Source organism: Curvibacter sp. GW821-FHT09D12, from assembly GCF_059416245.1.
This window is the reverse complement of the sequence record NZ_JBWKOU010000009.1, coordinates 166,794-224,464: the sequence shown is the minus strand read 5'-3', so window position 1 is coordinate 224,464 and position 57,671 is coordinate 166,794. Positions and strand designations below refer to the sequence as shown.

Genomic DNA, 57,671 nt, shown 5'->3' with positions numbered 1-57,671 from the left:
GAGTTCGTTGCCGTAGTAGTAGCGCACCCGATGCCGCACGATGTTGCGCAAGGCCGTCACCGTGTCGGTTTCGTCGACGGCCACGCCATGCTGGCGCAGCTTGTCGGCATAACTGGCGCCGGCCTGGGTGGCCACCAGCCCGCCAGAGCGGGCCAGGTCGTCGAAGCCTGTGGGGCTGAACGCGTCGTCGCGCAAAGCCACCAGCCGTTCGCGCACGGCGTACACCGGGGTGGAGAGACGGTGGGCGATCTGGTGGCGCCTGGGGGTTTCGAGCAAGGCACAAAGCACGTCCAGCCGCCCCTCTTGAAGGGATTTCTCGATGCGCCGAAGGGGGGTGGGTTTGAGGTCGACCTCGAAGTGGATATCGGGCTCAACCCCCTCGATGGCCCGAAGGATATCGGGGCACAGGCCGCGCCCCGCCGCCGCACTGGAGCCGAGCAGGTATTTGGGGGCCGAGCCCTCCTGAGCCGCCGTGCGCAGCACCCAGCGTGTCGTCGAAGGGCTTGTTGCGGCTGCGTTTGAAGTGGCTGTCGCGACCTCATTCGCGGCCACATTTGCAGCCCTGCCTGTGCCGCCCAGCAAAAGCAGCAGTGCCAGAGAAGTCGCGATGAAGTTCATGGCGGGGTCGGGTGTGTCTGACAGGATCTGCCCGGGCCCATGCGGTGGCAATGGGCATCCGATGGTGTGTTCATTCAACGCCGCCACGGCGCATTTGACAAGCAGGGGCAAACGCCAAGGCGAGCCCGTTTGATCGACGTCATCTCTGCGGAACGGCCCCTGGCAACACCGATTGACCGCACCGGGCCTGGGGGCAACAATTTGCCGATGTGTCTTCTACAGCCCCTGGTCCCGCACTGGCACCCCACGGTGGGGGGCATCCGCGCGCGCCGGTCAGGCCCAACTGGTCATGAATGATCGGCCCCCCCTGGACCCGGCCCGGCCCCCTGCCGCCGCCCCCCACAAAAGCCTGCGCCGCCCCTTGTTCGTGGTGCTGCTGCTGGCCTTGCTGATTCCGGCCGCGCTGGCCACGCTGATCCTGCTCGACCTGAATCTGCAAAAAGCCGTGGACGTGAACGCGCGGGCCCGGGCCGAACAATTTGCCGATCTCCTCAAGGCCGGCCTGGTGCTGCCACTGTGGAACGTGGCGATCGATACCGGCCGCCCTCTGGTGAACGCCGTGGTGGCCGATGCCTCGATCGTATCGGTCGAGGTGCGTGATGCCGATGGTGGGTCGCTGCTGTCGTTTAGCCGCACCCAACCCAGTCGGGGCAGCCGGATCGAGATCAGCCGCAGCATCGACAAGGAGGGTGAACACCTGGGCGAGGTCAGCCTGTCCTATGCCACTACCTTGGCCCGGGACGAGGTCTGGAACTCGGCCTGGGTGCTGGCCGGGGTGGTGGGCTGCCAGCTGGTGGCCTCGTCGCTGCTGATCGGGCTGTGGCTGCACCGGCGGGTGCTGCGCCCCCTGTCCCGGCTGGGCAACAGCGCGGCCAGGATTTCGGCCGGTGATTTGCAGACGGCCTTGCCGGCGTTGCGGCCTGACGAGTTCGGGGTGCTGGCCCAGCAACTCGACTTCATGCGGGCCTCTCTGGGCCATTCGGTTGAAAAGCTGGAAGAGCGCGTGAACAACCGCACCGCCGAGGTGCGCCAGGCCCACGCCGAGCTGCAAGGCGCCATGGACCACCTGCGTCAGACCCAGGAGCGGCTGGTACAGACCGAGAAACTGGCCTCGCTGGGCGCCCTGGTGGCCGGGGTGGCCCATGAGCTCAATACCCCCATCGGCAACGGCGTGCTGGTGCTGAGCACCATAGCCGACCAAAGCCGCGCATTCAAGAGCGACCTGGCCAAGGGCCTGACGCGTGCCCAGCTCGATCAGTTTGTAGGCCACCTGGACGAAGGCCTGGCCATCGCCTTGGGCAGCTTGAACCGGGCGGCCGAACTGGTGCAGGATTTCAAGCAGATGGCGGTGGACCAGACCAGCCTGCGCCGGCGCAGCTTTGATCTGCGCGAGCTGGTGAGCGAGACGATGACCACGATCTCGGTGGTGCACAAGCATGGGCCGGCCCGCTACGCCATCGACATACCCGCCGGCATCCGCATGGAAAGCCACCCGGGTGCGATCAGCCAGATCGTGAGCAACCTGTATGAAAACGCCATGATCCACGCCTTTGGCGAACGCGGCGGCCTGCTGACCCTGTGGGCCCGGCAAGACGGCGCAGAGGTGCTGCTCAAGGTGAGCGATGACGGGGCCGGCGTGGCCCCTGAGAACCTGGCCCGGATCTTTGACCCGTTCTTCACCACGCGCCTGGGCCAGGGCGGCTCGGGGCTGGGCCTGAGCATTGTCTATGGCCTGGTTTCTGGCCTGCTGGGTGGGCAGGTGGAGGTGAGTTCACAACGGGGCCAGGGCACGTGTTTCAGCTTTCGACTGCCCCTGACCGCCCCGCCGCGGGCCGAGGGCGAGCCCGACGCGCCCGCCAGCCAGATCTGAGCAGATCCGCATCGCACGGGCTTGACTCAATATGTTGCTTTTGGCAACATGGTCATGCCTTAAGCATCAAAACCATGACCAGCCACCCAGACATCCTTCCAGACCGCATCGTGGCGGTGCGCCAGTTCAACCGCTTTCACACACGCCTGGTGGGCGCACTCGGGGATCGGGTGCTGCACTCGGACTACAGCCTGCCGCAGCTGCGCCTGCTGTACGAGATGGCCCACGCGCCCGCGCAGGCGCCGGCCTCGGCGGCGCAGTTGGGGCGTGATCTGGGCATGGACCCGGGTTACCTGAGCCGGCTCATCAACAGCCTGGAAGAGCGCGGCCTGGTGCAGCGAGAGGCCTCGCCCGACCATGGCAAACGCCTGGCCCTGCGCCTGACCGACGAAGGCCGTCGCGTGTTTGCCGAGCTGGAGGCGGCGTCTGCCGCCGAGGTGGCGGCCCTGCTGCAGCCGCTGAGCGAGTCCGATCAAACCCGCCTGGTGGGCGCCATGGCCCAGGTGCGGCGCCTGTTGGGTGACGCCCAGGCAGCCCCCAAGGCCTTCATCCTGCGCGACCCGCGCCCAGGCGACTTGGGCGCCGTGATCCAGAAGCAGGCCGAGTTGTACGCGCATGAATATGGCTGGGACTGGACCTTTGAGGGCCTGCTGGCCGAGATCGTGGGCCAGTATGTGAAGACCTTCGACCCCCAACGCGAGCGCTGCTGGATTGCCGAGAGCGAGGGCGAGGTGGTGGGCTCGGTGTTCGTGGTGCAACAAGACGAACACACCGCCAAGCTGCGCATGCTGTACGTGGATGCCAGTGCCCGCGGCCTGGGCCTGGGCCGCCGCCTGGTAGACGAATGCCTGCACTTTGCGCGGGCCCAAGGCTACCGCCGCATGGTGCTGTGGACCAACGACATCCTGGTGTCGGCCCGCCGCATCTACCAAGCCGCCGGCTTCGAGCTGATCGAAGAGGACAAGCACCAAAGCTTTGGCAAAGACCTGGTGGGCCAGGTGTGGGCGCGGGATCTTTGATCAGGCCGCGGCCGAGACCGAGCGCGCCACCAAGCGCACGATGGCCTCGCCCGTGGGCGCGGCCACCATGTCGGCCAGGGTGTATTGATTGAGGCTGGCAAAAAAGGCCTGCTGGGCCTGGTCGAGCATGCCCTTGAGCTGGCAACGCCCGGCCAGGGCGCAAGGCGGGTCGGCGCAATCGATCATCTGGGTGACGCCCTCCAGGCTCTGGATCACGTCGCCCAGTCGGTACTCAAGCAGCGGCCGGGCCAGGGCCAGGCCCCCGCCCTTGCCCCGGGTGGTGGCCAGCCATTGGTTCTGCCCCATGAAGTGCACCACCTTGACCAGGTGGTGGCGCGACACGGCAAACTGCTCGGCAATTTCGGAGATGGTGGCGGGCGTGTCGCGCTTCTGATGTGTGAGGTACATCAGAACGCGCAGACCCAGGTCGGTGAAGTGCGTGAGCTGCATGGTGTGGCTGAGGGCTCAGATCACCGCAGCATAACGCCTTTCACTCAAACGCCACCCGTGCCGAAGGCCTCGGCGTGGATGTGTGCATCGGGCACGCCCGCGGCCTGCAGGGCCTGGCGTTGCGCCTGCATGAAGCCGCGCGGGCCGCACAGGTAGAACTGCGAGCCGGTGCCCAGGGCGTTGACCTGTTCGGCCGACAGCTCGATGCGGCCCGCCTGATCGTAGTGCTGGCCCAATTGATCCTGGGCCCGTGGGTGTTCGTAGTGGATGCGGGCCTTGAGGGCCCGATGACGGCCTGCCAGTTCACGCACCCGGGCGCCAAAGGCGTGGGCGCCACCGTGGCGGGCCGCATGCAAGAAGTGCACGGGGCGCTGCGGGGCGCGCTGCACCAAGTGCTCCAGCATGGCCATCATGGGGGTGATGCCCACGCCGGCACTGATCAACACGGCAGGCGCCTCGGCCTGGGTGTCCAACACGAAATCGCCCATGGGCGGGGCCACGTCGATCAGGTCACCCTCTTGCACCTGGCTGTGCAGCACGTTCGAGACCATGCCGGCCGGGGCGATGGCCGCAGCGCCCTGCCCGGCTTCGCGCTTGACCGAAATGCGCAGGGCCTGCTCGCCCGGCGCGGCCGACAGGCTGTACTGGCGCGGCTGATGCAGGCCCAGCTCAGGCACGGGCACGCGCACGCTCACATACTGGCCCGGCTGGAAGCCCGGCACCGGGCCACCGTCGGCAGGCACCAGGTAGAAAGAGGTGATCTCTTCGCTCTCGGCCACCTTGCGTTGCACACGAAAGCCGCGCCAGCCCGTCCAGCCGCCGGCCTGGGTGGCCGCGGCCTGGTACAGGCCCTCTTCCATGCCGATCAGCAGATCGGCCAGTTGCCCGTAGGCGGCCGCCCAGGCAGCGATCAATTCATCGGTGGCGGCTTCGGCCCCCAGCACCTCGCGGATCGAGGCCAACAGGTGCTTGCCGACGATGGCGTAGTGCTCGCGGCGAATGCCCAGGCTGACGTGCTTGTGCGCAATCAGCTGCAGCACCGGTGCCAGCACCCCCGGGTTGTCGATGTGTTCGGCATAGGCCGCCACGGCCATGGCCAGGGCCTGTTGCTGGGCGCCCGAGCGCTGGTGGCCCTGGTTGAAGATGGCCTTCAGCTCAGGGTTGTGCTCGAACATGCGGGCATAGAAGTGACGGGTCAGGGCCACGCCGTGCTCCTTGAGCACGGGGGCGGTGGCTTTGACGAGGGCGCGGGTCTGGCTGTCGAGCATGGGGCTTCCTTTTTAAGATGCATTTATTTTATACCTTCAAATGCTCACGTTGAAGATGACCCCAAGCGATCTGAGGGCACTGCGTCTCAGGGTTTCCACCTTTTTTGAAATTACGCATTGCGGACTATAGTTACGCTATTCAAAATACCCACGGCGCCATGACCACCCCCCAAGACACCCCGGCCCCCGCCGCCCGCTGCCCCATAGACCATGCCGCGCTGACGGGCCAGCGCTCGCCCACCGGCTGCCCGGTGAGCCCCGCCGCCGCGGCCTTCGACCCGTTTTCAGACGGCTACCAGCAGGACCCGCCCGAGTACGTGCGCTGGGCCCGCGAGCAAGAGCCGGTGTTCTACAGCCCGCAACTGGGCTACTGGGTGGTGACGCGCTACGACGACATCAAGGCGGTGTTCCGCGACAACCTGACCTTCAGCCCGTCGATCGCGCTGGAAAAGATCACCCCCACGGGTGACGAAGCCAACGCGGTGCTGGCCCAGTACGGCTATGCCATGAACCGCACCCTGGTGAACGAAGACGAGCCCGCCCACATGGCACGCCGCCGTGTGCTGATGGAGCCCTTCACACCCGAGGCCTTGAAGCACCATGAGCCGCTGGTGCGCCGCGTGACGCGCGAGTACATCGACCGCTTCGTCAACGATGGGCGCGCCGATCTGGTCGATCAGATGCTGTGGGAGGTGCCGCTGACCATCGCCCTGCACTTTCTGGGCGTGCCCGAGGAGGACATGGACCAGTTGCGCCAGTACTCGATCGCCCACACCGTGAACACCTGGGGCCGCCCGCGCCCTGAAGAGCAGGTGAAGGTGGCCCATGCGGTGGGCAATTTCTGGCAACTGGCCGGCAAGATCCTGGACAAGATGCGGCAAGACCCCAGCGGGCCGGGCTGGATGAAATACGGCATCCGCAAGCAGGCTGAGTACCCCGATGTGGTGACCGACTCTTACCTGCACTCGATGATGATGGCAGGCATCGTGGCGGCCCATGAGACCACCGCCAACGCCACCGCCAACGCCCTGAAGCTGCTGCTGCAGCACCCCAGCGCCTGGCGCGAGTTGTGCGAAGACCGCAGCCTGATCCCGAGCGCGGTGGAAGAGTGCCTGCGCCACAACGGCTCGGTGGCGGCCTGGCGGCGCCTGGCCACGCGCGATGTGCAGGTGGGCGGGGTGGACATTCCGGCCGGCAGCAAACTGCTGATCGTGATGGCTTCAGCCAACCACGACGAGCGCCGCTTTGCCGATGCCGACCTGTTCGACATCCGGCGCGATGATGCGAGCGAGCACCTGACTTTCGGCTACGGCGCCCACCAATGCATGGGCAAGAACCTGGCCCGCATGGAGCTGCAGATCTTCATCGACGAGTTTGCCCGCCGCCTGCCCCACATGCGGCTGGCCGAGCAGACCTTCAGCTACGTGGCCAACACCTCGTTCCGCGGCCCCGAGCACCTGTGGGTGGAGTGGGATCCGGCCGCCAACCCCGAACACCACCGACCCGAGCTGCACGAGGCCCTGCAGCCTGTGCGCATTGGCGAGCCCTCGCGCCACGCCACGGCGCGCCCGGTGCTGGTGGACAGCCTCACGCCCCTGAGCGCCGACACCTTGCGCCTGCGCCTGCGCTCGGTGGACGGCCAGCCTCTGCCACGTTGGACGCCCGGCGCGCACATCGATGTGGCCTGCGGCAGCACGGGCCTGTCGCGCCAGTACTCGCTGTGTGGAGACCCGGCCGATGCATCGGTTTACGAGATTGCGGTGCTGCGCGACCCCGCCAGCCGGGGCGGCTCGGCCTGGCTGCACGAACACTTGCGTGTGGGCGAGCGCCTGCGGATCCGCGGCCCGCGCAACCACTTCCGGTTCGACGAAGCGGCCCAGCGCGTGATCCTGCTGGCCGGGGGCATCGGCATCACGCCGATCCGCGCCATGGCCCGGCGCGCCGCCGCCTTGGGGATCGATTACCAGGTGCACTACTGCGGGCGTTCTCGCGCCAGCATGGCCTACCTGGCCGAGATGGTGGCCGACCATGGCGCGCGCCTGCACGTGCATGCCAGCGACGAGAGACAGCGCCTGGACCTGGGCGCCCTGCTGAGCGCCCCCCAGGCCGGTACCCAGCTGTATGCCTGCGGCCCCGAGCGCTTGCTGCAGGCCCTGGCCGAGGCCGGCGCCCACTGGCCCGAGGACAGCCTGCACACCGAGCACTTTCACGCCCAGCCCACTGAGCTGGACCCGAGCCGCGAACACGCCTTCGAAGTGGTGCTGAAGGATTCGGGCCTGACGCTGCCGGTGCCGGCCGACCAAACCGTGCTGTCGGTGCTGCGCGCGGCCAACATCGATGTGCAAAGCGATTGTGGCGAGGGCCTGTGCGGCTCTTGCGAGGTGCGGGTGCTGGGCGGCCAGGTCGACCACCGTGACGTGGTGCTGACCCGCGGCGAGCGCGAGGCCCACAACCGCATGATGGTGTGCTGCTCACGCGCCTGTGGCGGGCAATTGGTGCTGGAACTCTAAGCCCCTCCACCCCCCTGCCAAGGCCCTTCGTTGAAGGGCTTTTTTTCTTTCAACGCTTTATCAACGCTTGATTCGGAGAATGCAAAGCGGCTCAGGGAGAAAAACGCACTATCGCCGGCCCCTTGGGGGCCGGCGACCTGTGTGAGCCACACTTTCCACCTTTCTTTTCCAGCACCTCGGGGAGCATCCATGCCAGGTATCACGATCGTCTACAGCGCCATAGCGACCAATGCAGCCACCAACGCCGTCCCCACCTTGGGCACGGCGGCGACTGTCGGGTTGTCGGTTCTGGCTGCGGCGGCCGGGGCCTGGGGCATGAGGGGGCGCGGAACCGGGCAGCGCATGCTGGCGGTCGGCTTGTGCAGCGGCGCCTTGGTGGCCATGCTGGCGAGCGGGCTGGGTGCCTCCGCTTGGGCTCTGGTACGCGACTCTTTCAGCAACGCCGCGGGCGGAACCTTGGTCTACGACTCTGGTGTGAACGCCGCCGACACCTGGAGCGGCCTGGGCACCACGCCGAGCGATGCCTTTCGATGTGGACAAACCTCCGGTGCTCTGACCAACACCACCAGCAGCACGCTGCAAATCACCTCGATCCAGCCCAATGGGGGCACCACCCTCGACACCCAGGCCGGAGACTACACACTGGCCTACACAGGTCTGTCGGCGCCACAGTGCCAGGCCAGCGTGACACAGTTGACACCCGGGCAAGCCTGCCAGGTGATCGCCTACACCGGCGGCTGTTGAGGCGGCACACGCCCCGGCAGGCCCTCACTGTGCTTGCGTCGCCCCCAGGCTCACGCTGATGGCGGCGGCCTCGCGCAGCACCAGCGGTGCAATCGGGCCCGCCAGGCCTGGGTCAAAGCCGCCGCTCGCGCCCAAAGCGGTCAGCACGGCCACCACCCGCCCGCTGTAGTCGGTGATGGGCGCCGCCACCGCGCTGATGCCCGGCAGCAGCGAATCGCGGGCGATGGCGCAGCCCTGCGCCCGCACCTGGTCACGCAACTGCTCCAGGCTGTGCACGCCCAGGTGGGCACGCTGCTGCGGGCTGGCCTGGGCCAGTTCGTCTTGCAGGCGGCGCCATTGGGCCGCGTCGTCCAGCGTACTCAGAAACACCTGTCCGGTGGCCGACCACAGGGCCGGCAACACCGAACCGGCGCGCACATTGATGGTGACGGGCAACAGCGGCTCTTCGAAACGCATGATGGTGGGGCCCAGATTGCCCATGATGGCCAGGAAACAGGTCACCCCCAGTTCATCGCGCAGGCGGATCAGGGCGGGCTCGCTGCGCCGCACCGGGTCGTTCTGGCGCATCGCTGCCAGGCCGATCTGGATCGCCTCGGGCCCCAGGCGGTAGTGCTGGGTGCTGCTGTCCTGCACCACCAGATCTTCCTGGATCAGGCTGGCCAGGTAGCGATGCACCTTGGCGGTGCTTTCATCGACCGCCGTTGCCACGGCCGTCAGGCTGGCCGTGCCGCCCAGGCGCGCCAGGGCTTTGAGGATGCCCATGCCCATTTCAGCCGATTGCACGCGCTGGCGTCGCTCGGGGGTGCGGGGTGGGCTGGGATCTTCGCTCATGGAGGGGTTCCTGGTCAAGGGGCGGCGTTACAAATCAACATTATGGGCAGACCCCGGCCCGGACCCGCGCCCGCCATCGCCTTGGTGAAAGCCCTAGCGGCAAGTTACGCATTGCGCAGTAATCTTACGCATTAACCATTGATAACCCACAAACCGCCTTCCGGAGCCTCCCTTTGAAAAAATTCGTCCGTGCCTGCCTGCTGGCCCTGCCTGTTTTGCTGAGCCTTCACGCCGCGCCCACCCTGGCCCAGGCCAGCTACCCGAACAAACCCGTGCGCTGGATCGTGCCCTATCCGGCCGGTGGTGGCTCCGACTTTCTGGCCCGCACCATCAGCCAGGCCTGGTCGACCAGCAGCGGCCAGACCGTGGTGATCGACAACAAGCCCGGCGGCAACACCGCCATCGGGGCGGTCGAGACCGTGCGCTCGGCGCCCGATGGCTACACCGTTCTGTCGGCCGACAACGGCACCATGGTGTTCAACCCGGCGCTGTACTCCAAGCTGTCGTACGACCCGGTCAAGGACCTGGCCCCGGTGACGCTGATGGGACGCTTTCCGATGATCTTGGTGGTGGGCCCGGGCTCGGACGCGAAGGACGCCAAAGATTTCATTGCCAAGGCCAAGGCTCGCCCCGGCAGCGTCAACTACGGCTCGGCCGGCGCCGGCAGCCCGCACCACCTGGCCATGGAAATGCTCAAGGTCGAGGCCAAACTGCACCTGGTGCACATCCCCTACCGTGGCGCGGCGCCAGCCCTGGCCGATCTGGTGGGCGGGCAGATTCCCGCCATGATGGTCGACATGGCCGCAGGCGCGGGCTTCATCAAGGCCGGCAAGGTGCGCCCGCTGGCAGTGGCCAACCCCACCCGCCTGCCGCAACTGCCTGATGTCCCCACCTTTGCCGAAATCGGCCTGAAAAACGTCGAGGCCGCCGCCCTGGTGGGCCTGGTGGCCCCGGCCGGCACCCCGACCGAGGTGGTGAACTCGCTGCAGAAACAGATCGCGGCCGCCATCGCCCAGCCAGCGGTCAAGCAGCGGCTGATCGATTTCGGTGTGGAACCGGTCGGCAACACCCCGCGCGAATACATTGAATTGCTGCGCAAGGAAACCGTGCGCTGGCACCGCATCATCAAGGACCAGGGCATCTCGCTCGATTGAGCCGGCCATGCCGCCAGCGCGCTGTGGCCGGCATCCCGGCACGGCGATTGCTTGAATGCGGCATGCCGTCCCTGGTGGCTGGTGCGCGCCAGCCGCCCCATGCAGCGGCCAGACCGTCCCCGGACGATCTGGTCGTTTTTCATTCCAATCCCAGACCCTGCACGATGTTCACCACCCGCCTGTCGATCGCCAAAAAGCTGGCCTCCCTGCTCTGCCTCATTCTTGCGCTGTTTCTATGCAGCGGGCTGTATGGCATCTTCAAGCTGCGCGCCATCACGCAGGAGATGAACACCATGTTCGATCAATCGCTGGCCATCGAGCGCATTGCCAGCGACTGGTACCGCAACTTCACCAATGCCGTGCAACGCACGACCGCCACGGTGAAAAGCAACGACCCGGCCCTGGCCACGCTGTTCAGCGCGATTGCCATCGAAGGCAGCAAGCAGTCCAGCGTGCAGCAGCAACAGATCAAGGAACGACTGGTTGACGAAGGCGACAAGCAGCTGTTTGCCGAGATCGGCGAGCACCGCAAGGTCTTTCTGGCCGTGCGCGACGAGATCAACAAGCTCAAGGCCTCGGGCGACGCCGCGGGTGCCGAGCAGATGTTCAACGACAAGTACCTGCCGGTGTCCACGGCCACTGACGGCAAGATCAAGGAGTTGCTGTCGCGCCAGCGCCAGCGGCTGGACGACGCGGGCGAGCGCATCCGTTCAGCCAGCACCCAGGCCACCACCTTGCTCACCGCGCTGTGTGCCGGTTCGATCCTGCTGGCGGCACTGCTGGCCTGGCGCATTTCGCTGAGCATCACCCGCCCGCTGCAGGACGCCCGTGAAGTGGCCCACAAGATCGCCAACATGGACCTGTCCGGCAACGTGATCCAGGTGCACAGCGGCGACGAGACCGGCGAACTGCTGCAGGCCCTGTCGAGCATGCGCACGGCACTGGAAACCACCCTGCTCGATGTGCGTCAGGTGGCCGACCACATCGCCACCGCCACAGGCGAGATCGCCTCGGGCAACGCCGACCTGAGCCACCGCACCGAAGACACGGCCACCCACTTGCAATCGACCGCCAGTGCCATGGAGCAACTGAGCGCCACAGTGCACCAGTCGGCCGATGCCGCCAGCACGGCCAACCAGTTGGCCAGTACCGCGGCCTCCGTGGCGGCGCGGGGCGGTGAGGTGGTGTCCAAGGTGGTCTCGACCATGGACGAGATCAACCAAAGCTCACGCAAGATCAACGACATCATCGGCGTGATCGACGGAATTGCCTTCCAGACCAACATCCTGGCGCTGAATGCGGCTGTGGAAGCGGCCCGTGCCGGCGAACAAGGTCGGGGCTTTGCCGTGGTGGCGGGCGAGGTGCGCAACCTGGCCCAGCGCAGTGCCCAGGCAGCGCGCGAGATCAAGGGCTTGATCGGCACCTCGGTCGAGAAGGTCAGCGACGGAACCCGCCTGGTCCAGGAGGCTGGCAGCACCATGCAGGACATCGTCAACAGCGTGCAGCGGGTGAGCGACATCATTGGCGAGATCACCGCCGCTTCGGTGGAGCAATCCAATGGCATCCGCCAGGTCAGCACCTCGGTCACGCAGCTCGATCAGATGACCCAGCAGAACGCAGCGCTGGTGGAAGAATCCGCCGCAGCGGCGCAAAGCCTGCGCGAGCAGGCGGCCCGGCTGGCCGACACGGTGGGCCGTTTCCGGCTGCGCCAGGGCGCCCCGGCGCTGGCCCAGGGCTCGCACCAGCGCCCGCTGCTGCGCTGACGCCCGGCGCCGGACTGTTCGAGTCCGGTCGGGTTCAGTCGGGCTTGGACGCCTGGGTGTCGGCCGCCCCCGGCGACCCGGATGAGGCCTGATCATGCTGCCGGTGATGCAGAGACAGGGCCTTGAAGTCGCCCAGCTTGAGCCCCTTGGGCAGCCCCTGCAGCACCGGCAGGCGCCACTTGCCCTGCCCCACCCGCTGCGAGCGGTAGATACCGGTGTGGCCGGAGAACAGATAGGCCATCACGCAGGCCAGCAGCGCATAGACGCCAATGTCGGCGCCAAAAAGCTCCATGGCCATGAAGGTGCAGGCCAACGGCGTGTTGGCCGCCCCGGCAAAGACGGCCACGAAGCCCAGCGCCGCCACAAAGCCCAGCGGCAACTGCAGCAGCGGCGCCAGCGCATTGCCCAGGGTGGCACCGATGTAGAACAGCGGCGTCACCTCCCCGCCCTTGAAGCCACTGCCCAAAGAGACGATGGTGAAGGCCATCTTGGCGGCGAAATCCCACGGGGCCAGGGGGTGCTGAAAGGCCTCGACGATCACTGGGATGCCCAGGCCCGCATAGCGCCAGGCATCCAGCCACCACAGTGCCGCGGCCACCAGCAGACCGCCCACCAGGGGGCGCAGCGGTGCATAGGCCACGTGCCTGCGGAACAGGCCCGACAGCGCATGCGTGCCATTGGCAAACAGCATGCCCACCAGCCCGAAAAGAACCCCCGCCAGCAACACCGCAGCCAGGCTCCAGCCCCCCAGGGCCGGGATCAGGCCCGCCGCGTAATGGGTGTGGTGAACGCCCCACAGCGTGGTGACCTGATCGCCCACCACGGCGGCCAGTGCGCAGGCCAGCAGGGCATCGTGGCGCAGCCGGCCGATGGCCAGCACCTCGAGTGCGAACACGGCCCCGGCCAACGGGGTCCCGAAAACCGAGGCAAAGCCCGCGCTGATGCCCGCCATCAGCACGATGCGGCGCTCGGTGGCCTGCAGCTTCAACAGGCGGGTGATCTGGTCAGCCAGCGAGCCTCCCATCTGCACGGCGGTGCCCTCACGCCCGACCGAGGCACCAAACAGGTGCGAGATGACGGTGCTCAGGAGGATCAGCGGCGCCATGCGCAAGGGCACCACCTGGCGGGGATCATGGATCTCGTCGATCAACAGGTTGTTGCCCGCCTCAACGGGCTGCCCCACACGCAAGTACACCCAGCCCACGGCAAAACCCGCCAGCGGCAGGCCCCAGACGATCCAGCGATGGGCCTCACGCCATTGGGTGGCGGCTTCCAGCAAGACCAGAAACAAGGCCGAGGCCGAGCCCGCCAGCAAGCCCACCACACAAGCCAGCAACAGCCAGCGCAGGGTGAGCGGAAAGAGTGCAAATTGCTCGTTCATCGTGGAAGGCTTCGGTGAGCGGAAGGAGGGTCGGGGCTCGCAAGCCGGCGCCGCCGGATCTTAGCAAAGGGCCCGGGCAAATCCGTAGCGCCGACAGGGCTTGCTTCGCTCTGGACGGTCAAAGCGCAGTGTAGGATGCTCGTAACTTCTCATTACAATTTGCGAAGAGGCCGAGCCCTGAAAGCCCCCACGACCTTGATCGCATCCGACAGCCCACGAATCCAGGGCCTGACCGAGCCGCCCTTGCCACCCACACGCCAGCATGGGCTTGGCAGGACATGGTTTGCCTTGCTGGTACTGCTGCTCGCCTGTGCCCTGTATTGGGTGCAGTTGTTGCACGACCAGTCCGAGCAACTGGACAGCGCACAGGCCCAGATCCGTTTGCGTGCCGTGCAGTTGTCACGCGCCATGGCCACCCAGGTAGGAACGCAGGTGGCCGGCCTGGACTACCTGGCCCGGACGTTGGCCCAATTGGAGGGCGAACCCGACCCGGGCCACACCCGGCGCATGCGGGCCGTGCAATCGGCCATGCAGAGCTTCCCTGAGGGCAGCCTGGTGCAGATCGCTGTGGCAGACGCCACCGGCCAGGTGGTGTATTCCACCCAGAGCCAGGGCATGCCCCGCCCGGCAGTCTCGATCGCAGATCGCGCACATTTCCGCGCCCACACCCGAGGCGCCCCACCCGCGCTGTTCATCAGCCATCCGGTGCTGGGCCGCATTTCGGGGCGTTGGACCTTGCAGTTCACCTACCCGGTGCTGCGCCAGGGCAAATTCAACGGCGTGGTGGTGTTGTCCGTGCCCCCCAGCTACCTGTCTGCCAAGCTGCGCGAGGCCCTGACCGGCGGCAACGATGTGGCCCTGCTGGCCCATCGGGATGGGGCCTACCTGGCCCGCTCGCGCCAGGAAGATCTGAGCATGACGCGCAGCGTGCCAGCGGACCGCGCTTTCATGACTCACCCGGAGCTGAGCCATGGCGAATACCAGATCACCTCGGGTATCGACAACGTCGAGCGCTTCTATGCCTGGCAGCGTCTGCGCGACTATCCGGTGCTGGTAAGCGTGGGGCTGGAACGTGAGAGCGCCCTGGCCGGGGTGGACCGCAACATCCGCGACAGCCGTCTGCGCAACGGCCTGGCCACGGCCTTGCTGCTGGCCAGTGCCGCTTGGATTGCCTTCTTGTTTGCCCGGGTCCACCGTGAGCAACATGCGCTGCAGCTGCAACATCAGCGCTATGAGCTGGCTCTGGAAGGGGGCGCCTTGGGGGCCTGGGCACTGGACGTGAGGACCGGTGTGCTGAGCCTGGACACCCGCCTGGCTGACACCCTGGGCCTGGAACCCGGTGAACTTGAACCCAGCCTGGAGGGCCTGTCGCGCCAGGCCGATGCACTCGAGTCGAGCCGCTTTCGGGCCGCCCTGGAGGCCCACCTCAGCGGCGGTAGCGACCGGTTCGAACACGTGATCCGGATGTGGGGCCGGCATGGCATGGCCTGCTGGATCCACTGGCAGGGCCGATGCACCCAACGCGATGCCGCCGGACGTCCATCGAAGCTGCACGGCACGCTGCAGGACATCACGGCCCAGCGCCAGACCGAAGCAGCGCGCAATGAACTCCAAAAGCGCCTCAGCAAACTGGTGGCCCAGGTGCCTGGGGTGGTGTACCAGTACCGGGTGGATGGGCAGCAACGGGCCAGCATCCCCTATGCGAGCCCAGGCATCGAACGACTGTTTGGCGTCACCGCCGAGGCGGTGCGGCATGATGCCAGGCCCGTGCTCAAACGGGTCCACCCAGCGGACCAGGAAGCCCTGATTCAGGGGATCACCCAGTCGGCACGCGATCTGACCCCCTGGCACGCCGAATACCGGCTGCTGCTGGAAAACGGCGGCATCCGCTGGATGGCCGGCAGCGCCAACCCCGAGCGAGAGGCCGACGGCGGCACCCTTTGGCACGGGTACAGCCAAGACATGACCGAACGCCATGAGGTGCTGGAGGCCTTGCGCCGGAGCGAAGCACGCCTGCGCCTGACGGTGGCTGCCGTGCGCGATGGCCTGTGGAGCTGGGACAGCGTGAAAAATCACGTCCAGCTTGACGCACGGTGCATGGAGATCCTGGACCACCCGGCCCAGGGCCACCGCATCCGGTTCGATGCCTGGGCAGACCAGCTGCACCCGGAGGATCGCGAACGCGTGATCGCCCAGCTGCAGCATCAGAGGACACTGGGCGAGGTCTTCGGCTTGGAGCTGCGCATGCGCACCGCGGGCGGAAACTGGCGCTGGGTGGAGCTGCGTGGCCGGGTCGCACAAGGTGGGCGCCAACCGTCCAACCTGGTGATCGGTACCCTGAGCGACATCAGTCAGCGCATGGCCGACGCCCAGTTGCGCCAAGCCTTGCTTGACAACGCCGGGGCCATCCTGTTCATCGTGGGCCCAGATCGCCGGATCCAGCTTTGCAACCAGCGGGCGGTCGACACCTTCTCAGACGGTGGCTTGCCCTTGGTGGGGCGCGATATCCGCTTCATCCACCCCGACGAAGCCTCATATGACACTTTCGGCCTGCAGTACCCCGCGGTACGCACCGGCCAAGAGGTGCAGGTGGACAGCCCGCTGCGCGTGGCCGGCGGCGGATTGCGCTGGTTCTCGATCCGCGGCACCTTGCTGAACCCACTGCAACCCGATGGCGCACTGATCTGGACCCTGGTGGACACCACCGAGCAGCGCCAGGCCGAACAGGCCCTGGGTGCGGCCCGCACCCACCTGCTGGAGGTGATCCGACACTTCCCCGGCGGCGTGCTGGTGCAAGACGCCGACGGTTCGGTGCTGACCGTGAACCCGGCACTGTGCGAACTGATCGGCGACGGTTGCACGCCTGAGGAACTGATCGGCCTGTCGCGGGTGGATGTTCGTCGGCGCGTCGGGCGCTGCGTGCTGCGCAGCCGGCCGCTGCGGCAGACACTGGAAGGCTCGCTCAACGGGCAGGAACTCGAGTTGCCTGATGGCCGCACGATGAGCATCGAGCAGATCCGCCTGGGCCATGAAGGCGCGGAACAAGGCTGGCTGTGGATTGTTCACGACATCACCCGGCACCGGCGCCGGGAGCGGGATCTGCGCCGGCTCGCCGCCACAGACTCCCTGACCGGGCTGAGCAACCGCGGCAGTTTCATCGAGCAGATGGAGCGGGCCGTGGCCGCGGTGACCCAAGGAGGCGATGGGGGCTGCTTCCTGATGCTCGACCTGGACCATTTCAAGCTCATCAACGACAGCCGAGGCCATGCCGCGGGCGATGCGGTGCTGGTCCACTTTGGGCGCTTGCTCCAGCACCATCTGTTGCGCGAAGGTGACCTGGCCGGCCGGCTTGGGGGCGAGGAGTTCGGCGTGCTGCTGCCCCAGACCACCGCCGAACAGGGTCTGGCCATTGCCGAGCGCCTGCGGGCCGCGGTGGCCGACAGCCCGGTCGACGTGGGCTCGGCCGTGCCGGTGCGGCTGACCGTGAGCATCGGGCTGACCCTGCTGCATCAGGATTCGGCCCACGTGCTGGCCCTGGCCGACAACGCGCTCTACCAGGCCAAGCACCAAGGACGCAACCAGGTGGCGTTCGAGGCCCCACACTGAGCCCGGGGGGCGCCCGCCCAGGCACGCCATGGGCCCCGCGGCACGGTGTCCGGCGGCACCGTGTTCGAATGCCGGTCAGGCCCTTCAGACCCGTCAGCGCGGCAGCACCAGGGTGGACGCCGTGTCGGCACGCAGGCCCGCGTCACCGCGATCAGGCTCGGACCGCAACTCAAAGCGGATCGGCACGATCTGGCCCGCCAGCGACAAGGCCTGGGCTGAGGCCATGCGCACCCGCACCGACTGGGTTTGGGCACCGGCAGGCGCCAGCAGCACCGGCTCGGCATCGAGCAGGGTCAAGCCCTGGGCCCCGCTGACGTGCAGCATCACGCGTTGGGGCTGGCCGCTGGCGTTCATCAGTTGCAGCCGGTACAGGTTCTCCACCTCGCCCTGCCCCACCTGGCGCGTCATCACGCTGCGGTCGCGCATGGCGTTCAGGCGCAGGGTCGGGCGCTGCAGCCAGCCCCACACCAGGGCCACCCCCACCAGACTCAGCAGCCCGCCATAGACCCAGACCCGCGGGCGAGCCAGGGACCGCCACCACGGGGCGCCCGGTGGGCTGACCCGGTCGCCTTCCAGGCTGCGCGGCGTGCTCAGGCGGATCAGACCACGTGGGGCCTTCAACTGGTCCATCACGCGGTTGCAGGCGTCGATGCAGGCCCCGCAGGCGATGCAGGCGGCCTGCAGGCCCTGGCGGATGTCGATGCCTACCGGGCAGACCTGCACGCACAGGGTGCAATCGACGCAGGCGCCCTGGTTCAGCACCCGGGCATCGGTCCCGCGCGGGCGCGAGCCTCGCGGTTCGCCACGGGGGCGGTCGTAGGCCACGATCAGGGTGTCGCGGTCCATCAAGGCGGCCTGAAAGCGCCCGTAGGGGCACATGTGCTGGCACACCTTCTCGCGCAGCACGCCGGCATGCAGGTAGGTGGCGGCCCCATAGAACAGCACCCAGAAGGCCTCCCAGGGGCCCAGCGTGGCCTGGACCACCGCAGGCAACAGGCTCCGGATGGGCGTGAAATACCCCACCAGGGTGATGCCCGTCCACAGGCCGATCAGCGCCCAGACACCGTGCTTGCCGCCACGCCGCAGCAGCTTGCTCGGGCCCCAGGCGGCACCATCCAGCCTCAGGCGGGCCTGGCGGTCGCCCTCGGTGTGGTGCTCAACCCATTGGAAGATCTCGGTGTACACGGTTTGCGGACAGCTGAAACCACACCACACCCGCCCGGCCAGGGTGGTGGCCAGGAACAGCAACAAGGCACTGAACACCAGCAAGCCGGTGAGGTAGATCAGATCTTGCGGAAACAGCACCGCCCCCAGCAGGTGGAAACGGCGACCGTCCAGATCGAACCAGACCGCGGGCTGTCCCTCCCAGAGCACCCAGGGCAAGCCGTAGAACAACAGTTGGGTGGCCCACACAAAGGCCCAGCGCCAGCGCGTGAAGGCCCCCTGAACCGAGCGCGCCTGGATGCGCAGGCCGTCGGCCAGACCGGGGATTTCGGGGGGCAAGCCGGGGCCGGCAGAACGGGCCAGGTGCAGGGTATGAGCAGGCAGATGAGACAGATCAGACATGCCCCTGATCGTGTAACGTCTTCATCTGATCCTTAAGATGCAGATTTATTGAAATTCAACAAGATCAGATTGGAATGCCCCATGCGCGAGTTGCACCGCTACGAACAACTGGCCGAAGCGTTGGCCGAAGGCATTCGCAGCGGTGTGCTGCGCGCGGGCGAGCGACTGCCCTCAGTGCGCGAAACCTGCCAGCGCCGCGGCGTGAGCCCGTCCACCGTGTTCCAGGCCTACGCGCTGCTGGAGTCGCGGGGCCTGGTCGAGACCCGCCCACGCTCGGGCTTTTTCGTGCGGGCCCAAGCCCGGGCGGCCCGCGCCATGCCCCTGACGGCAGCACCCCAGGCCGAAGCACAGCCGGTGGCCGTGAGCGAACTCGCGTTTGCCCTGCTGGGCAGCACGCGCGACGCCGAGGTGGTGCCCCTGGGCTCTGCCTTTCCAGCGCCCCACCTGTTTCCTTTTGACAGCCTGGCGCGCTGCGGCGCGCGGGCGATGCGCCGGGTCAAACCGGTGCAGATCACCAACGCCCTGACCGCGGGCGATGAGGGGCTGCGCCAGGCCCTGCTGCGGCGCTACACCTTGCAGGGCATTGCGCTGGCCGAAGACGAGCTGGTCATCACCAACGGTGCCATGGAGGCCTTGAACCTGTGCCTGCAGGCCGTGACGCAGCCCGGCGACGTGGTGGTGGTGGAGTCGCCCACGTTCTATGCGGCCCTGCAGGCGCTGGAGCGGCTGAACCTGCGCGCGGTCGAAGTGGCGACCGACCCGCAACACGGCGTGGACCTGACCGCACTGGAGGAACTGCTGCAGCGCCAGAAAGTGGCGGCCTGCTGGTTCATGCCCAATTTCCAGAACCCGCTGGGGGCCCTGATGCCGACGGATCGCAAGCAGGCCCTGGTGGACCTGCTGGCGCGGCACCACGTCGCCCTGATCGAAGACGATGTGTACGGTGAGCTGCACACCGGGGTGCAGCGCCCGCTGCCCGCCAAGGCCTTCGACCGCCAGGGGCTGGTACTGCACTGCTCATCGTTCTCGAAGTGCCTGGCCCCCGGTTACCGGGTGGGCTGGGCCGCTGCCGGCCGCCACGGGGCCGCCGTGCAAAGGCTGAAGATGATGAGTTCGCTGGCCACCTCGCTGCCACCTCAGCGTGCCCTGGCCGAGTACCTGGCGCAGGGCGGCTACGACCGCCACCTGCGCCACCTGCGCGCGGCGCTGGCGGCCCAGCACGCCCACGCCCTGGCCTTGATCGACCAGAGCTTTCCAGTGGGCACGCGGGTCACACGCCCGGCCGGCGGCTATTTTCTTTGGCTTGAGTTGCCGCCTCAGGTCGATGCCCTGCGTCTGCACGAGCTGGCCCGCCTGCAGGGCATCAGTTGCGCGCCCGGCGTGCTGTTCTCGGCCGACCGCCGTTTCAGCCACCACCTGCGCCTGAACATCGGCCACCCCGGAGACGCGCGCTTTGACGGCGCACTGCGCACCCTGGGGCACCTGGCCACGGGGCTGTGCCGCGCCCTCCCCGGGGCTGCAGGTGCGGCATCGCCGGCGGGCTGATCAGGGCCCCAGCCGCTCGATGCCCAGGGCCTTGAGCATGTACTTCTCGTACACCGGCTCGGAGCTGCCGGTTTTCATTTTGTACAGAAAATATTTCTCGAACGCGATCTTGGCCAGGTGCACCCACTTGCCCTTCTTGAACCAGTTGACGTTGCGCGGCGGAATCTGCGGCAGAGCGACGAATGCGGCCCCGGTATCGCCCATGTCGGCCAGGCAGATGGCGTTCCAGCTGCCTTTGGCCTGGGCAGGCTGGCCAGCCAGCTCAGCGGCGATGTTGTGCACGATGGCGGTCACCATGGTCTCGATCATGTAGCCGGTCTTGGGCGCGCCCGTGGGGACCGGCGTGACTTCGACAGGAGGAATGGCCACGCACACGCCGGCCGAGAAAATATTGCGGTAGCGTTTGCTGCGCTGGTGTTCGTCGATCAGGACGAAGCCGCGCGGATTGCACAGGCCTTCGACGGCGGCCACCGCCTCAACACCTTTGAAGGCCGGCAGCATCATGCTGAAGGCAAAAGGCAATTCGTGCTCTTTCTTGACCTGCCCCGCATCGTCAAGCTCAGTGACAAACATGCGCCCGGCGTCGACCCGGGTGACCTTGGCATTGGTGATCCATTTGATGTCGTTGTTGCGCAGCTCGCTTTCAAGCATCGATTTGGAATCGCCCACCCCGCCCAGCCCCAGGTGGCCGATGTAGGGCTCGCTGGTGACATAGGTCATGGGCACCTTGTGGCGCAGGCGACGCTTGCGCAGGTCCCGGTTCAGGATGAACGCAAACTCGTAAGCCGGTCCGAAGCAGGACGCACCCGGCATGGCACCGACCACCACCGGCCCAGGGGCTTCGAGAAAGCGCTGATAGTCCCCCCAGGTCTGCTCGGCGTGATCGACGCTGCAGATGGAGCGGGTATGGCCCTCCGGGCCGGAGCCGGGTACCTCGTCGAAGGAGAGCTTCGGCCCCGTGGTGATGACCAGGTAGTCATAGGCCAGGCCGGCGCCATCGGCCAGGGTCAGGCTGTTGCCCTCGGCATCGATGCGGGTGACCTGCTGGGCCACGAAATCGATGCCCTTTTTTTCGAGGTAGGGCCGAATCGGAAAGGTGATGGCTGCGCGCTCACGCCAGCCCACCGCCACCCAGGGGTTGGAGGGCACGAACTGGAAATAGTCCAGCGCATTGATCACCGTGATGCGGTGTTCGGATGGAAGTTTTTCGCGCAGCTCATAGGCCGCCGGCATGCCGCCGGTCCCTGCGCCAAGAATCACGATATGGGCCATGGTTTGTCTCCTGAGGTTGCTTGCACAGGCCTGTGCACGGACTGGGCTGCAGCTCTGTGGCTGCTGATCCCTGATGACGACTGATTGCTTACGTAGCCATTTGCTTGATCAATTAAATAAAAGACAGCAAAAAGGCACCCAGGGGTGCCTTCAGTTCAAGGGTCAGCCGAATGCAGGTGACGCCGGCTTGTTGACCGGCTTGCCGGCCGCGGCCCAGGCGTCAAAGCCACCGGCAATCGACTTGACATGGACATAGCCCATGTCCAGCAGCGAGGCGGCCGCCAGTGCGGCACGCCCGCTGGTCTTGCAATACAGCACGATCTGCAGGTCGCGGCGCTGCAGCGAAGGGTCGGCGGCCAGCTTGAACTCCAGCATGCCACGCGAAAAATGCACGGCACCCGGAATGTGGCCGGCGGCAAACTCGTCGGCTTCGCGCACGTCGATCAACACGTCAGCGTCACGCAGGGCCTGATCGGCCGTGTCGACGCTGATTTCGGTGATGCGGGCCTTGGCGGCCTGGACCAGATCCAGAGGGGTTTTCATGGGAAGCTCCGTTGAGAAAAGCAGGCAGGGATCACTTGAGGCGCTGGCCATCGGCGTCCAGCACCTCCACCGTGATGGGAATGGCGGCCCGCACGCTTTGCGTGACGGTGCAGAAGGATTCGAACTGGTCCAGCACCCGATCGAGGTGCTGAAGCTGTGACCGAGGGACGCCGAGCTGCAAGGTGGCCTGCATGCGCAGCACGCGCAGGCGGCCATCAGGTGAGCGGCCGATTTCGGCCTGCACACGGCTTTGGATGGGCTCAGGCGCCTGCTTGAACTTGCGCAAGGCAAACAGCAGCGAATCGCTCAGGCAATTGCCGACGGCCGCCGCCAGCAACTGCGCCGGCGTGGGGCCGGCGCCCTGCCCCAGGGGCGGAGGTTCGTCGCCCAGCAGCGGCGGTAGGGCAGGCCCGAAATGGATCTGGAACTGGTAATCGCTTTGCTGCCGCAGTTCGACGGTGGTCAAGGTGTTTTCAGACATGGGCACTCGCAAAAAATGGACGGGGGATTCAGTTGCGAACGATGGGCCTTTGTAGCCTGAGGGCCACAGCACCGGGGCTGCGCCCATTGAAGAGCCCGGTGTACCCGCAGCTTTGCAGGTACTGGCGGGCGCTTTCCGAGCGCATGCCCGATTGGCAGTAAAGCACCAGAGGCCGGCCCTTGTCGGGCAACTGTGAGCCTGCCAGCCGAGGCAGTTCATTGAGGGGCAGGTTCAGGGCCCCCTCGACATGGCCCGACTGGAATTCGCCAGGGCTGCGCACATCGACGATCAGGGCCTCTTCGGGCCAGGGTTCAGCGGCCGCACGGTCTCCGCCGCCGAGTATTTTCGAAAACCAGTTCATGGCAAGACACTCCGTCAAAGATCAGGGTTGAGGGCCAGCCGGGCGTTCAATCGGGCGAGGCTGCCCTCATCGAGGCGGCCCAGCAGGGCGTCCAGCGCCAGGCTCTGCTGCAACACTTCGATGCGCCCTTGCATCAGGCCCAACTCGGCCGCCATGTGGTCATTTTCGGCATTCAGCAGATCCAACGTGGTGCGGTCGCCCACGCTGCGCCCCAGCCGTGTGGCCGCCAGGCGGGCATTGGCGGCCTTGAGGCTGGCCTGCAAGGCGGCCACGCGCCCGGGCGCGGTGCTCAAGGTCAACCAGGCCGAGCGGCTTTGCTGGCTGATCTGCAGGCGGGCCTGATCCAGCTCCGCGCGGGCCTGCTCCACGCCGCGCAAGGCCTCTTGCTGGCGGGCATCACGCCAGCCACCGGTGTACAGGGGCACCCGCAGCTGCAGGCCGATCATCTGCTGGCGGGCATCGTTGCTGGCCTGGCCATAGTCACCCGACCCCGTCAGGTGCTGACGCGTGGCCTGGGCCACGAGGTCCAGCGAGGCCGAGGCGCTTGCGTCAAGGCTGCGCACCTCGGCCTCGGCCACGGCCACGCGGGCCTGCAGCAAAGCCAGGCCCGGGTGGCCGGCCAAGGCCTGATCGCGGACCTGCTCCAGCGCTGCCGGCGGCGCCGGGAGGTCGGCCGCCGAGGGCTGGGCCAGGGGCAGTTGCAGGCCAGGAAGCCCGCTGGACTCACGCAGCGCGGCCAGCGCCACCTGCAAGGCGTTGTCGGCCTCCAGGGCCTGGGCCTGCAGGCCTTGGGCCCGGGCCTCGGCCTCGTGGATGTCGGTGACCGGGGCATCGCCCAGGCGGAAGCGGTCTTGGGCCTCGGTCAGCATGCGCTGCACGGCCTGCTGCTGCTTTTGCAACAGGCTCAGGCGCCGGGCCGCCAGCACGGCGTCGAAGTAGCGCTGGCTGGTGTGGAGCATCAGGTCCTGACGCGTGAGGCGGGCCTCCAGTTCGGCGGCCTCGGCGGCCTGCTCCAACTGGGTGCTGCGGGCAGCGCGCTCGCCGTTGATCAGGGGTTGGCGCAGGCCCAGCGTCCATTGACTGGCCCGGCCACCGTTCACCGAGGTACCGAACGCGACCCCGGTGGACTGGCCAAAGCCGGGGGCCGAAAAGCTCGCACCGTTCATGGCCGAACTGGCCGTCATCAGGCCGGCGCCACCCGTGACTTCAACCCCAGGTCGCCACAGTGCCCGTGCCTGCTCACGCCGGGGCGCGGCCTGCCCGCCCTGGGCCAGCGCCCGGGCCGCTTCGGGATCGTTCTGGCTGGCGGCGCGCCAGACCTCCAGCAGATCGGCAGCCGGGGTAGACAGCGAGGCCAACAGGGCCGCCGCCGCCAGCAGGGGTTTGGCCGTTCGCATGGCTCAGCAGCCGCCCGGCACACCCAGCTTGCGCAGGATGCTTTCCATCAGACACCAGTGGGTGATGGCGCTTTGCAGCAGATTGAGGCCCACGAAGGCGGTGAATGCCAGCCACCACGTGCTGAGGAACAAGGGGCTGCCAGGCACCCCCAGGGCCAATGACAGCAGGATGAAGGTGCCGGCGACCAGGCGCACGATTTGCCACGATTTCATGAGAAAGCTCCTTGGATTCAGGTCGAAGGTCAGGTCGAGGTTCAGCTCGAAGAAGGCGCTGCGAAACGCCGCCGGTAGGCCGCGTAGTACAGCGTGGGAATGAGCACCAGGGTCAGCAGCGTGGAAACGCCGATGCCGAAGATCAGCGAGATGGCCAGGCCGTTGAAGATGGGGTCATCGAGGATGAAAAACGCACCCAGCATCGCGGCCAGCCCGGTCAACAAAATGGGCTGGGCCCGGGTGACGGCCGAGTGGACGATGGCTTGCTTGAAAGGCACGCCCTCGCCCACTTGCAGGTGGATGAAATCGACCAGCAAGATCGAGTTGCGCACGATGATGCCGGCCAGCGCGATCATGCCGATCATGCTGGTGGCGGTGTACTGGGCCCCCAGCAAGGCATGCCCGGGCATCACGCCGATGATGGTGAGCGGGATCGGCGCCATGATGATCAAGGGCGTGAGGTAGGAGCCAAACTGGGCCACCACCAGCAGGTAGATCAGGATCAGGCCCACGCCATAGGCGGCACCCATGTCGCGGAAGGTCTCGTAGGTGATCTGCCACTCGCCATCCCATTTGAGGGCGTAGTCGCGCTGCGACTCGGCTGGGGCCTGAATGAAGTACTCCTGCAAGGCAGCGCCGCCGGGTGACACCAGGGCCTGGATGGAACGGCGCATCTTGAACAGACCATACAAGGGGCTGTCGATGCGGCCGGCCATGTCACCGGTGACGAAGTTCACGGGCTGCAGATCCTTGTGATAGACCGGCTGCTCACGCTGGCTGTCGCTCAGGCGGACCAGCTCGCGGATGGCCACCGCCCGGCCCGAAGGGCCGCGCACCTGCAGCTGCAGCAGGGCCTCAAGATCGCCCTGACGCTCCGGGGGCAGGCGCAGCAGCACCGGCGTGGGGTACTTGCTGGCATCGCGCAGGTAGGTGGCGGCTTCGCCACTGAGGCCAGCGCGCAAGGTGGCCACGATGGCGGCCTGCGGGATGCCCGCGGCGGCGGCCTTTGGCCGGTCGATCAGCACCAGCTTGCGCGGGGCCACGGCGATGGAAGAGTCGTCGACATCGACCACCGATTCGGTCTGGCTGAAGATGGCTCGCACCTGCCTTGCCAGGCTGAGCCGGCCTTCAGCCGTGGGGCCATAGATCTCGGCCACCAGCGGAGCCAGCACCGGGGGGCCCGGGGGCACTTCAACCACCTTGACGTTGGCACCGAAGCGTTGGCCGATCTGCTGCAGCGCCGGACGCAGGCGGCTGGCAATCGCATGGCTTTGCTCGCTGCGGTGGTGCTTGTCGACCAGGTTGACCTGCAGATCGCCCAGCTCGCTGCTGGCGCGCAGGTCGTACTGGCGCACCAGGCCATTGAAGTTGATCGGGGCCGCCGTGCCGGCATAGGCCTGGTAGTCGGTGACCTCGGGTTGCTGGGCCAGAAAGACCCCCAGCTCATGCAACACGGCCGCCGTCTGCTCAACTGGCGTGCCAGCGGGCAGGTCGACCACGACCTGGAACTCGGACTTGTTGTCAAAGGGCAGCATCTTGAGCACCACCAGGCCCGCGACCGGCAAGGCCACCGACACGGCGATCAGGCCGGCCACCGCCAAGCCCAGCAGGTGGCGGTTGCGGGCGCCCCGCTGCTCGTCGAGCAAAGGGGTGAAGACGCGATGAAAGCCCTGCTCCAGGCGCGATGCGAGGCCGGTGGCGGAACCCTGTGCGCTGGCCGCCCCGGTGCTTGAGGCATGGGGCTTCATCCACAGGAGCGACAACCACGGCGTGACGATGAAGGCGATCAGCAGCGACAGCAGCATGCCCATGCTGGCATTGATGGGGATGGGGCTCATGTAGGGGCCCATCAGGCCGCTGACAAAGGCCATGGGCAGCAGCGCGGCGATCACGGTGAAAGTGGCCAGGATGGTGGGGCCCCCCACTTCATCCACCGCGCCAGGAATGAGTTCGGCCAGGGTCTTGCCGGGGTGCAGCAGTTGGTGGCGGTGGATGTTCTCGACCACCACGATGGCGTCATCGACCAGGATGCCGATGGAGAAGATCAGCGCGAACAGCGACACCCGGTTGAGGGTGAAGCCCCAGGCCCAGGAAGCGAACAGGGTGACGGTGAGGGTGAGGATCACGGCGCTGCCGACGATGGCCGCCTCGCGCCGGCCCAGCGCGACGAACACCAGGGCCACCACCGAGGCGGTGGCGAACAGCAGCTTCTGGATCAGCTTTTGTGCCTTGTCGTTGGCGGTGGCGCCGTAGTTGCGGGTTTCAGCCACCTGCACGGCCTCGGGGATGAGGGTGTTGCGCAGCTGGGCCACGCGGGCCATGACGCCGTTGGCCACGTCGATGGCGTTTTCGCCAGGCTTCTTGGTGATGGCCAGCGTGACAGCAGGGTATTCGCTGCCGACCGCCTTGGCGTCAGTGCCCTGCCCTGCGCCCAAGCCATGCCACACCAGGCTTGTGGCCGCCGGGGCGCCATCGCGCACCTCAGCCACATCGCGCAGGAACACAGGCCGGCCTTCTCGCACCGCCACCACCAGATCGGCCACTTCACGGGCACTGCCCAGGTAAGGGCCGGCTTCGATCGCCAGCGCTTGGTTGGCCTGCAGCAGATCACCCAGAGGAGCGCCCTGGTTGGCCCCTTGAAGGGCCCGGCGCAGGTCGTCCAGGGTGATGCCCAGGGCGGCCATGCGCGCCACGTCCAATTGCACCTGCACGGCATGACCCGGCCCCCCCAGGCTGCGCACTTCGCGGGTGCCAGGCACGCGCTTGAGTTCCAGCTCCAGGCTGTGTGCGACACGCTCCAGGTCGTAGGCACCGATGGCAGGATCGGGGCTGTACAGGGTCAGGCTCACGATGGGCACATCGTCGATGCCTTTGGGTTTGATCAGGGGTTCGAGCACGCCCAATCCGGGCGGCAGCCAGTCGTTGTGGCTGCGCACGGTGTCGTGCAGGCGCACCAGCGCCTCGGTGCGCGACACGCCCACCTTGAATTGAACGGTGACCACGGCCAGGCCGGGGCGCGACACCGAGGTGACGTGCTCGGTGCCGGCCATCTGCGCCAGCACCTGCTCAGCCGGCGTGGCCACCATCTGCTCGACATCGGCCACGCTGGCCCCCGGGAAGGGAATCAGCACGTTGGCCATGGTGACGTTGATCTGGGGTTCTTCCTCACGCGGGGTGACCAGCACGGCGAACAGGCCCAGCAGCAAGGCCACCAGGGCCAGAAGGGGGGTGATCTGAGCGCTCTGGAACAACGCTGCGGTGCGGCCCGCCAGACCCAGGCGGGGGGCGTCATGCTTGGGGTGGTTCATGTCAGCGCACCTGGGCCGCAGCCTGGGGATCGAGGGCCACGGATTCGCCCTCGCGCAGGCCTGACAACACTTCCACCTGATCGCCGCGGGCTTCGCCCAGGCGCACCTGACGCAGCACCGGGCGACCCTGCGCCGCGAGGACATACACCGCCTGCAACTCTGCCCGCCGCAGCACGGCCGTTTGCGGCACATACAGCCTGGCAGGTGCCGCACCGGCCCCTGCAGCTGGCAGCCAGACGCGGGCAAAGCGGCCCGGGGCCAGCGCGCCAGACCGGTCGGCAGGCAGGGTCAGGCGCAGCGTGCGGGTATGACTGATCGGGTCGACTGCGGGCAACCACTGCCACTGCGGCGCCACAAACGCCGGCACGCCGTCCACCAGCACCCTGATCTGCCCCTGCAAAGCGCTGGAAGCGGTCAGGCCGGAGGCGAGCGACTCGGGCACTTGCACGCTGATGCGCAGTGAGGCCGGATCGAACAGGGTGAGCAAAGGTCGCCCTGGCGAGGCCAGGTCGCCCAGGGACAGGGGGAGCTCGCTGATCACGCCCGCATAGGGTGCGCTCACGCTGTAGTAACCCGACTGGGTGTGCGCGGCCGCAGTCTGTGCAGAGGTGGCACGCACCTGGGCCTCGGCCGCCTGCAGGGCGGCCTGGCTGCGCTCCAGGGCGGCCTGGCTGACGTATTGCTGCTCGAACAAGGCTTTCTGCCGCTGGTGTTCACGCAGGGCCTGGGCGGCCAGGGCCTTGGCCGCTTCCAACTGGGCCTGGCTCACGTCCACCCCCGATTGGGCGCCCCGTGCGTCCAGGCGCATCAGCAACTGACCGGTCTTGACGGTGTCACCCGCCTTCACCGGCAAAGCCACGATGGCCCCCTGGACCTGGGCGGCAATCACGGTCTGGCGCCCAGCCTCCACCACCGCATCGAGGGCCGTGGCCTGGGCCGCGCCCTTCACCACCGCGACCGGCACCGACCGCAGTGCCACCCGCTCAGCCGCCCCCAGCGGAAGGGTGGCAAGCAGGCCCAGAGAGAGCGCCAAAGTGGCAAGGGGTCGGAGTTTCATGGACAAAGGCTTTCGACGAAGAGAGGCATGGCGATGCGCTTTATTCATTATTTAGCTATTCAGTTAAATAAGCAAGTGATAGTATTCAAAACCAGTGAAGCTGGCCGCCATGGCCGGCTGCTGGTCATGGAAGAACTGACGATGGAAAACATGCCGCAAGAGGCCTTGGAAGAGGTCGCCGCCTACTTTCAGGTGCTGTCGGAACCGACCCGCTTGCAACTGCTGAACCTGCTGCGCGGTGGTGAGCACAATGTGGGCGACCTGGCCCAGGCCTGCGGCTTCACGCCGGCCAACATCTCGCGCCACCTGAGCCACCTGACCAAGCACGGCCTGGTCAGCCGCGAGGCGCGCGGCACCAGCGTTTACTACCGCATTGCGGATGAATCGGTCTACCAGCTGTGCGATCTGGTGTGCGGCAGCATCGCGCGCCAATACGAGCGGGCCCAGAAGCGACACACCGTGTTCGCGCGCGACGCCGATTGAGCCCCTGTGCACCCCGGGTCACATTGAAGCCGATACCAACGGCAGGCAAAATGGTGCGCGCCCGAAGCGGCGCGGAGAAACACCATGGAAAAAAGAGACTTCATGACCCTGGCCGGCCTGACCGGCCTGGCCCTCGGCACCCTGAACGCACCGGCCCGGGCCCAGCCTGCGGCCAGCGCAGAGCCCGTGCTGCTGACCGTGACAGGTGCGGTGGGCAAGCCCAACCGGGGTGCCCTCGACCACGCGTTGGACCAGATGATGGCCAAGCAAGGCATCGAGTTCAAACAGGCCACCACCTTCACCGCCAGCAGCCTGGCCCGGCTGCCAGCGATCAGCATCCGGCCCCGCCTGGAATACGACAGCAAACCCCATGAGCTGAGCGGCCCGCTGCTGACCACGGTGCTGGAAGCCGCCGGTGTGACCTTGCAGGCCAACCGCCCGATCGAACTGCGGGCCGTGGACGGCTACAACGTGATGCTGACGGTGGCCGAGATCCGCGACCGCCAGATGATCGTGGCCACCCACCTGGATGGCAAGCCGATGGGCCTGGGTGGGCTGGGACCGCAATGGGCGGTGTACGACCCCGAAAACATCCCTTCGCTCAAGGGCAAGCCGCTGAACGAAGGCTTTGCCAAGTGCCCTTGGGGCCTTTACCACATCGGCGTCAAGCCTGCGTGAACGACGGCTCGCGGGCGCTGGGTTTAGCGCCCGCTGGGCAGATGGGTGGCAGGATGGCGCAATAATGCCGGATGGGGCTCAGCCCTCCAACCTGTCGGCTTCATCGTTCCCATGACCCTGTTTTCGTTGCCGCCTGTGCATCTGGCCCACCGGGCCGCCCTGCCCCTGATCCTGCTGCTGGCCTTGTCGGGCTGCAGCCTGTTGAGCGGCAGCAAACCTGCGCCGGGCCACTCGGCCTACCAGGCGGAGCAGTTTCAGCCCAACGAGAATTTCTCGCGCCTGTTTGATGCCAGTGCGGAGACCACCTGCGAAGCGGCTCGCCGCGCCTTGTTGAGCCAGGGCTATGTGATCACCCAGGCCAAACCTTCCAGCATCAATGGGCAGAAAAGCTTTCAGCCCGATGGCGACACCCATCTGGAGATCACCTTCACCATCGTGTGCGTGCCAGACGGACGCGACAAGAACATCGCCACCGCCTATGTGACGGCGCAACAAGACCGCTATGCGGTGAAGAAAAGCAGCTCGGCCACCAGCGTGGGGGTGAGCGCGATCGGCTCCATTTCACTGCCGCTGTCGTCAACCCAGGACTCGATGGTGAAGGTGGGCTCGGAGACGATCCTGGCGGCCACGTTTTACGACCGGTTTTTTGGACTGGTGAGCCGCGAGGTCAAGGACCTGCGATGAAGCCCGCGGCCGGCAAGGCCTGCCCCGGCAGTTCGGCGAGCCCCGGGGTACCGACCACCGGCGCGTGCAAGGGCAGATCGATGCAGAAGCAGGTGCCCTGCTCCAACTCACTTTGCACGGTGATGTTGCCCCCCAGCACACGGGTCACCAGGGTCTGGCAGATGGCCAGCCCCAGGCCGGTGCCGCCCCGCCCCAGACGGGTGGTGTAGAACGGATCGAAGATGCGCCGCAGGGTGTCGGCCGACATGCCCCGCCCCTGGTCGCGCACCTCCAGGCGCACCCGGCCCTGCGGCAGGCTCCAGGCCCGGATCTGCACCTGCCCAGGGGGGCGGTCTTCGTAGGCATGCTCAATGGCATTGCTGAGCAGATTGAGCAAGACCTGCCCCAAAGGCCCCGGGTAGCTGTCGAACTGCAGATCGCCAGGCACCTGGGCCACCACCTGCAGACCGCCGCGGCGCAGCGTGGGCTGGTGCATTTGCAGGATCTCGCGCACCACCTCATCCAACATGAAATGGCGCCGCTGCAGGCTGGTCTGGTCGGCCGCCACCTGCTTGAAGGTGGCAATCAGATCCGCGGCGCGGCTGAGGTTCTTGAGCAGCATGCCCACCGCGTCGTGGGTCTGGCTGACGTGAAGGGCCAGGCCGCTTCGGGTGAGCCCCTGGCTGGCCACACGCCCGAATTGCTCGACCTCGGAGCGCAGCGTGGTGGCGACCAAGACACTGTTGCCGATCGGGGTGTTGAGCTCATGGGCCACCCCAGCCACCATGCGCCCCAGGGCCGCATGCTTTTCCGATCGCAGCAATTCGTCCTGGGTGCTGTGCAGCGAAGCCAGTGCCTCGGTCAGCTCGTGGTTGGCTTGGGTGAGGGCCTGGGTGCGTTGGGTGACCGCGGCCTCCAGAAGGTGGTTCATCTGCTCCATCTGTTGACGGGCTCGGCGTTGGTCGGTGATGTCCACAATGCCGAACAGGTAGCTGCGCTGGCCTTCAAGATCGAGGGTGCGGCCGGAGGCCACACAGTCGAGGACCTCGCCATTGCTGCGCCGAAGGGCAATCTCCAATTCGTCAACTGCGCCGTCACGGCGCAAGGTTTCATACAGACGGTCACGGTCCAGCGCCGAGACAAACAGACCGAACTCGGTGGAACCATGGCCGACCACCTGTTCGGGCGCATAGCCAAACAGGCGCAGCCAGCTGCGGTTGACGTCGAGGTAGAGCCCGCTGTCGCCGATCACGGCCAGGGCGGCCGGGGAATCCTGGAACAGCAGTGCCAGGCGTCGCTCGCTGGCTTGCAGCGAGGCCTGGGCCATTTTTTCTTCGACGATGCTGCGGTTGACCCCCAACAGGCCGGTGAGCTCGCCGGACTCATCGAACAACGGGATCTTGACGCTGTGGAAGGGCACCATGGCGCCATCGGGTCCGGCCAGCTCAGCTTCAGGCTGCACCAAGGTCTGCCGGTGTTGATAAACCCAATCATCGTCGTCGAGTGATTTGCTGCGCACCCGCTGGGCCACAGGCAGGGCATTGGTGTGCTGCAGCAATTGTTGCTTGGTGCTGCCCATGAAGTTGGCCATCCACTGGTTGACCAGCAGGTAGTTGGACTCGGTGTCCTTGACGAAGATGCCCATGGGGATGGCGTCGACCACGCGCTCCAGCAGGCGCCGGCTGTTGCGCAGCTCTTCTTCGGCCCGTTTGCGCTCGGTGATGTCCACCAGTTGGCTTTGCCACGCCGCCTGCCCTTGCCAGGACACGGGCTGCATGTAGGTGAGCACGGTGCGAACCTCACCCGAAGGGTGGCGCAGGTCCATTTCAAGCCCTTCGATCCGCCCTTCGCGTTGCAGGCGCTGCAGCAAGCGGTCTCGCGCCGGTGTGTCGGCATGCAGGTTCAGGTCACGGATGTTGTGGCTGAGCAATTGCTCGCGGGAGTGCCCCACCAGGCGGCACAGGGCGTCGTTGCAAGCCAGCGTGTGCCCGAAATCGAGGGTGGAGAAAATGCGGGCCGGCGTGGGGCTGCCATAGAAGGCCGATTCAAAGCCTTGCTGCAGCGCGCGCAAGGCTTCTTCGGCCCGATGCCGCTCGGTGATGTCGATGCCCATGCACACCAGACGCACCTGGCCATCGAACTCGGGCAGGCGAAACAGCGAACACAGCTGCCAGCGAGGCTCACCGTCGGGGGTGGTGATGCCCAACTCAAAACTCTGCGCCGGGCCTTCGTGGCACAGCTGCTGGAAAGCCTGCTGCCATTGGACGCGGCCGGCCGAGCTGGCGTCGGCCCAACCCGGCACCAGGTCTGGCAGGGTCTGCCCCAGGGCCCTGGGATTGGCGATCCCATAGAACTGCTCGGAGGCACTGTTCCAATACAGCACACGGCCTTGCAGGTCGTACTGTTGCACGGCCACCGCGGGCGTGTTGTCCAACAAGGCCTGCAGCCGGGTTTCACTGAGCACCAGGGCCTCTCGCGCCAGCTCTGCAGCCGTGATGTTCTGCCACACGCCTACCATGCGCGCCCCATCCGGGTCACGAACAACCTGGGCCCTGACCAATGCCCACTGAAGGTCACCCGTGGGTGCAAGAAGGCGGTACTGGGTGTTCAGAAGACCACTGATCCAGGCCTCTTCGACCGCCCGTGCAACGGCGGGCTGGTCATCGGGGTGGATGAACTGGCGAGAGAACTCAGACCAATTCCAGGGCGACACCAGGCTGGCCAACGGGCTGTGGCTCATGCGCAGGGGTTGCTCGTCATCGGCGCCCCAGCGCACCAGATCGGTGGCACGGTCCAGCTCCCAATAGATCAGACCGGCCACTTCAACGGCCAGCCGCCAGCGTTGGCGGCTTTCAAGCACCAGTTGGGCCTGCCGATGCTGCCGCGTGATGTCGCGCATCTGGCCGAACCAGCCGATCACGGCGCCTGGGGCCTGAGCTGGCTCCCCCTCGCCTGCCGTCTGAGGGAGGGAACCCGCACGCTCGGGCACCAGATGCAACAAGATGGTTCGGGGTGACTGGCCCCCCCAGGACACGACGATTTCCTCGCGCACGTCCTCGCCACGCAGCACGCGCTCGATCAAGGGACGCATCGTGTCGCAGATGTCTGCATCCCACAGATCTTGCATGCGGCAGCCCACCAGCTCTGTCGGATGCCGGCCCAGGGCCTTGGCATAGCGCTGGTTGACCCACCGGCAGCGCCCGTCCTGGCCCCAGTGCGAGAGCATGGAGGGCACGTGTTCGGCGATGTTCTCGAAGTGACGGCTGCGCGCCTCGTAGCGTTGACGGGCCAGGGCCAGACCGATCAGTTGCTGTTCGCCATCGCGAAACACCTGGTAGAAAAGATAGGCGCACAGGCCAAACGCAAGCACCCAGCCGGACAGGGTGCGCTGCAAGGTCAATAGGGGCAACTCAGCAAAAGAGCCCAAGCCATGCAGCTCGAACGCCAGCATGGCCCCCAGGGACAGCAGCATTGACGCCAGCATGGTCCGACGGCCCAGCATCCAGCCGCTCAGGGCTCCGATCATGATGTAGGCGCCGGCCAGCAAAGAGCGATCCAGCGCGGTGAACACGGCGGCACACGCCATCCACGCCATGACCCCCACCCATAGGCACCAAGCTGCAGCACGCCAGGCTGCGGCGCGCAAGCACAACAGCGTGCCAACGGCGCCCAACAGGGCTGCCAGCAGGCCGGGCGCCGCCAAGGACAACGGTACTTGCGCAATCCACTGACTCAAGCCCATCAGCAGAGCGCTGCCGGACACCAGCCAGGCCAGGCGCCGCAAATGACGCTCCGCCAAGTCTGCGCGCAGCAAGGCCATGGCGGCACCGGCATCGGACATCAAAGCTTCTTCGTGAGCCATTACACCGTTCCAGGAGAGGGGCCCGGCCCCGAACACATGAAGACAAAGCCGCCCGACAGCAACCCAGGCCCTCAGGCGCAACCTGTCTGAGGGCAGGCAAGCAGATGATAGGTGGCCGAAGACCCCTGAGGGGCCCGGCACAACCCGAATGCAGGGCCGGCGCAGGAAAATGAGGCAGAAAACAAAAAACCCCGAGAAGTCGTTTAGACTTTCGGGGTTTTTGCGCTGACTGCATCGGCATGCAATCAGCAGTGTTGGTGGGCGATACATGGATCGAACATGTGACCCCTGCAGTGTGAATGCAGTGCTCTACCGCTGAGCTAATCGCCCTTGCCGCTTATCGTGTTGCGCTTTACTTATCGTTTAGTGCTTCACCGCGTCAAGAACTCTATTATGGCACAGTTTTTTAGCTGTTTTCGAAAGTTCGCCAAATTGTTTTGCCGCCACTCGATTTATCGAGCTGGGCCATGACATCGGCGTGCGCAGCCAGCTCTTGCTCGCTGGCGTCCAGCACCGGCAGCTCGATGCCGCTCAGATCGAAAGCCACCATCTGGGTCTGGGTTTCCTCCTCGGAGCCGGCGTCGATCAGCAAGGCATCCTGGCCTCGCGTCATGTAGACGTACACATCCGCCAGCAGCTCGGCATCGAGCAAGGCGCCGTGCAGGGTACGACCGGTGTTGTCGACCCCCAGACGCTCACACAATCCATTCAGCGAATTGCGCTTGCCTGGGTACATCTCCTTGGCAAGGGCCAGGGTGTCGATCACGCCCGAGACATAACTCTTCAAAGGAGGGCGGCCCAGCAGCTCCAGCTCTTTGTTGAGGAAGCCGACGTCGAAGGCTGCGTTGTGGATGATCAGCTCGGAGCCCTGGATGTAATCCAGGAACTCGTCGACCACCGCCGCGAACTTGGGTTTGTCACGCAGAAACTCGGTGGTCAGGCCGTGGATGCGCAACGCATCCTCATGGCTGTCCCGCTCGGGGTTCAGGTAGTAATGCAGGTTGCGGCCCGTCAGCTTGCGGTTGACGAGCTCGACACAGCCGATTTCAATCACCCGGTCGCCGTTCTCGGCGGACAGGCCGGTGGTCTCGGTGTCAAAGACGATCTGGCGCGACATCAGTGGTTCTCTTTGGCGTGGTTGATCGTGTATTTGGGGATTTCAATCGTCAGATTGTCTCGGGCCACGATGGCCTGGCAACTGAGGCGTGACTGAGGCTCCAGGCCCCAGGCACGGTCCAGCAGGTCTTCCTCGGTTTCCTCAGGCTCGTTGAGTGAGTTGAAGCCCTCGCGCACGATCACGTGGCAGGTGGTGCAGGCGCAGCTCATGTCGCAGGCATGCTCGATGTGGATGTCGTTGTCGAGCAGTGCCTCACAGATGTTGGTGCCGGTGGCCACCTTGATTTCGGTGCCTTCGGGACAGTACTCGGGGTGGGGCAAGATTTTGATGACGGGCATGGCGGTGGATCGGTAAAGGGTTGGGCCTTGATTTCGGACGTCCGGCTGGGGCTCAGAGCGAGTCGACCTGGCGGCCAGCCAGGGCCTGCTGGATGCCCCTGTTCATGCGGCTGGCCGCAAAGGCTTCGGTGCCCTTGGCCAGGGCCTCGGTGGCGGCTTCGATGGCCTTGGCCTCCTCCAGCAACTTGGCCGCCAGGGCAGCTTCAATCAAGCTGTCCAGGGTGGCACGCTCGGCGTCTGACAACAGATCGCCATCGGCTTTCAAGGCACTGCGGGTGGCCAGCACCATGCGGTCGGCCTCCAGACGGGCTTCGGCCAGGGCACGGGCCTGCATGTCCTGCTGCGCGGTGCTGAAGCTGTCTTGCAGCATGCGGGCGATTTGTTCATCGGACAGACCATAGGACGGCTTGACTTCGATCGCCGCCTCGACACCGCTGATCATCTCGCGAGCCGCCACTTGCAGCAGGCCGTCGGCGTCCACCGTGAAGGTGACCCGGATGCGCGCAGCGCCTGCCGCCATCGGCGGAATCCCGCGCAACTCAAAGCGCGCCAGACTGCGGCAATCGGCAACCAGATCGCGCTCACCCTGCACCACATGCAAGGCCAGGGCGGTCTGGCCATCCTGGTAGGTGGTGAAGTCTTGCGCCATCGCGGTCGGAATGGTCTGGTTGCGCGGCACGATGCGCTCCACCAACCCGCCCATGGTCTCCAGCCCCAGCGACAGCGGAATCACATCGAGCAGCAACAAATCACCGCTGTGATCATTGCCGGCCAGTTGGTTGGCCTGGACGGCGGCCCCCAGGGCCACCACCTCGTCGGGGTTGAGGTTGTTGAGCGGGGCCTTGCCAAAGTAATCGTGCACGGCCTGCTGCACCTGGGGCATGCGGGTGGAGCCCCCGACCATGACCACCCCCTGCACCTCGTCACGCTCAAGTTGTGCATCACGCAAGGCTTTTCGAACCGCTGCGAGGGTGCGGGCGGTCAAGGCCTCGGTTGCGACATGGAAATCACTGCGGCGCACCGCCTGGCGCAAGGAGCCGGTACTCAGGTCGGCCACGAAATCGACGGCTTCGGCCTGCGTGAGTGCCTCTTTGCAGGCCCGCGCTGCCACCCTCAGGCGGGCCAGGTCATGCACGTCGGCGGTCTGGACACCGGTCTGCGCCAGCACCCACGCGGCCAAGGCTTGATCGTAGTCATCCCCGCCCAGGGCCGAATCGCCCCCGGTGGCAATCACCTCGAACACGCCCCGGGTCAGGCGCAGGATGGAGATGTCAAAGGTGCCGCCACCCAGGTCGTACACGGCATAGATGCCCTCGCTGGCGTTGTCCAGGCCATAAGCGATGGCTGCGGCAGTGGGTTCGTTGATCAGGCGCAGCAACTTGATGCCGGCAAGCTGGGCCGCATCCTTGGTGGCCTGGCGCTGGGCATCATCGAAATAGGCCGGCACGGTGATGACGGCACCATACAGGTCGTCGTTGAAGCTGTCCTCTGCCCGGTAGCGCAGGGTGGCCAGGATTTCTGCGCTGATCTCGACAGGCGACTTGACGCCGGCAACCGTCTGCAGGCTGACCATGCCCTGCCCCGCTTCACCCACAAATTGGTAGGGCAGGCGCGAGACGTCCTTGAGGTCGTTCAGGCCGCGCCCCATGAAGCGTTTCACCGAGACGATGGTGTTCCGGGGGTCGGTGGACTGGGCCGGCAGCGCATCAAAACCAATCTGGCGCCCTCCCCCGTCCAGGTAACGGACGGCCGACGGCAAGATGACCCGCCCCTGGGCATCGGGCAGGCATTCGGCCACGCCATTGCGCATGGCGGCCACCAGCGAATGGGTGGTGCCCAGGTCGATGCCCACGGCAATGCGACGCTGGTGGGGATCGGGAGACTGACCGGGCTCGGAAATCTGGAGAAGCGCCATGGAATTCTTTTCGGGTTCGGGGAATGTGGCAAACGCCACAAATGCGACAAACGCTTATTGTCCCAGTTGATCCAGCCGGGACTCAATGTCGCGCTCAAATCGCGCAATGAACATGAGGGCTCTGACCTGCTGGGCAGCAGCAGCAAACTGCTGTTCATCGTCCAGCAGGCGGCGGCAGGCCTCGATGGCCTGGGCCCGTGCAGCCCGCACTTCCGCATCCAGTCCATTCAGGGCAGCGGCGCTGCTCGCATCGTCGAGCGCTTCACGCCACTCCATCTGCTGCATCAGGAAGGCGGCGGGCATGGCGGTGTTGTTCTCCGCCTCGATGGGGGCGCCGCGCAACTCGCACAGGTAGGCAGCGCGACGCAGCGGGTCTTTCAAGCGCTGGTAGGCCTCATTGATGCGCACCGACCATTGCATGGCCACTCGTTGAGCCGCCCCACCTTGCGCAGCAAAACGGTCGGGATGGGCCTCGCGCTGCAGGTCTTTCCAGCGCTGATCGAGCGCCGCACGCTCTTGGGCGAAGCGCTCGGGCACGCCGAACAACTCGAAATCATTGGATTGCAGGTTCATGGCATTCAGTAAAAAACCGCCAGCACGCAGGTGAAGGCGGTTTCATCAAGCAAGAGGCCGGCCAATGCCGGCCGGCACAGCCCGGTGTCAGACCCGGAAGCTTTCGCCGCAGCCGCAACGATCGCGTTCGTTGGGGTTGTTGAAGCGGAAACCTTCGTTGAGGCCCTCACGCACAAAGTCGAGCTCGGTGCCGTCGATGTAGGCCAGGCTCTTGGGGTCGATCAGCACCTTGACACCATGGCCTTCAAAGACGATGTCTTCAGGGGCCATGTCGTCGACATACTCCAGCTTGTAAGCCAGGCCAGAGCAGCCGGTGGTCTTGACGCCCAGCCGAACGCCAATGCCCTTGCCCCGTCGGGACAGGTATCGACTCACATGCCGGGCAGCCGCTTCAGTCAGGGTCACAGCCATGGTTTACTGCGTGTGCTTTTGTCGGTAGTCGCTCACTGCAGCCTTGATGGCGTCTTCAGCCAGGATGGAGCAGTGGATCTTCACAGGCGGCAGGGCCAGTTCTTCGGCGATCTGGCTGTTTTTAAGCGCAGCCGCCTCATCCAGCGTCTTGCCCTTGACCCACTCGGTGACCAGTGAGCTCGATGCGATGGCAGAGCCACAACCGTAGGTCTTGAAGCGTGCATCTTCGATCACGCCGGTCTGCGGGTTCACCTTGATCTGCAGCTTCATCACGTCGCCGCAGGCCGGTGCGCCCACCATGCCGGTGCCCACCGATTCATCACCCTTGTCAAAAGAGCCCACGTTGCGCGGGTTTTCGTAGTGGTCTACCACTTTTTCAGAATAAGCCATGGCCAGGTCCTCAGTTCTTGATGGGGCGTGCGCTCAGTGCGCGGCCCATTGGATGGTGCTCAGATCGACGCCGTCCTTGTACATCTCCCACAGCGGGCTGAGCTCGCGCAGGCGGGTGACGTTTTCGCGGATGGTGCCGATGGCGTAATCGATTTCTTCCTCGGTCGTGAAACGGCCGATGGTCATGCGCAGGCTGCTGTGAGCCAACTCGTCACTGCGACCCAGGGCGCGCAACACATAGCTGGGCTCCAGGCTGGCAGAGGTGCAGGCCGAACCCGATGACACGGCCAGGCCTTTGATGCCCATGATCAACGACTCGCCTTCAACAAAGTTGAAGCTCATGTTGAGGTTCTGCGGCACGCGGTGCTCCAGGCTGCCATTGATGAACACCTGTTCGATGTCCTTCAGGCCGTTGAGCAGGCGTTGCTGCAAGGCGTAGGCCTTGGCATTGCCTTCCGCCATCTCGGCCTTGGCGATGCGGAAAGCCTCGCCCATGCCAACGATCTGGTGGGTGGGCAAGGTACCCGAACGCATGCCGCGCTCATGGCCACCGCCATGGATTTGAGCTTCAAGACGGACACGGGGCTTGCGACGCACATACAACGCGCCGACGCCCTTGGGGCCGTAGGTTTTGTGGGCCGTCATGCTCATCAGGTCGATGGGCAACTTGTTCATGTCGATCTCGACACGACCTGTGGCCTGGGCTGCATCAACGTGCAGCAGGATGCCTTTTTCGCGGCACAGGGCGCCGATCGCCGGAATGTCCTGGATGACACCGATCTCGTTGTTGACGAACAAGACGCTGATCAGGATGGTGTCAGGACGAATCGCTGCCTTGAGGGCCTCGAGGTCCAGCAGACCATCTTCCTGGACATCCATGTAGGTCACATCAAAGCCCTGGCGCTCCAACTCGCGCATGGTGTCAAGCACGGCCTTGTGTTCGGTCTTCAGGGTGATGAGGTGCTTACCCTTGCCCTTGTAGAACTGGGCTGCGCCCTTGAGGGCCAGGTTGATGGATTCGGTGGCACCGCTGGTCCAGACGATTTCACGCGGGTCAGCACCGATCAGGTCGGCAACCTGGCCGCGGGCCTTTTCGATCGCTTCTTCGGCTTCCCAACCCCAGGCATGGCTGCGCGAGGCGGCATTGCCAAAATGCTCACGCAACCACGGGATCATCGCATCGACAACACGGGGGTCGACGGGCGTGGTAGCACCGTAGTCAAGGTAAATGGGGAAATGAGGGGTCATGTCCATGGCTGGCTCTATCAAAACTGGCTTGCTTGCTGAATAGCAACAGCAATCGGGTAAACCGGCGGCGCCCGCAGAGCGCGCCGGCGTTCAAAACATCACGATTTGGCGAAGACGTTGCCCAAGGCAAACACCGAATTCGGCGCATTGACGCGAATGGGCTTGACCACCGGCGTGCTCGAAATGGCACGGCGCAGCACAGGCTTGTCCTCGACCTGCACACCCTTGGCAATCTGCTCTTCGACCAGCTTCTGCAGCGTGACCGAATCGAGAAACTCAACCATGCGCTGGTTCAGGGCCGACCACAACTCGTGCGTCATGCAACGGCCCGCTTCGCCCAGGCAGTTTTCCTTGCCACCGCATTGGGTGGCGTCAATGGGTTCGTCGACCGACACGATGATGTCGGCCACAGTGATGTCAGACGCCTTGCGACCCAGGGTGTAGCCACCGCCAGGCCCGCGGGTGGACTCGACCAGTTCATGCCGGCGCAGCTTGCCGAACAACTGTTCCAGGTAGGACAGCGAAATCTGCTGGCGCTGGCTGATGGCAGCCAGGGTGACCGGGCCATTGTTCTGGCGCAATGCCAGGTCGATCATCGCGGTCACCGCAAAGCGGCCTTTGGTTGTGAGACGCATATCAAGCTCCTTCATCAGGCTTGGTCTTGTTTCAAATGCCTTGCAGCGGTGTGCCGCAGGCTCCGTCCTCACCCCGTTACCGGCTCTTGGGGCCGGCCCTTCATCGTTCTGGGTTCTTGACTGTTTGCGTCAAGTATATCACTAAGGCCAAATTAAACAGTCAGGTAAAAATACCAAACAGTCACAATTCAATCAATTGGGTCGATAGTACAAACAAATCGAGTGTCTGACCATCGGTTTGTTAGCCCAATTGGAAGGCCTGGCTTGATGTTTGAACGGCCTTGCCCCGATTGAGTTCCAGTTACTTTCGCAGAGGCAAAACCACCACGTTGTCGGTGCCTGCGGCACCGAAAGCCCGCTCCCGGAGCAAGGCCAACTGGTCTCGCGCCTGGGCCGCCTTTTCGAACTCGAGGTTGCGCGCGTGTTCCAGCATCTCTTTCTCGAGCCGCTTGATTTCGCGCGCAATGTCCTTCTCGCCCATCTCCTCGACACGGGCCTTCTGCAGGGCAGACTGCTCAAGCTTCTCGGCTTCGCGTCCACTTTTTTCGCTGTAAACGCCGTCGATCAGATCTCGCACCTGCTTGACAATGCTGCGCGGCGTGATGCCGTGCTCCTCGTTGTAGGCGATCTGTTTGAGGCGCCGGCGCTCGGTCTCACCCATCGCTTTGCGCATGGACTCGGTGATGCGGTCCGCATACAGGATGGCACGCCCATTCAGGTTGCGGGCAGCCCGGCCAATGGTCTGGATCAGAGAACGCTCGGCACGCAGAAAACCCTCCTTATCGGCATCCAGAATGGCCACAAGAGACACCTCGGGGATGTCCAGGCCCTCGCGTAGCAGGTTGATGCCCACCAGAACATCGAACACACCCAGGCGCAGATCCCGCAAGATCTCAACCCGCTCCACGGTATCCACATCGCTGTGCAAGTAGCGCACCTTGACGCCGTTGTCCGACAGGTAATCGGTCAACTGCTCGGCCATGCGCTTGGTGAGGGTGGTGATCAGCACCCGTTCGTTCTTGTCGACCCGGATGCGGATCTCCTGCAACACATCATCCACCTGATGGGTGGCGGGGCGCACCTCCACCACGGGATCAACCAGGCCGGTCGGGCGCACCACCTGCTCGACCACTTGACCAGCATGCTCAATCTCGTAGTTGGCCGGGGTGGCGGACACAAAGATGATCTGGCGCATGCGCTTTTCGAACTCTTCGAACTTCAGCGGGCGGTTGTCCAGGGCCGACGGCAGGCGAAAGCCATACTCGACCAGCGTGGTTTTGCGGGCCCGATCGCCGTTGTACATGCCGCCCAACTGCCCGATCAGCACATGGCTTTCGTCCAGGAACATGATGGCGTCCTTGGGCAGGTAGTCGGTCAGTGTGGAGGGCGGCTCGCCCGGCGCGGCGCCCGACAGATGCCTGGTGTAGTTTTCGATGCCCTTGCAATGCCCCACTTCGCTGAGCATCTCCAGGTCGAAACGGGTGCGCTGCTCCAGCCGCTGCGCCTCCACCAGCTTGCCCATGCCCACCAGCTCTTTGAGGCGGGCGGACAGCTCTTCCTTGATGGTTTCCACTGCTGCCAGCACCCGGTCCCGCGGGGTCACGTAGTGGCTGGAAGGGTAGACCGTGAAGCGCGGAATCTTCTGGCGGATGCGCCCGGTCAAGGGATCGAACAACTGGAGGGTCTCGATCTCGTCATCGAACAACTCGATGCGGATGGCCAGCTCGCTGTGCTCGGCGGGAAAGATGTCGATGGTGTCACCACGCACACGGAACTTGCCGCGCGAAAACTCCATCTCGTTGCGCTGGTACTGCATGCGGATCAGTTGCGCAATGATGTCGCGCTGCCCCAGCTTGTCGCCCACACGCAGCGTCATCACCATCCGGTGATAACTTTCAGGCTCGCCAATGCCATAAATGGCCGACACCGTGGCCACGATCACCACATCACGACGCTCAATGATGCTTTTGGTGCAAGACAAGCGCATCTGCTCGATGTGCTCGTTGATGGCCGAGTCTTTCTCGATGAACAGGTCGCGCTGCGGCACATAGGCCTCAGGCTGGTAGTAGTCGTAGTAGCTGACGAAGTACTCCACAGCGTTCTTCGGAAAGAACTCACGGAACTCGCTGTACAACTGCGCCGCCAGGGTCTTGTTGGGCGCAAACACGATGGCCGGACGCCCCAGACGGGCGATCACATTGGCCATGGTGAAGGTCTTGCCAGACCCGGTCACCCCCAGCAAGGTCTGGAACACCTCGCCATCGAGCACGCCGTCAACCAACTGATTGATGGCGGTCGGCTGATCACCCGCTGGCGGGTAGGGTTGGAACAACTCGAAGGGCGAGTCGGGGAAGGTGACGAACTGACCCAGATCTGAATTCAACGCAACAGCCCCTCACACGATAGTTCATCAAGTGTACGCGTTGGCTCAGATTCATTGAACGCAAGCAGTGCAAGTCCCTGCCTGGAATACAGCCTTGGCTATTGAGAAATCAACTCAACATAAGCCGCCACGGCCGCTTCATTCTCAGCAGAGATAGCATTCTCTTCACGCAATACAATTCCGGTTCCCACACCACCAGCAGTTGTAAGGCGGCGAATCCATGACACCTGATCTACCGAACCCATGATATTAGAGAGCCCCTCACCCTCGTTTACGCTGTAGACAAAGCGATAGGCTGCGAGCAATTGCCCGGAAGAATTGATTTTGACGCAAATCACCCCGCCGGCGAAACTTCCCCGGACTTGATGTTCGCAGCCAAACATACCATTCGAAGATATCACCAAACCATTACCATTGCTTGTGGCACTGCTTAACGTGGTCAGCGAAACAACTTCCGCATTCAAACCAGCGCTTCCCATGCTTGAGAATGACCAGATGCCGATCAAGCTGGAAGGCACGGCACCATAGCCAAAGTTGAAACGTGAGATTGCCACTTCGCTCTCACCGGGCAACTGAATGAAACCAGTGACGCCACTGGTGAACCTAACATTCATCCGCCCCACAACCCTATCCAGCGTGCCCGACATGGGCGCGCTACCGAGATAACGACCTCCCGTAAATCGCTGAAGATCGGACGAACCTGAGTTATTCAACAAAGGCCCCACCGCCAAATAAAAGGTTGGCTGCCCACTGGCCTCGTAAGCATACATCTGAAGCACAAACGTGTTGTTCTGAACATCCAATGCTAGACCACGCCCAGGACGGCCATCAACTTCAGACGTTACCACCCAAGTGCCCGCCTGCGGCATAAAAGCATGAGCCGCAGAGGACAAAATAAAGCACATAAAAAATAGAATTTTTTTCACGACCACTCCCTTAAGTTTTAAATCAGGGTAATAGTCTACCTTATGTAAAGAGTTGGTATCAACCAAAATGACTCATTGAAAGATGAGTTTCGATTACAGAACAGTCCCGTGCCAGGCATCGGCAGATTCAGGGCAGCCCTCACGCCCAGCACGTCAACACCCAGAACGGGCGTGCCGGAGCGATGGCTGTAAAATGCCGTCCGGCGTTGCACAACAGCGCCCCTCGAAACCCCATCACTTCACACAAGCACCATGTCTCTTTTCACCGCCGTCGAGATGGCTCCTCGCGATCCGATCCTGGGCCTCAACGAGCAATTCGCAGCCGACACCAACCCCAACAAGGTCAACCTCGGCGTGGGCGTCTATTTCGATGACAACGGCAAGCTGCCCCTGCTGCAGTGCGTGCAGGCAGCCGAAAAGGCCATGATGGAAAAGCCGTCCGCCCGCGGTTACCTGCCCATCGACGGCATCGCCGCCTATGACGCAGCCGTGAAGAGCCTGGTGTTCGGCGCCGACAGCGAGCCTGTCACCTCGGGACGCGTGGCCACGGTGCAAGGCATCGGCGGCACGGGCGGCTTGAAGATCGGCGCCGACTTCCTGAAGAAGGTCAGCCCCGACGCCAAGGTGCTGATCTCCGACCCCAGTTGGGAAAACCACCGCGCGCTGTTCACCAACGCCGGCTTCACGGTCGAGTCTTATGCCTATTACGACGCCGAAAAGCGTGGCGTGAACTTTGAAGGCATGCTGGCCTCATTGAATGCTGCCGCCCCGGGCACCATCGTGGTCCTGCACGCCTGCTGCCACAACCCCACGGGTTACGACATCACTGCCGCCCAATGGGATCAAGTGATCGCTGTCGTCAAGGCCAAAAACCTGACCCCCTTCCTGGACATGGCCTACCAGGGCTTTGGCCACGGCATTGCTGAAGACGGCGCCGTGATCGGCAAGTTCGTGGCTGCCGGCCTGAGCTTCTTTGTGTCCACCTCGTTCTCCAAGAGCTTCAGCCTGTACGGCGAGCGCGTGGGCGCCTTGTCGGTGCTGTGCGCCGACAAGGAAGAAGCTTCGCGCGTGCTGTCGCAACTCAAGATCGTGATCCGCACCAACTATTCCAACCCGCCCATTCACGGCGGCGCTGTGGTGGCCGCCGTGCTGGGCAACCCCGAACTGCGCGCCCTGTGGGAGCAGGAACTTGGCGAGATGCGCGTTCGCATCAAGGCCATGCGTCAAAAGCTGGTGGACGGCCTGAAGGCTGCCGGCGTGCAGCAGGACATGAGCTTCATCACCACCCAGATCGGCATGTTCAGCTACTCCGGCCTGAACAAGGACCAGATGGTGCGCCTGCGCAGCGAATTCGGCGTGTACGGCACCGACACCGGCCGCATGTGCGTGGCCGCGCTCAACAGCAAGAACATCGACTACGTCTGCCAGGCGATTGCCAAGGTGGCCTGAGTTCTCTGAATCCTCAGGGGCAAGGCCTGCCCCTGCCCGATTCACATCAACCGCCCATGGGCGGTTTTTTTATTGCTGGATCAGCCCCAGACAACTGAGCGCATCGAAATCGAGGCCGACTGGAAATCGGCATTGAACATGCGGGGCATTTCAGTGCGCCTGGCCGCCCCTGCAGCGTAGAGCAGGGGCCAATAATGCTCATGCGTCGGATGCGCCAGGCGGGCCACCTCGCCCTGCCCCTGGAAATCGACCAATGCCTCCAGCTCGCCCCGCTGCAGATGGCCCTGCACCCAGCCATCGAACTGATGTGCCCAATCGTAGGCCTGGGTGCTCGGGGTATCCCGCCTTGCGGCACGCAGGTTGTGCACCGCGTTGCCACTGCCCACGACCAGCACCCCGCGTTCGCGCAAAGCACCCAACTGCTGTCCCAAGGCGAAATGCTCGGACGCAGGCCGGCTGCCATCCATGCTCAGTTGGACCACGGGGATGTCCGCGCGCGGAAACATGGGTTTGAGCACTGACCATGTGCCGTGATCAAAACCCCAGCGATCCTGATCAAGTTGCAACTCTGGTTTCAAAATACCATCGCGCAGGGCCTTGGCCAGGGCCGGTGCGCCGGGCGCAGGGTATTGCTGATCGAACAAGGCCTGCGGAAAGCCACCAAAGTCGTGGATCGTGCGAGGCCGGCTCATGGCCGTGAGCCAAAAGCCATCGGTCACCCAATGCGCTGAGATGCAAAGAATCAATGCCGGCTTCGGATAGCGTCGCCCGAACTCAGCCCCCAATTGGGCCCAGGCGCGACTGTAAGCGTTGTCCCCCAAGGCATTCATGGGGCTCCCATGCCCCAGAAACAGCACCGGCATGCGCGGGGTCTGCGGCATGCCCGACCAAGCCGAAGCCAGGGCCGACCAAGACAGGGCGGGCGCCAAAGCGCCGACGCCGGCAAGGGCTGACAAACAGGATCTGCGCTTCATGGCGCGCTCAACGAAGAGTTCATCTGAAGCAGATTCAACACCCACAAAACAGTTCCCTACAAAGAAATTTGACGCAATATTGGTGTTTTCACTCCAGACAAGTCCACCCGATCACTGGTATATTTGCTGCAGTGCAACATAACGATCTCAGGTCGCCCCATGCTTTATCAGCTCTATGAAACTCAACGCTCCATGATGGAGCCGTTTGCCGATTTCGCCCAGGCTGCCTCCAAGCTCTACAGCAACCCGCTGTCGCCCTTGAGCCAGGCCCCCATGGCGCAACGCATGTCTGCAGGCTACGACCTGCTGTACCGACTGGGCAAGGATTACGAAAAGCCGGTGTTCGGCATCACCACAGTCGATGTGGATGGTGTGGGTGTGGCCATTCACGAGCGGGTGGAGATCGACAAGCCGTTTTGTGAGTTGCGCCGTTTCAAGCGCTTCTCGGATGATCCGGCGACGCTGACCAAGCTCAAGGGCCAGCCCGTGGTGTTGATTGTGGCACCGCTTTCGGGCCACTACGCCACCTTGCTGCGCGACACCGTGCGCACCATGCTGAAAGACCACAAGGTCTACATCACCGACTGGAAGAATGCTCGCCTGGTGCCCATGAGCGAAGGTGAATTCCATCTCGACGACTACATCAATTACGTGCAGGAGTTCATTCGCCACCTGCAGGCCACCTATGGCAACTGCCATGTGATCAGCGTGTGCCAGCCCACCGTACCGGTGCTGGCTGCCGTGTCGCTGATGGCTTCGCGCAAGGAACAGCTCCCGCTGTCGATGACCATGATGGGTGGCCCGATTGACGCCAGCAAGTCGCCCACGTCGGTCAACAACCTCGCCACCAACAAGAGCTTCGAGTGGTTTGAGAACAATGTGATCTACCGTGTGCCTCACAACTTCCCTGGGGCTGGCCGTCGCGTCTACCCGGGCTTTCTGCAGCACACGGGCTTTGTGGCCATGAACCCGGACCGCCACGCCACCAGCCACTACGACTACTTCAAGGACCTGATCAAGGGCGACGACGCCAGTGTCGAGGCCCATCGCAAGTTCTATGACGAGTACAACGCGGTGCTCGACATGGATGCGGATTACTACCTGGAAACCATCCAGACCGTGTTCCAGGACTTCAAGCTGGTCAAGGGCACCTGGGATGTGCGCAGCGAGAAAGGCGTGGTCGAGCGCGTGCGTCCACAAGACATCCGCAACACCGGCCTGCTGACCGTTGAAGGCGAACTGGACGATATCTCGGGCTCCGGCCAGACCGCTGCCGCCCACGATCTGTGCAGCGGCATTGAAGCCGGTCACCGCAAGCACCTGGAGGCCAAGGGCGCAGGCCATTACGGCATCTTCAGTGGCCGCCGCTGGCGCGAGGTGGTGTACCCCACCGTGAAGCGCTTCATCCTGGACCACCAGGCCACTGCGGCGTCTGGTGGCCGCGCGACGGCAGAAGCTGCCGGCAAGGCCGTCGTGCCCAGCACGCCCGTCAAGGCCACCGCACCCGCCAAGGCCGTGGCGGAGACACTTGGCAAGCCCACAGCCCGCGCCAAGACCGCCAGCAGCGCCAAGGCGAGTGCCAAGCCCTCGTCCACCAAGGCCGCCCGCGGCCCTTCAGCCAAGGCTTGAGCGCGCGGTGCAGGATCTGATTTCGCGCCTGCATGCGGCGCTGCCCCAGACCCAGTGCACCCGCTGCGGCTACCCTGATTGCGAAGCCTACGCCACGGCAGTGGCCAAGGGCGATGCTGGCATCAATCAATGCCCGCCCGGTGGCGCAGAAGGCGTTGCCCGGCTGGCGGCCATCACCGCTCGGCCATGGGTTCCCCTGAGCCCGGAGCACGGCACAGAGGGGCCGCGCACCGTGGCATTCATCGACGAGGCCTGGTGCATTGGCTGCACCCTGTGCTTGAAAGCCTGCCCCACCGACGCCATTCTGGGCAGCAACAAGCAGATGCACACCGTGATCGAGCCCTGGTGCACCGGCTGCGAGCTGTGCATCCCGGTCTGCCCGGTCGATTGCATTGAGTTGGAGGTAGCCAGCGGCGAACGCACCGGCTGGGCCGCCTGGTCAGAAGCCGAGGCGCAAATTGCCGTGCAACGCTACCGCCAGCATCAGGCTCGGCAGGCCCGCGAGCAAGCTGAAAACGATGCCCGTTTGCAGGCCGAAGCCCAGGCCAAGCTTCAGGACATCAGCGCCCACTCGCGCCTGAGCGATCCGACCCAACTGGAGCGCAAACGCGCCTTGATCGAAGCCGCCCTGCAAAAGGCCCGAGCCCGCCGCAGCCCAGGCAGCAACGGCGAAGAATGAGCCCCAGGCGCCGCCACGCTCAGGCGACGGCCAATGACTTGTAAACCCCGCACCCGATGTACAGACCAGGCTGAGACAAGGCCTGCACAAAAGACATCTTGGTCTGCATGCGCCCTGTGGCCGGATTGGTGATGTCGTATTCGACCCAGCCCGGCGCCACCCTGGCACGGTCGATGATGTTGTTCAGCAGCACCTCGCCCTGGATGCCTGGGATGTCCTTGACATTGCTGCCCACCTTGGCTGGATTGCCGCCAAACGCCCGGTAAGCCCCCGACTCGTCCAGCACAAACACATACATGTCCCGGTCATGGAAAGGCTGAGCCGGATCGGTGATCTGGCGCATCAACTGCTCTGCTGACATCCCCTGGCCCAACTTGGCTGCACGCTGCACCAAGGCCTGCGCCTCTTCGGCCGTGCCCTGCTGCAAGGCAAAAGAGGCCACCGATGCCGACAAGGTGGCAGCGCGGTGCTCCAGCAAAGACGTCTCCTGCACCGACGACTCCACCATTTGTGCATTGCGCTGGGTGATCTGGTCAAGTTGCTGGATGGCCAGCGTGATCTCGCTCAGGCTGGCGCTCTGCTCAGTACTCAAGGATGAAATCTCAGCCATGCTGCTGGCCACCGATCGAATGCCTTCGGTGATGCTGCCGATGCTGGTACCTGCGGCACGGATCAGCGCAACACTGCCCTCCACCTGCTCCGAGGAAGCGCTGATCAGTTGACGGATCTCACGCGCCGATGCGGCTGAGCGCTGGGCCAACGAGCGCACCTCGGCAGCCACCACGGCAAAGCCCCTGCCTTGCTCACCCGCACGGGCCGCCTCCACGGCCGCATTGAGCGCGAGGATGTTGGTCTGAAAGGCCAAGCTGTCGATCACACCGATGATTTCGCTCATCTTGTGGGCGCTTTGCTGCATGCCCTCGACTGAGGCCACCGCACGGGACATCGCAGACGCCCCTGCCTCGGCGTCGTCACGCACCTGGGCCGCACGGGCGTTGGCTTGTTGTGCAATGCCTGCGTTGTGCTCGACCGTGCTGGCCAGTTCTTCGACGCTGGCTGCAGTCTGCTCCAGGTTGGCGGCCTGCTGCTCGGTGCGATCTGACAAGTCCTTGCTGCTCACGGCCAGACTGCCCCCGGCATGGGACACCAGGGCCGAATTGCTGCGCACATCAGCCACCATGCCCGACAGGGTGTGTGACATGGCACGCAACAAGTCGGCCAGCTCGCCCAGTTCATCACGCCCGTTGACAGCCAGGTGAATCTGCAAATCACCCTCAGCCAGTTGGTGCATCACCGCAATCATGGCGCGGAAGCTCAGAACAAAACTGCGGTAGAAGGACATCAGCAGGTACAGCAGCAGGGCGATGCCCAGCACCGTGACCCCCAGTGCCGTGTTGCGCTGCAAAACGAGGGTGCTTGCCCGCTTTTGAAGCAGGTCGTCAATACTGCCCAACACCTTGTTGCTCAGGGCCTGGGCGTCACCGATCGCCTTGGTACCACTGGCGAAAAAGTCGCTGGGCGGCAGGCGTGGCTCAGCCACATCCCCGCTGACCGGAAAGGCCTGGCGGGCCAGGCGCAGAAAGTCATTGCTGCTGGCCAAGGTATTGGCCGCCGACCCCAGGTCTGCCTGGCGTTGCTGCAGGGTCTGCAAGGCAAATTCCACATCACGCAGTTCGCCCCCCAGGTTGTCGAGCAGCACATGAAGGCGTCCAATGCTCAGGGCGGTGGGTTGAGCCTGTGTCAGCAAGCCAGCGCCGGTGCCGCGCACCAGGCCCAGGCGCTCCGTCCAGGGGATGATGCGCGACACACTCATGTCGATCAGCAGGTAGGTCACCGGATCAGGGTCGAACAGCAGGCCGGAGTGTTCGGCCGTCTCATAGGCCATCCGGCGCAATTCATCGATCAGGGCCGAATGCTCGGCAAAGCTGGCCGCCGCGGCCCCCTGACGCAGCTGTGGCAATTGCTCCAGGCGGGGCCGAATGCGGCTCCAGGTGGCGTTCATGTTCAAACCGCCCTGCCCTTGCACCGCCGTCTCCACCTCGGCCATGCCTTGCTTCAGGCCTTGCGCACTCTGTTCCAGCGCCGGCGCAATCGACGCATTGCCAGACAGCAGGATGTTCATCTGCCCCCGGTGGGTCTGTGTCAAAGCCACCAGGCGCGCCACGGGTGCCAGCACCTGCACGCCGGCCTGCTCACTCTGAATGAACTCGATGTCCTCATGAAAACGCTGCAGCAGTTGCAGACACACCAACAGCAACGGGACCAGCAGCATGGCGGAGAGCAGCAGCAACTTGGCCGGCAAGCGCATGCGGGACATCAAGGCGACACCGGGTCCCCAAATAGAAAGCGTTTTCATGGCATGTGTCCCCTAAGCGTCACGGTATTTTGTTGCAGCGATTTTGAATCTTCAGTCTGTGCCCAAACTGACAGAAGGTGATTCACAGCCTCAGGAAAAACCCGCATTTTTCAAGTGATATGCGAATCGCAAGTGATTTTTCGCTCTTTTTTATCACCTATTTAATGCCAATTGCAATGATTTGGGTGGATTTCACTGCAAGATCAATGAAAAAAAGCCACCTGCATCAAGCAGGTGGCTTCAGGGGGGGGTCGACGAATCGAGTGAAGCTCAGACCGACGGCGATGCGGCCAACGCCGCAAAGGCCTTCACCACCTCCGGTGGGGCTTGCACCAACTCGATCAACACGCCCTCACCCGAGATCGGAAACTCGTCGTTGCCCTTGGGGTGGAGGAAGGTGATGTCAAAGCCGGCAGCACCGCGGCGGATGCCGCCGGGGGCGAAGCGCACACCATGGGCGCTCAACCATTCCACGGCCACCGGCAGGTCATCGATCCACAGACCCACGTGGTTCAACGGTGTGGCGTGAACGGCGGGTTTCTTGTCCGGATCCATGGGCTGCATCAGGTCGACCTCAACCTTGAACGGCCCCTCGCCGATGGCGCAGATGTCTTCATCCACGTTCTCACGCTCGCTTTTGAAGGTGCCTGTCAGGGTCAGGCCCAGCATGTCCACCCAAAGCTTTTGCAGCCGGGTCTTGTCGGGTCCGCCGATGGCGATCTGCTGGATGCCCAGCACTTTGAAGGGTCGGTTCAGGGTCATGGCACGGGCTCCGCTCAGACAAACTCAAGAATGACCTGGTCCACCGCCAGCGACTCGCCCTTGTTGGCGGCGATCTTGCCCACCACGCCGTCCTGCGTAGCAAACAAGATGTTCTCCATCTTCATGGCTTCGATCACGGCCAGCTTCTCGCCGGCCTGCACGGTCTGGCCAGGCTGCACAGCCACATCCACCAGCAAGCCGGGCATGGGCGAGAGCAGGAACTTGCTCAGATCAGGCGGCGCCTTGTAAGGCATCAGCTTGTGCAGCTCAGCCGAGCGGGGCGACAGCACCAGCGCCTCGATCTGGGTGCCGTTGTGCGACACGCGCAGCGCCAGCGGGTTCTTGCCTGACCCCCGCTCCACCTGGGCCGTGAAGGCAGCGCCGTTCACCAGGCCCTCGATGCGGATCGCCCCCAGACGGGCACCGCTGCTGAACTGGTAGCCTTTGCCGTCCACGTTCACGGTGCTGGTCTGCGCATCCAACTCGGCGACTTGCACCGGGTAATGCACGTGCTGGCCAGCCTTGTCCAGAACCACCACCACGAAGTCTTCACCCAACTTGGCGCCATGACCTTCCATCTGGCCGGTGATGCCCGAGGCACGCTGGCGATAGCGGCGGTTCTGGAAGGCCGCCAGGGCCACCAGGAAGGCCGGATCGCTGTGCGGCACGTCTTCGGCAAAAAAGCCCTTGCCGTAGTTCTCGGCAATGAAGCCGGTGTTGAAATCACCCGACACAAATTTCGGGTGCGCCAGCAAGGCCGCCTGGAAAGGGATGTTGCTGCTGATGCCGCGGATCACAAAGCCGTTCAGGGCTTCGCGCATCTTGGCGATGGCATCGTTGCGGTCGCGTCCATGCACGATGAGCTTGGCGATCATCGAGTCATAGAACATCGGGATCTCGCCACCATCGGTCACCCCGGTGTCCACGCGCACGCCGAACAGCTTGTCGGTCTTGCTCTGGAACATGGTTTCCGGCGGTGTCTGAAAACGGACCAGGCGGCCGGTGGAGGGCAGGAAGTTGCGGAACGGGTCTTCGGCATTGATGCGGCACTCGATGGCCCAGCCATCGCGCTTCACGTCGGCCTGGGTCAGGGGCAGCTTCTCGCCGGCAGCCACACGGATCATCAGTTCGACCAGGTCCAGGCCCGTGATGCATTCGGTGACCGGGTGCTCCACCTGCAGACGGGTGTTCATCTCCAGGAAGTAGAAGCTCTGATCCTTGCCCACCACAAATTCGACCGTGCCGGCGCTCTGGTACTTCACGGCCTTGGCCAGGGCCACGGCTTGCTCGCCCATGGCCTTGCGGGTTTCGTCGCTGATGAAGGGGCTGGGCGCTTCTTCAATCACTTTCTGGTGCCGACGCTGGATCGAGCACTCGCGCTCGTTCAGGTAAATCACATGGCCGTGCGAATCGCCCAGCACCTGGATTTCGATGTGACGCGGCTCCTCGACAAACTTCTCGATGAACACACGGTCATCGCCAAAGCTGTTGCGGGCTTCGTTCTGGCAGCTGGCAAAGCCCTCGAAGGCTTCCTTGTCGTTGAAGGCCACGCGCAAACCCTTGCCGCCACCGCCGGCCGAGGCCTTGATCATGACGGGGTAGCCGATGCCCTTGGCGATCTCGACCGCCTGCTCCGGGCCGCTGATGGCGTCGTTGTAGCCCGGAATGGTGTTGACCTTGGCCTCGTTGGCCAGCTTCTTGGAGGCGATCTTGTCGCCCATGGCGGCGATCGAGAAATGGCGCGGGCCAATGAAGGCCATGCCTTCGTCCTCGACGCGCTTGGCAAAGGCCTCGTTCTCGCTCAAAAAGCCGTAGCCGGGGTGGATGGCCTCGGCACCGGTGGCCTTGGCGGCGGCAATGATCTTGTCGGCCACCAGGTAGCTCTCGCGGCTGGGCGCCGGGCCCAACAGCACGGCCTCGTCGGCCAGGGCCACGTGGCGGGCTTCCTTGTCGGCTTCGGAGTACACCGCCACGGTGGCGATGCCCATCTTCTTGGCGGTGGCAATCACACGGCAGGCGATCTCACCACGATTGGCAATCAGAATCTTCTTAAACATTTGACTCGTTCCTTCTTGTTCGTGACGGTGATCAGAGCGGGATGTTCCCGTGCTTGCGCCACGGGTTCTCAAGCTTCTTGTCCTTGAGCATGACCAGCGAGCGGCAGATGCGCTTGCGGGTCTCCGACGGCAGGATCACGTCATCGATGAAGCCACGGGCACCAGCCACAAAGGGGTTGGCGAAACGGGCCTTGTATTCGGCCTCCTTGGCGGCCAGCTTGGCCGGGTCGCCCTTGTCTTCGCGGAAGATGATCTCCACCGCGCCCTTGGCGCCCATCACGGCGATCTCGGCATTCGGCCAGGCAAAGTTGACGTCACCGCGTAAGTGCTTGGAGGCCATCACGTCGTAAGCGCCACCGTAGGCCTTGCGGGTGATCACCGTGATCTTGGGCACCGTGCACTCGGCGTACGCGTACAGCAGCTTGGCACCGTGCTTGATGATGCCGCCGTACTCCTGGCTGGTACCGGGCATGAAGCCGGGCACGTCGACAAAGGTCACCACCGGGATGTTGAAGGCGTCGCAAAAGCGCACGAAGCGAGCGGCCTTGATCGAGCTCTTGATGTCCAGGCAACCCGCCAGCACCAGGGGCTGGTTGGCCACGATGCCCACGGTCTGCCCATCCATGCGGGCAAAGCCGATGATGATGTTCTTGGCGTACTCGGGCTGCAGTTCGAAGAAGTCGCCATCGTCCACGGTCTTGACGATCAGCTCCTTCATGTCATAGGGCTTGTTCGGGTTGTCGGGCACCAGGGTGTCCAGGCTCTTGTCCTGGCGGTCCACCGGGTCGCCGCTCTTGCGCACGGGGGCCTTCTCGCGGTTGTTCAGCGGCAGGTAGTTGTAGAGGCGGCGCAACATCAGCAGGGCCTCGACATCGTTCTCGAACGCCATGTCGGCCACGCCACTCTTGGTGGTGTGGGTCACGGCGCCGCCCAGTTCTTCAGCCGTCACCTCTTCATGGGTCACGGTCTTCACCACTTCAGGGCCGGTCACGAACATGTACGAGCTGTCCTTGACCATGAAGATGAAGTCGGTCATGGCGGGCGAGTACACCGCCCCACCGGCCGAGGGGCCCATGATCATGCTGATCTGCGGGATCACACCGCTGGCCAGCACGTTCTTCTGGAACACGTCGGCATAGCCCCCCAACGAGGCCACACCTTCTTGAATGCGGGCGCCACCCGAGTCGTTGAGGCCGATCACCGGAGCACCGACCTTCATGGCCTGGTCCATGATCTTGCAGATTTTTTCGGCATGGGCCTCGGACAAGGCGCCGCCGAAGACCGTGAAGTCCTGGCTGAAGACAAAGACCAGGCGGCCATTGATCATGCCGTAGCCGGTGACCACACCGTCACCCGGGATCTTGTTGTCGGCCATGCCGAAATCGGCACAACGGTGCTCGACGAACATGTCCCACTCTTCAAACGTGCCCTCGTCCAGCAGCAACTCGATGCGCTCACGCGCGGTCAGCTTGCCTTTGGCATGTTGCGAATCGATGCGCTTCTGACCGCCGCCGAGGCGGGCAGCAGCGCGCTTGCTTTCGAGTTGCGCCAGGATGTCTTGCATGGTGTCTTCTCTCTTTGCTCCGGATGGATTCTGGAAATGAGGGGGTTGGATCGGTTGGATCAGGTGAAATGAGGGCCGGCTGGGTTCAATCGCTGTGGCGGCTGGCCGCCAGCAATTGCCGAGCAGCGGTGGAGGCGGGCAGCAGCCCCTGGGCCACCTCGTCGGTGAAGCGAGGCAGCAAGGCCTGCACCTGCGGGTGGGCACGGAAAGCCTGCTTGAGACCCGCGTCGATGCGCTCCCACATCCAGGCCAGCGACTGGCTCTGGCGGCGCGACTGCAGGCGCCCATTGGCCCCCTGCAACCGCCTGAACTGGCTCACGGCGACCCAGAAGGCCTCTACGCCCTGCCCCAGCAAGGCACTGAGCTGCACCACCTGCGGGTGCCACAAGGCCTCGTCATGGTGGGCGTGCTCAGGGTTGCCGTGCAGGCCCAGCAGGCGCAGCGACGAGGTGATCTGGGCCTGGGCCCGCGTGGCGGCGTGCACGTCGATGTCGGCCTTGTTGATGACCACCAGGTCGGCGATCTCCATCACGCCTTTCTTGATGGCCTGCAGGTCGTCACCGGCATTGGGCAGTTGCATGAGCACGAACATGTCGGTCATGCCCGCCACGGCGATTTCGCTCTGGCCCACACCCACGGTCTCGACGATCACCACGTCATACCCCGCGGCCTCGCACACCAGCATGGCCTCGCGGGTTTTCTCTGCAACGCCCCCCAGGGTGCCGCTGCTGGGGCTGGGGCGGATGTAGGCCCGCTCATGCACCGACAGGTGTTCCATGCGGGTCTTGTCACCCAGGATGGAGCCCCCCGAGACCGTGCTGGAGGGGTCGACCGCGAGCACCGCCACGCGGTGGCCCTGACCGATCAGGTACAGGCCCAAGGCCTCGATGAACGTGCTCTTGCCCACGCCGGGCACGCCACTGATGCCCAGGCGAAAAGAGCGCCCGGTGTGCGGCAGCATGGCCGTCAACAACTCGTCGGCCTGGGCCCGGTGATCGGGCCGGGTCGATTCCAGCAGCGTGATGGCCTTGGCCATGGCGCGCCGCTGCACCGCTGGGGCGCCGCTCAGGATGCCTTCAAGCAAAGGGGTCTGCATGGTCTGGGTCAAAGGTCAAAAAGGAGTGCTTCAAACGCGGGCAGCCAGCAAGGGCTCAGTCCTGGGCCGCGCCGGGGTCGGCGGGCCGGGGGGTGCCCTGGGCGCTGTCGGTCAACAGGCGGGCGCGCAGCAGGGCCTGCAGCTTCTTCTGCAGGGGCGAGCCTTCGGCACCGAGCTTGACGCCACGCTGGGCGCTCAGGCGCAAAGGCGCCAAGGCATCCGCTGCCTGGTGGCGCACCGGGTGGGCGGGTCGGCGCCCGAGCGAACGCTCGACCGCCATCACGATGTACTGCGACTTCGACAGGCCCAGCCTGCGGGCCGCTTCATCGACCTCGCGCTCCAGCGCGGGGTCCATGCGGACAGCGACATGGCTCATGCGTTTCAGCCCTGCTGTGCCTTGCGGATCTGTTCCAGCACGTCCTTGGCGCTGGCCGGGATGGGCGTGCCCGGGCCGTACACGCCCTTGACGCCGGCCTCGTACAGGAAGTCGTAATCCTGGCGCGGAATCACCCCGCCCACGAACACG

Annotated in this window: 47 protein-coding genes and 1 tRNA gene (2 of these 48 cut by a window edge); 14 read left to right on the top strand and 34 right to left on the bottom strand. The window is 64.7% G+C overall.

Features of this window, described 5'->3' with window-relative positions; all coding sequences use genetic code 11:
• Positions 1 to 618 carry the 5' portion of a substrate-binding periplasmic protein gene (locus tag AC07PT_RS16825; RefSeq protein ID WP_494657421.1) on the bottom strand. Its footprint begins 204 nt before the window's first position, so 618 of the gene's 822 nt are visible here — the first part of the coding sequence; its start codon is at positions 616 to 618; its stop codon lies beyond the left edge, outside the window.
• A 289-nt stretch (positions 619 to 907) separates the two neighbouring features.
• Here AC07PT_RS16825 and AC07PT_RS16820 point away from each other — a divergent pair, with 289 nt between their 5' ends.
• Complete coding sequence (locus tag AC07PT_RS16820; protein WP_494657420.1) at positions 908 to 2,488, top strand: sensor histidine kinase; 1,581 nt, start codon at positions 908 to 910, stop codon at positions 2,486 to 2,488.
• A gap of 74 nt (positions 2,489 to 2,562) precedes the next feature.
• Complete coding sequence (locus tag AC07PT_RS16815) at positions 2,563 to 3,507, top strand: bifunctional helix-turn-helix transcriptional regulator/GNAT family N-acetyltransferase (RefSeq protein ID WP_494657419.1); 945 nt, start codon at positions 2,563 to 2,565, stop codon at positions 3,505 to 3,507.
• On the opposite strand, the gene AC07PT_RS16810 is transcribed toward AC07PT_RS16815, so the two are convergent.
• Complete coding sequence (locus AC07PT_RS16810) at positions 3,508 to 3,957, bottom strand: RrF2 family transcriptional regulator (protein WP_494657418.1); 450 nt, start codon at positions 3,955 to 3,957, stop codon at positions 3,508 to 3,510.
• A 44-nt stretch (positions 3,958 to 4,001) separates the two neighbouring features.
• A complete protein-coding gene (gene hmpA / locus AC07PT_RS16805; protein WP_494657416.1) occupies positions 4,002 to 5,225 on the bottom strand; it encodes an NO-inducible flavohemoprotein in 1,224 nt (407 codons plus the stop codon).
• 158 nt (positions 5,226 to 5,383) lie between these two features.
• Between hmpA and AC07PT_RS16800 the strand changes: the two genes are divergently transcribed.
• The gene (locus AC07PT_RS16800; protein WP_494657415.1) at positions 5,384 to 7,735 is read left to right on the top strand and encodes a cytochrome P450/oxidoreductase; all 2,352 of its coding nucleotides are present in this window, start codon (positions 5,384 to 5,386) and stop codon (positions 7,733 to 7,735) included.
• A 189-nt stretch (positions 7,736 to 7,924) separates the two neighbouring features.
• Positions 7,925 to 8,479, top strand: a complete 555-nt coding sequence (locus AC07PT_RS16795) for an IPTL-CTERM sorting domain-containing protein (protein ID WP_494657414.1) — start codon at positions 7,925 to 7,927, stop codon at positions 8,477 to 8,479.
• 24 nt (positions 8,480 to 8,503) lie between these two features.
• Here AC07PT_RS16795 and AC07PT_RS16790 read toward each other — a convergent pair whose 3' ends face one another.
• Positions 8,504 to 9,310 carry an IclR family transcriptional regulator gene (locus AC07PT_RS16790; protein WP_494657413.1) on the bottom strand — a complete coding sequence of 269 codons (807 nt, stop codon included), beginning with the start codon at positions 9,308 to 9,310 and terminating at the stop codon, positions 8,504 to 8,506.
• Between the two features lie 173 nt (positions 9,311 to 9,483).
• Here AC07PT_RS16790 and AC07PT_RS16785 point away from each other — a divergent pair, with 173 nt between their 5' ends.
• Positions 9,484 to 10,464, top strand: coding sequence for a Bug family tripartite tricarboxylate transporter substrate binding protein (locus AC07PT_RS16785; RefSeq protein WP_494657412.1), 981 nt, complete (start codon positions 9,484 to 9,486; stop codon positions 10,462 to 10,464).
• 164 nt (positions 10,465 to 10,628) lie between these two features.
• Entirely contained in the window at positions 10,629 to 12,227 is a 1,599-nt protein-coding gene (locus tag AC07PT_RS16780) for a methyl-accepting chemotaxis protein (protein WP_494657411.1), read from the top strand.
• Between the two features lie 34 nt (positions 12,228 to 12,261).
• Here the strand turns inward: AC07PT_RS16780 and AC07PT_RS16775 are convergent, their stop codons facing one another.
• The gene (locus AC07PT_RS16775; RefSeq protein WP_494657410.1) at positions 12,262 to 13,608 is read right to left on the bottom strand and encodes a voltage-gated chloride channel family protein; all 1,347 of its coding nucleotides are present in this window, start codon (positions 13,606 to 13,608) and stop codon (positions 12,262 to 12,264) included.
• 195 nt (positions 13,609 to 13,803) lie between these two features.
• Between AC07PT_RS16775 and AC07PT_RS16770 the strand changes: the two genes are divergently transcribed.
• Entirely contained in the window at positions 13,804 to 17,214 is a 3,411-nt protein-coding gene (locus tag AC07PT_RS16770) for a diguanylate cyclase (RefSeq protein ID WP_494657408.1), read from the top strand.
• A 93-nt stretch (positions 17,215 to 17,307) separates the two neighbouring features.
• On the opposite strand, the gene ccoG is transcribed toward AC07PT_RS16770, so the two are convergent.
• Entirely contained in the window at positions 17,308 to 18,780 is a 1,473-nt protein-coding gene (ccoG, locus tag AC07PT_RS16765; protein WP_494657407.1) for a cytochrome c oxidase accessory protein CcoG, read from the bottom strand.
• Between the two features lie 81 nt (positions 18,781 to 18,861).
• On the opposite strand from ccoG, the gene AC07PT_RS16760 reads away from it, so the two are divergent.
• Positions 18,862 to 20,325, top strand: a complete 1,464-nt coding sequence (locus AC07PT_RS16760; RefSeq protein WP_494657406.1) for an aminotransferase-like domain-containing protein — start codon at positions 18,862 to 18,864, stop codon at positions 20,323 to 20,325.
• Here the strand turns inward: AC07PT_RS16760 and AC07PT_RS16755 are convergent, their stop codons facing one another.
• From AC07PT_RS16755 to AC07PT_RS16720, 8 genes are all read right to left on the bottom strand, one after another.
• Complete coding sequence (locus tag AC07PT_RS16755) at positions 20,326 to 21,597, bottom strand: NAD(P)/FAD-dependent oxidoreductase (RefSeq protein ID WP_494657405.1); 1,272 nt, start codon at positions 21,595 to 21,597, stop codon at positions 20,326 to 20,328. It abuts the gene before it with no gap.
• A 162-nt stretch (positions 21,598 to 21,759) separates the two neighbouring features.
• Entirely contained in the window at positions 21,760 to 22,140 is a 381-nt protein-coding gene (locus tag AC07PT_RS16750) for a rhodanese-like domain-containing protein (protein ID WP_494657404.1), read from the bottom strand.
• A 31-nt stretch (positions 22,141 to 22,171) separates the two neighbouring features.
• Positions 22,172 to 22,621 (bottom strand): OsmC family protein, encoded by a 450-nt coding sequence (locus AC07PT_RS16745; protein ID WP_494657403.1) that lies wholly within the window; start codon positions 22,619 to 22,621, stop codon positions 22,172 to 22,174.
• A 28-nt stretch (positions 22,622 to 22,649) separates the two neighbouring features.
• Positions 22,650 to 22,982 (bottom strand): rhodanese-like domain-containing protein, encoded by a 333-nt coding sequence (locus AC07PT_RS16740; RefSeq protein WP_492346520.1) that lies wholly within the window; start codon positions 22,980 to 22,982, stop codon positions 22,650 to 22,652.
• A gap of 14 nt (positions 22,983 to 22,996) precedes the next feature.
• A complete protein-coding gene (locus AC07PT_RS16735) occupies positions 22,997 to 24,379 on the bottom strand; it encodes a TolC family outer membrane protein (RefSeq protein ID WP_494657402.1) in 1,383 nt (460 codons plus the stop codon).
• Positions 24,380 to 24,382: 3 nt separating this feature from the next.
• Positions 24,383 to 24,592, bottom strand: coding sequence for a YgaP family membrane protein (locus AC07PT_RS16730; RefSeq protein ID WP_019577041.1), 210 nt, complete (start codon positions 24,590 to 24,592; stop codon positions 24,383 to 24,385).
• 41 nt (positions 24,593 to 24,633) lie between these two features.
• The gene (locus AC07PT_RS16725; protein WP_494657401.1) at positions 24,634 to 27,900 is read right to left on the bottom strand and encodes an efflux RND transporter permease subunit; all 3,267 of its coding nucleotides are present in this window, start codon (positions 27,898 to 27,900) and stop codon (positions 24,634 to 24,636) included.
• A gap of 1 nt (position 27,901) precedes the next feature.
• Entirely contained in the window at positions 27,902 to 28,957 is a 1,056-nt protein-coding gene (locus AC07PT_RS16720) for an efflux RND transporter periplasmic adaptor subunit (RefSeq protein ID WP_494657400.1), read from the bottom strand.
• Between the two features lie 141 nt (positions 28,958 to 29,098).
• Between AC07PT_RS16720 and AC07PT_RS16715 the strand changes: the two genes are divergently transcribed.
• The 3 genes from AC07PT_RS16715 (at position 29,099) to AC07PT_RS16705 (ending at position 30,802) form a co-directional block, all read left to right on the top strand.
• Positions 29,099 to 29,440 carry an ArsR/SmtB family transcription factor gene (locus AC07PT_RS16715; protein ID WP_492346668.1) on the top strand — a complete coding sequence of 114 codons (342 nt, stop codon included), beginning with the start codon at positions 29,099 to 29,101 and terminating at the stop codon, positions 29,438 to 29,440.
• Positions 29,441 to 29,524: 84 nt separating this feature from the next.
• A complete protein-coding gene (locus AC07PT_RS16710; protein ID WP_494657399.1) occupies positions 29,525 to 30,118 on the top strand; it encodes a putative pterin-binding protein in 594 nt (197 codons plus the stop codon).
• A 111-nt stretch (positions 30,119 to 30,229) separates the two neighbouring features.
• Positions 30,230 to 30,802: a DUF2242 domain-containing protein gene (locus tag AC07PT_RS16705; RefSeq protein ID WP_494657398.1), complete on the top strand. Its 573-nt coding sequence runs from the start codon at positions 30,230 to 30,232 to the stop codon at positions 30,800 to 30,802.
• Here the strand turns inward: AC07PT_RS16705 and AC07PT_RS16700 are convergent.
• The 12 genes from AC07PT_RS16700 to AC07PT_RS16645 form a co-directional block, all read right to left on the bottom strand.
• Positions 30,786 to 34,643 carry a PAS domain-containing sensor histidine kinase gene (locus AC07PT_RS16700; protein WP_494657397.1) on the bottom strand — a complete coding sequence of 1,286 codons (3,858 nt, stop codon included), beginning with the start codon at positions 34,641 to 34,643 and terminating at the stop codon, positions 30,786 to 30,788. The genes AC07PT_RS16705 and AC07PT_RS16700 overlap by 17 nt on opposite strands.
• A gap of 255 nt (positions 34,644 to 34,898) precedes the next feature.
• A tRNA-Val gene (locus AC07PT_RS16695) sits at positions 34,899 to 34,973 on the bottom strand.
• A gap of 76 nt (positions 34,974 to 35,049) precedes the next feature.
• Positions 35,050 to 35,760 carry a DNA polymerase III subunit epsilon gene (gene dnaQ / locus AC07PT_RS16690; protein WP_492346512.1) on the bottom strand — a complete coding sequence of 237 codons (711 nt, stop codon included), beginning with the start codon at positions 35,758 to 35,760 and terminating at the stop codon, positions 35,050 to 35,052.
• A complete protein-coding gene (fdx, locus tag AC07PT_RS16685; RefSeq protein ID WP_492346511.1) occupies positions 35,760 to 36,098 on the bottom strand; it encodes an ISC system 2Fe-2S type ferredoxin in 339 nt (112 codons plus the stop codon). Before fdx ends, dnaQ begins: the two co-directional genes overlap by 1 nt.
• Before the next feature lie 52 nt (positions 36,099 to 36,150).
• Complete coding sequence (gene hscA / locus AC07PT_RS16680) at positions 36,151 to 38,013, bottom strand: Fe-S protein assembly chaperone HscA (RefSeq protein ID WP_494657396.1); 1,863 nt, start codon at positions 38,011 to 38,013, stop codon at positions 36,151 to 36,153.
• A 54-nt stretch (positions 38,014 to 38,067) separates the two neighbouring features.
• Positions 38,068 to 38,586 (bottom strand): Fe-S protein assembly co-chaperone HscB, encoded by a 519-nt coding sequence (gene hscB / locus AC07PT_RS16675; RefSeq protein WP_492346509.1) that lies wholly within the window; start codon positions 38,584 to 38,586, stop codon positions 38,068 to 38,070.
• A gap of 87 nt (positions 38,587 to 38,673) precedes the next feature.
• Positions 38,674 to 38,997: an iron-sulfur cluster assembly protein IscA gene (iscA, locus tag AC07PT_RS16670; protein ID WP_492346508.1), complete on the bottom strand. Its 324-nt coding sequence runs from the start codon at positions 38,995 to 38,997 to the stop codon at positions 38,674 to 38,676.
• Positions 38,998 to 39,000: 3 nt separating this feature from the next.
• Positions 39,001 to 39,387, bottom strand: coding sequence for a Fe-S cluster assembly scaffold IscU (iscU, locus tag AC07PT_RS16665; protein WP_492346507.1), 387 nt, complete (start codon positions 39,385 to 39,387; stop codon positions 39,001 to 39,003).
• A 33-nt stretch (positions 39,388 to 39,420) separates the two neighbouring features.
• Entirely contained in the window at positions 39,421 to 40,641 is a 1,221-nt protein-coding gene (locus tag AC07PT_RS16660) for an IscS subfamily cysteine desulfurase (protein ID WP_492346506.1), read from the bottom strand.
• Positions 40,642 to 40,733: 92 nt separating this feature from the next.
• The gene (gene iscR, locus AC07PT_RS16655; RefSeq protein ID WP_492346505.1) at positions 40,734 to 41,270 is read right to left on the bottom strand and encodes a Fe-S cluster assembly transcriptional regulator IscR; all 537 of its coding nucleotides are present in this window, start codon (positions 41,268 to 41,270) and stop codon (positions 40,734 to 40,736) included.
• A 301-nt stretch (positions 41,271 to 41,571) separates the two neighbouring features.
• Positions 41,572 to 43,653 (bottom strand): excinuclease ABC subunit UvrB, encoded by a 2,082-nt coding sequence (gene uvrB, locus AC07PT_RS16650; protein WP_494657395.1) that lies wholly within the window; start codon positions 43,651 to 43,653, stop codon positions 41,572 to 41,574.
• A gap of 98 nt (positions 43,654 to 43,751) precedes the next feature.
• The gene (locus AC07PT_RS16645) at positions 43,752 to 44,645 is read right to left on the bottom strand and encodes a hypothetical protein (protein WP_494657394.1); all 894 of its coding nucleotides are present in this window, start codon (positions 44,643 to 44,645) and stop codon (positions 43,752 to 43,754) included.
• A gap of 186 nt (positions 44,646 to 44,831) precedes the next feature.
• Here AC07PT_RS16645 and AC07PT_RS16640 point away from each other — a divergent pair, with 186 nt between their 5' ends.
• Complete coding sequence (locus AC07PT_RS16640; protein WP_494657393.1) at positions 44,832 to 46,028, top strand: amino acid aminotransferase; 1,197 nt, start codon at positions 44,832 to 44,834, stop codon at positions 46,026 to 46,028.
• An 80-nt stretch (positions 46,029 to 46,108) separates the two neighbouring features.
• Here the strand turns inward: AC07PT_RS16640 and ygiD are convergent, their stop codons facing one another.
• Entirely contained in the window at positions 46,109 to 47,002 is an 894-nt protein-coding gene (gene ygiD / locus AC07PT_RS16635) for a 4,5-DOPA-extradiol-dioxygenase (protein ID WP_494657392.1), read from the bottom strand.
• A gap of 159 nt (positions 47,003 to 47,161) precedes the next feature.
• Here ygiD and AC07PT_RS16630 point away from each other — a divergent pair, with 159 nt between their 5' ends.
• Positions 47,162 to 48,631 (top strand): polyhydroxyalkanoate depolymerase, encoded by a 1,470-nt coding sequence (locus tag AC07PT_RS16630; RefSeq protein ID WP_492346500.1) that lies wholly within the window; start codon positions 47,162 to 47,164, stop codon positions 48,629 to 48,631.
• A gap of 7 nt (positions 48,632 to 48,638) precedes the next feature.
• Positions 48,639 to 49,310 (top strand): electron transport complex subunit RsxB, encoded by a 672-nt coding sequence (gene rsxB, locus AC07PT_RS16625; protein WP_494657391.1) that lies wholly within the window; start codon positions 48,639 to 48,641, stop codon positions 49,308 to 49,310.
• Positions 49,311 to 49,329: 19 nt separating this feature from the next.
• Here the strand turns inward: rsxB and AC07PT_RS16620 are convergent, their stop codons facing one another.
• The 7 genes from AC07PT_RS16620 to scpA all read right to left on the bottom strand — a co-directional run.
• Complete coding sequence (locus tag AC07PT_RS16620; RefSeq protein ID WP_494657390.1) at positions 49,330 to 51,627, bottom strand: methyl-accepting chemotaxis protein; 2,298 nt, start codon at positions 51,625 to 51,627, stop codon at positions 49,330 to 49,332.
• Positions 51,628 to 51,936: 309 nt separating this feature from the next.
• Positions 51,937 to 52,428, bottom strand: a complete 492-nt coding sequence (locus AC07PT_RS16615; protein ID WP_494657389.1) for a VOC family protein — start codon at positions 52,426 to 52,428, stop codon at positions 51,937 to 51,939.
• Between the two features lie 14 nt (positions 52,429 to 52,442).
• Entirely contained in the window at positions 52,443 to 54,485 is a 2,043-nt protein-coding gene (locus AC07PT_RS16610; protein WP_492346497.1) for an acetyl-CoA carboxylase biotin carboxylase subunit, read from the bottom strand.
• Positions 54,486 to 54,516: 31 nt separating this feature from the next.
• On the bottom strand, positions 54,517 to 56,049 hold the full coding sequence (locus AC07PT_RS16605; RefSeq protein ID WP_273425506.1) for an acyl-CoA carboxylase subunit beta: 1,533 nt from the start codon (positions 56,047 to 56,049) through the stop codon (positions 54,517 to 54,519).
• Between the two features lie 85 nt (positions 56,050 to 56,134).
• On the bottom strand, positions 56,135 to 57,145 hold the full coding sequence (meaB, locus tag AC07PT_RS16600; protein ID WP_492346496.1) for a methylmalonyl Co-A mutase-associated GTPase MeaB: 1,011 nt from the start codon (positions 57,143 to 57,145) through the stop codon (positions 56,135 to 56,137).
• 55 nt (positions 57,146 to 57,200) lie between these two features.
• Complete coding sequence (locus AC07PT_RS16595) at positions 57,201 to 57,521, bottom strand: hypothetical protein (RefSeq protein ID WP_494657388.1); 321 nt, start codon at positions 57,519 to 57,521, stop codon at positions 57,201 to 57,203.
• Between the two features lie 5 nt (positions 57,522 to 57,526).
• Positions 57,527 to 57,671: the end of a methylmalonyl-CoA mutase gene (scpA, locus tag AC07PT_RS16590; protein WP_492346494.1), read on the bottom strand. Its footprint extends 2,033 nt past the window's final position; 145 of the gene's 2,178 nt are visible here — the last part of the coding sequence; the start codon falls outside the window, past its right edge — the gene reads right to left on this strand; the stop codon is at positions 57,527 to 57,529.

Coding starts and splice junctions, on each gene's coding strand:
- iscU (WP_492346507.1), bottom strand. CDS start 39,387: ATGGCTTATTCTGAAAAAGTGGTAGACCACTACGAAAACCCGCGCAAC.
- AC07PT_RS16730 (WP_019577041.1), bottom strand. CDS start 24,592: ATGAAATCGTGGCAAATCGTGCGCCTGGTCGCCGGCACCTTCATCCTG.
- AC07PT_RS16615 (WP_494657389.1), bottom strand. CDS start 52,428: ATGACCCTGAACCGACCCTTCAAAGTGCTGGGCATCCAGCAGATCGCC.
- AC07PT_RS16710 (WP_494657399.1), top strand. CDS start 29,525: ATGGAAAAAAGAGACTTCATGACCCTGGCCGGCCTGACCGGCCTGGCC.
- hscB (WP_492346509.1), bottom strand. CDS start 38,586: ATGAACCTGCAATCCAATGATTTCGAGTTGTTCGGCGTGCCCGAGCGC.
- AC07PT_RS16790 (WP_494657413.1), bottom strand. CDS start 9,310: ATGAGCGAAGATCCCAGCCCACCCCGCACCCCCGAGCGACGCCAGCGC.
- AC07PT_RS16780 (WP_494657411.1), top strand. CDS start 10,629: ATGTTCACCACCCGCCTGTCGATCGCCAAAAAGCTGGCCTCCCTGCTC.
- AC07PT_RS16605 (WP_273425506.1), bottom strand. CDS start 56,049: ATGCAAGACATCCTGGCGCAACTCGAAAGCAAGCGCGCTGCTGCCCGC.
- AC07PT_RS16740 (WP_492346520.1), bottom strand. CDS start 22,982: ATGAACTGGTTTTCGAAAATACTCGGCGGCGGAGACCGTGCGGCCGCT.
- iscR (WP_492346505.1), bottom strand. CDS start 41,270: ATGCGTCTCACAACCAAAGGCCGCTTTGCGGTGACCGCGATGATCGAC.
- fdx (WP_492346511.1), bottom strand. CDS start 36,098: ATGCCCGTCATCAAAATCTTGCCCCACCCCGAGTACTGTCCCGAAGGC.
- AC07PT_RS16700 (WP_494657397.1), bottom strand. CDS start 34,643: ATGGCTCACGAAGAAGCTTTGATGTCCGATGCCGGTGCCGCCATGGCC.
- AC07PT_RS16620 (WP_494657390.1), bottom strand. CDS start 51,627: ATGTCCCGCATGCGCTTGCCGGCCAAGTTGCTGCTGCTCTCCGCCATG.
- AC07PT_RS16715 (WP_492346668.1), top strand. CDS start 29,099: ATGGAAAACATGCCGCAAGAGGCCTTGGAAGAGGTCGCCGCCTACTTT.
- AC07PT_RS16810 (WP_494657418.1), bottom strand. CDS start 3,957: ATGCAGCTCACGCACTTCACCGACCTGGGTCTGCGCGTTCTGATGTAC.
- AC07PT_RS16775 (WP_494657410.1), bottom strand. CDS start 13,608: ATGAACGAGCAATTTGCACTCTTTCCGCTCACCCTGCGCTGGCTGTTG.
- hscA (WP_494657396.1), bottom strand. CDS start 38,013: ATGGCGCTTCTCCAGATTTCCGAGCCCGGTCAGTCTCCCGATCCCCAC.
- meaB (WP_492346496.1), bottom strand. CDS start 57,145: ATGCAGACCCCTTTGCTTGAAGGCATCCTGAGCGGCGCCCCAGCGGTG.
- AC07PT_RS16610 (WP_492346497.1), bottom strand. CDS start 54,485: ATGTTTAAGAAGATTCTGATTGCCAATCGTGGTGAGATCGCCTGCCGT.
- ccoG (WP_494657407.1), bottom strand. CDS start 18,780: ATGTCTGATCTGTCTCATCTGCCTGCTCATACCCTGCACCTGGCCCGT.
- AC07PT_RS16640 (WP_494657393.1), top strand. CDS start 44,832: ATGTCTCTTTTCACCGCCGTCGAGATGGCTCCTCGCGATCCGATCCTG.
- AC07PT_RS16720 (WP_494657400.1), bottom strand. CDS start 28,957: ATGAAACTCCGACCCCTTGCCACTTTGGCGCTCTCTCTGGGCCTGCTT.
- AC07PT_RS16745 (WP_494657403.1), bottom strand. CDS start 22,621: ATGTCTGAAAACACCTTGACCACCGTCGAACTGCGGCAGCAAAGCGAT.
- AC07PT_RS16815 (WP_494657419.1), top strand. CDS start 2,563: ATGACCAGCCACCCAGACATCCTTCCAGACCGCATCGTGGCGGTGCGC.
- AC07PT_RS16705 (WP_494657398.1), top strand. CDS start 30,230: ATGACCCTGTTTTCGTTGCCGCCTGTGCATCTGGCCCACCGGGCCGCC.
- iscA (WP_492346508.1), bottom strand. CDS start 38,997: ATGGCTGTGACCCTGACTGAAGCGGCTGCCCGGCATGTGAGTCGATAC.
- AC07PT_RS16725 (WP_494657401.1), bottom strand. CDS start 27,900: ATGAACCACCCCAAGCATGACGCCCCCCGCCTGGGTCTGGCGGGCCGC.
- AC07PT_RS16660 (WP_492346506.1), bottom strand. CDS start 40,641: ATGGACATGACCCCTCATTTCCCCATTTACCTTGACTACGGTGCTACC.
- AC07PT_RS16630 (WP_492346500.1), top strand. CDS start 47,162: ATGCTTTATCAGCTCTATGAAACTCAACGCTCCATGATGGAGCCGTTT.
- AC07PT_RS16760 (WP_494657406.1), top strand. CDS start 18,862: ATGCGCGAGTTGCACCGCTACGAACAACTGGCCGAAGCGTTGGCCGAA.
- AC07PT_RS16735 (WP_494657402.1), bottom strand. CDS start 24,379: ATGCGAACGGCCAAACCCCTGCTGGCGGCGGCGGCCCTGTTGGCCTCG.
- AC07PT_RS16795 (WP_494657414.1), top strand. CDS start 7,925: ATGCCAGGTATCACGATCGTCTACAGCGCCATAGCGACCAATGCAGCC.
- dnaQ (WP_492346512.1), bottom strand. CDS start 35,760: ATGTCGCGCCAGATCGTCTTTGACACCGAGACCACCGGCCTGTCCGCC.
- AC07PT_RS16820 (WP_494657420.1), top strand. CDS start 908: ATGAATGATCGGCCCCCCCTGGACCCGGCCCGGCCCCCTGCCGCCGCC.
- AC07PT_RS16595 (WP_494657388.1), bottom strand. CDS start 57,521: ATGAGCCATGTCGCTGTCCGCATGGACCCCGCGCTGGAGCGCGAGGTC.
- AC07PT_RS16800 (WP_494657415.1), top strand. CDS start 5,384: ATGACCACCCCCCAAGACACCCCGGCCCCCGCCGCCCGCTGCCCCATA.
- ygiD (WP_494657392.1), bottom strand. CDS start 47,002: ATGAAGCGCAGATCCTGTTTGTCAGCCCTTGCCGGCGTCGGCGCTTTG.
- AC07PT_RS16750 (WP_494657404.1), bottom strand. CDS start 22,140: ATGAAAACCCCTCTGGATCTGGTCCAGGCCGCCAAGGCCCGCATCACC.
- hmpA (WP_494657416.1), bottom strand. CDS start 5,225: ATGCTCGACAGCCAGACCCGCGCCCTCGTCAAAGCCACCGCCCCCGTG.
- AC07PT_RS16755 (WP_494657405.1), bottom strand. CDS start 21,597: ATGGCCCATATCGTGATTCTTGGCGCAGGGACCGGCGGCATGCCGGCG.